Raw genomic sequence first — 57,671 nt, forward strand, 5'->3', positions numbered from 1 at the left:
GCATAGCGGCCCACCACGCGGGTCAGCGCCTGGCGGAAGCCCGCAAGATGCGAGCCGCCATCGCGCTGCGGAATGTTGTTGGTGAAGCAGAGCATGGTTTCATGGAAGCTGTCGTTCCATGTCAGCGCGAACTCGACCTTGATGCCGTTTTCCTCGTTCTGGAGGCTGCCGGTAATGGGCGGGTTGACGATGGCGGTCTTGCCCTGATCGAGCCATTCCACAAAGGCGCACAGGCCACCCTCGTAATAGAATTTTTCCTCCCGCGCGGGTTCATGCCGCTCATCGCGCAGCACGATCCTGAGCCCGGAATTGAGGAAGGCAAGTTCGCGCAGGCGGCGCTCGAGAATCGGGAATTCGAACTCCACCTTGGCAAAGGTCTCGGCACTGGGCTTGAAGGTGACCTGCGTGCCGCGCGGCTCGCTGCTTTCACCCACCACGCGCAGCGCCTCGTCACGCTCGCCGCCCTGAAAGCGGATGACATGCTCCTTGCCATCGCGCCAGATGCGCACTTCCATCCACTCGGACAGGGCATTGACCACCGCGGCACCCACGCCATGCAGCCCACCGGAGACCTTGTAGGAATTCTGGTTGAACTTGCCGCCCGCATGCAGCTTGGTCAGCACGACTTCCGCCGCACTCACCCCTTCCTCATGGTGCATGCCGGTGGGGATGCCGCGCCCGTCATCGCGCACGGTCACGCTGCCATCGCCATTGAGGGTGACGACGCAGCCGGTGGCGAAACCGGCCTGCGCCTCATCCACCGCGTTATCAATGATTTCGAAGGCCATGTGGTGCAGGCCCGAGCCATCGTCGGTATCGCCAATATACATGCCGGGGCGCTTACGCACCGCATCCAGCCCCCGCAGCACCGAGATGGATGCCTCATCATAATCAGGCGCGGGCGCTACAGTGCCCTTGGCCTCGGCATCGTGTTTCTGATCGGGACTGGATTGATCGGACATGCCGGCAGATGCTCCACAGCGGATAACAACAAAATATCAGAATGCATTATAGCCCCAACCGCCCGGCGTAACCAGCATTCCCCACGCAAATCAGGCCTCATGGGCAAGATTACCCGCGCCTGGTGTCTCGAATGCGGCACGGCCACGCAGGGGCGCGAACTGTTCGGCGTCCGTTCCGGTCAGGAACACGCCCGTGCGCATGCGGCCCACGGCGCGGAACAGGGCCTGCCTGCGGGCTTCATCCAGATGCACCAGCGGCTCATCGAGCAGAAGCATGGGCACCTGCCCCCGGCACGCGGCAAGGATGCGCGCATGTGACAGCACGATGCCCAGCAGCAGCGCCTTCTGCTGGCCCGTGCTGGACAGGGCGGCCGCGCGCCCACTCACCCTATCAGCCAGCGCAAGCCCGGTGCGGTGCGCGCCAAATCGGCTGCCGCCGCGCTGGCGGTCAATGCCGCGCGTGCCCGCGATCTGCCCGGCCAGCCAGTCCTCCACCGCAAGGGCTGGCTGGGTGGCCAGATGGGCGGCAATATCGCATTCCAGTTCCAGCCGGGCGGCTGGAAAACCATCAGCGAGTGCCTGTTCATCGGTATTGAGGCGGCTGACCATGTCCATCCGCGCAGCAACGGTGGCCACCGCATGGCGGGCCATGGTGTGCTCAAGGGCGGCAAGCCAGGCGGGATCAGGATTACGCTGGGTCAGCAGGCGGCTGCGCTGGGCCATGGCGCGGTCGTGGGCTGCGAGTTCACGGGCATGGCCGGGCTCAAGCGCCTGCACCAGCCGGTCGAGAAAGCGCCGCCGCCCGCCTGCCCCTTCCTGGAACAGCCGGTCCATCTGCGGCGTGATCCATACGGCCGAGAAGTATTCGCCCACGCCATCGCGGTTGCGCAAGACCTGCCCATCAACCCGGAACACCCGGCGCTCGGGCCGCAACGGGTCTGCCCCTGTTGCGAGTTGAACGGACAGGGCTTCATCCCCGTCCATCGCCTCCACCTGTGCTGCAACCCCCCACAGGCTCGCGCCATGCCGGGGCAGTTCATCCATGCGCGCGCCGCGCAGGCCACGACCGGGAACGAGCAGCGACACGGCCTCAAGCAGATTGGTCTTGCCGCTGCCATTCGGCCCGGTAATGACCGTAACCGGCTGCGCCGGCTGCCATGACAGGCGGCGGTAGTTCCGGAAATCCGTCAGCGTCAGCCGGGTTATACAGGCCATGCTGCCGTAATGAGAGGTGCGCTCAAACGCGCATGGGCATCAGCACGTACAGCGCCGAGGGGCTGTCCACATCGCGCACGATGGTCGGGGCGGAACTGTCGGAAAATGCGAATTCCACTTCCTTTTCCACCTGATCGGTAATGTCGTTCAGGTAACGGGCCTGAAAGCCGATCTCGATGGGCGGCGCGTCATAGGACACGTGGTTCTCATCAAGTTCTTCAGTGGCCGAGCCCTGATCCTGGCTGGCGGCGGACAGGGTGAGCAGGTTATGGGCCATGCTCAGCTTGACCGGGCGCGAACGCTCCTGGCTGATGGCCGCGACGCGGGCCACCGCATCGGAGAAGATCTTCTTACCCACGCGCAGGATGCGGTCATTGCCGTGCGGAATCACCCGCTCATATTCAGGGAACGTGCCATCAATCAGCTTGGACGTGAGCGTGATGTTGCCGATGGTGAACTGGATGCGGGTATCGGACAGGGCGACGTCAACCTGCTCCGGCCCTTCATCAAGCAGCTTGCGCAGTTCACCCACGGTCTTGCGCGGCACGATCACGCCGGGCATGCCCTCGCTGCCCGGCGGCAGTTCGGTCTCGACACGCGCAAGGCGGTGGCCATCGGTCGCCACCGCGCGCAGCACCGGCCCGGACTCGCCTTCGGCTACATGCAGGAAAATGCCGTTGAGGTAGTAGCGCGTCTCCTCGGTGGAGATGGCGAAGCGCGTGCGGTCGATCAGGCCACGCAGCACCTGGGCCGGAATGCTGAATTCATGTGGCAGGCTGCCAGCCATCATGGAGGGGAAGTCATCCACGTCGAGCACGTTGAGGCTGGTGGCAAAACGCCCCGCCCGCAGGCCCAGCGGCGCATCACCCCCGGCATGGTCGAACTCGACCTGCGCGCCATCGGGCAGCTTGCGCACGATTTCGTACAGCACGGCAGCCGGCGCCGTGACCGCACCATCACGCAGCGTTTCCGCCGCCATGCCCTCGACCACGGCAATTTCCATGTCGGTGGCGGTCAGCGTCATCGCGCCATCGGTGACATTGATCAGCACATTGGCCAGGATGGGGATGGTATTGCGCTTCTCGGCAACGCTCTGGATATGGGCCAGTGCCTTGAGCAGCGTTACGCGGTCAGCCTTCAACTTCATCGGTACGATATCCTCCACATCCCGAAGCACCCGGAAAAGCACAAAACGGGGGAGACCTGTCTAGCAGCCTGAAGCAACAGCGGTAAAGGGGCGGAGGCGGGAAATGCGTCAGGTCTCGAGCATACGGCGCAGCAGTTCCACGTCCTCGGCAAAGGCGGGGTCCTGCGCCATGAGCTGCTCCACCTTGGTCACGCCATACATGACGGTGGTGTGGTCACGGTTGCCAAACTTGCGCCCGATCTCGGGGTAGGAACGGCTGGTCAGCTGCTTGGCGAGGTACATCGCCACCTGGCGCGGCCGCGCCACGGCCCGGCCCCGGCGGGCGGAGAACATGTCGGTCAGGCGCGTGTTCCAGTGCTCGGCCACCTTGCGCTGGATTTCCTCGATGGTCACGCGCCGGTCATGCGCCTTGAGGATGTCGTGCAGCACGTCCTGCGTTGCTTCCAGCGTGACAGGGCGGCCAAACAGGTTGGCATGCGCGATCAGGCGGTTGAGCGCGCCCTCAAGCTCGCGCACGTTCGACGTAATCTTGTGCGCAAGGAATTCCAGCACCTTGGCCGGCACCACAACGCCAGAGGCCGCGGCCTTGGCCTCAAGGATCGAGATGCGCAGTTCAAACGTGGTGGCATGGATATCGGCCACCATGCCGCAGCCAAGGCGGGTGCGCAGCCGGTCTTCAAGCCCCGACAGGTCGGAGGGCGACTTGTCGGCCGAGACCACGATCTGCCGCCCGGCGTCAACCAGCGCGTTGAAGGTGTGGAAGAATTCGTCCTGCGTGTTGTCCTTGCCGATGAGGAACTGCAGGTCATCGATCATCAGCACGTCAACCGAGCGCAACTGGTCCTTGAACTCGAGCGTGGACTGCGAGCGGATGGCCCCGATGAAGCGGTACATGAACTTCTCGGCCGACATATAGGCCACCGAGACCTTGCCGCCACGCAGCAGTTCCGCGCCGATGGCGTGCATGAGATGGGTCTTGCCCAGACCCACGCCGCCATACAGGAACAGGGGGTTGAAACCGGGGCTGGACGGGCGCTCGGCCACGCGGCGGGCGCAGGCATAGGCAAACTCGTTGGGTTTGCCCACGATGAAGGTATCAAACGTAAAGCGCGGCTCAAGCGGGGCGGCGAGGTCACTGCGCACCTCGGCCTGGCGCGGGCTTTCAGTCGCCGCGGGGGCAACCGCGGGCGCTGCAGGTTCGTTCGGAGCGGCCGCAGCCGGGGCCGGGACGGCCTCCTGCGCATCGGCACCGGGGGCAGGCTGGGCAGTGGGGCGGGCTACCTGCAGTTCCACCCGGCGGATGGCGGGCACTTCGGCATGCCACAGCGCGCCGAGCCGGTCGCCGTACTGCCCGCGCACCCAGTCGCGCAGGAAGCGCGTGGGCAGGTAGAGGGTGATCTCGTCCTCCTCCACCGGGCCAACCGTGATCTGGCGCAGCCAGGTGCGGTATTCGACCTCACCCACCTCGGCCTTCAGCCGTTCGCAGATGCGCGACCAGTGGATGGCGAGCACACTTTTCTGCGCGTTGGCTTCCGCAACCGCGTCGTAGCCTTCCAGTCCGCCCGTCATATCTGCTCCCCGCCACATGGGGCACGAAAAGGACACCGCCCGCGCGCATGTCCCTGCCGTAACCCCGCTCCATTCCACCACCCCGCGCCACCGGCCCCTTGCCTACAGGACAGGCCACAAGCCGTGCCATCGGCACGACCCACAGCCCGACCCTATCGGCCAGGACCACCGATGACGCTGGAATTATCCCCATAATTTAGAGCACGGAATCGGGCGAAGCAACGGGAATCTGCCCCGGTTCCGCCAAAACCCGTTCACACCCGCAAGATGCGAATAATAAAAAAAGGCCGCCGCCGCCAATAATGGCAGCGAACGACCTCCTTTATTACTTCCAGCCTTCTTTCAGATGAAAGAAACCAGCCGTATCTTACGCAGCAGCGATGGACTTGATACGGGCGGACAGGCGGGAAAGACGACGGGCAACCGTGTTGGCGTGAAGGACGCCCTTGCCAACGGCGCGCTGCATTTCGGGCTGTGCCTCACGCAGGGCAACCACGGCGTCGTCCTTCTTGCCGGTGGCGATCGCGGTTTCAACCTTCTTCACGAAGGTGCGCACGCGGGAAAGGCGCGCGGTGTTGCGGGCGTTGCGGCGTTCGTTCTGACGGATGCGCTTGCGCGCGGATGCTGTATTGGCCATTGCTCTCAGTTCATCTGCATAAATCAGGTTACGGCGGTCCGCCACCCGATCGTGCGGACATCCCATATCAGGCTGGCGATCTAGTCCACCCTGACCGTATTCGTCAAGACAAGTCTTTGCCTAAATCGTCTCATGCCTCCTGCAATCGGGGGCAGAAGAAGCTTGAACGCCCCGACTGGGTGATGCGTTCCACCCCATCGCACGCAGGCGGGCCGGGGCAATCGGGGCATCCCAGCCCCTCGCGCCCATAGACGCGCCATGCATGCTGGAAATAGCCGAGTTCCCCATCGGGTTGCACATAATCACGCAGGCTTGAGCCGCCTGCGGCAATCGCTTCCTCCAGCACGGCGCGGACCTCGGTGGCCAGTTCATCATATTCCGCGGCACTGATCTCGCCTGCGGCCCGCGCGGGGTGGATGCGCGCGCGGAACAGCGCCTCGGACACATAAATATTGCCAAGCCCCGCCACCACGCGCTGGTCCAGCAGCAGCGCCTTGATGCTCGTGCGCCGCCCGCGCCCCTTTGCCGCCAGCCACGGGCCATCAAAGCGGTTGCCCAGCGGCTCGGGGCCCATGCCCGCCAGCAGGCGGTGACCTTCCACGCCCGCCGCCGGCACCAGGTCAACCATGCCGAAGCGGCGCGGGTCCACCAGCCCGCAACGGGCCCCTTCCCCGGTTTCGATCACCAGATGCTCGTGCAGGGCGGGCGGCGCCGCACGCTCGGCTTCCGTAGGCCGCGAGAGCAGCACGCGCCCGGACATGCCCAGATGCAGCACGACCACCATCCCGCCCGAAAGGGTGATGAGGATATATTTCCCCCGCCGGGCGAATCCATTGATCCGCCGGCCTTCCAGCGCCTGGGCCAGACCGGGGGGAAACGGCCAGCGCAGCCCCGTATGGTGCGTGCTGGCGCTAGAAATAGTGTGACCTTCAAGATGCACTCGCATCCCGCGCATCACAGTTTCAACTTCAGGGAGTTCCGGCATGGCCTCATCTGGGGTTATACCTGTGCATCATGACCGACAATAGCCAGCCATACCATCCCTCCCCTTCCGCCGGCCGTCCCGATGACCGCCATGCGGATACCACCGATTTCGGCTTCCGCGATGTGCCATTGCGCGAGAAGAAATCCATGGTGCGCGAAGTCTTTGACAGCGTGGCCTCCAAATACGACGTCATGAATGACGTGATGTCGCTGGGCATTCACCGCGCGTGGAAAAAGATTTTCGTCAACGAACTCGCCCCCCACCCCGACCTGTCGCTGCTCGACCTGGCAGGCGGCACGGGCGATATCTCGTTCGGCTGGCTGCGCGGTGGCGGCGGGCCTGCCATCCTGTCCGACATCAATGTGAGCATGCTCACGGTGGGCCGCAACCGCGCCATGGAGCGCGGGCTGGTATCGGGCCTGAACTTCATGGCCGTCGATGCCGAGGCCATTCCGCTGGCCGACAATTCCGTGGACCGTGTCTCCATCGCCTTCGGCCTGCGCAACTGCACCGACAAGCTGCAGGTGCTGCGCGAGGCGCATCGCATCCTGCGGCCGGGCGGGCGGTTCCTGTGCCTTGAGTTCTCACGCGTGCAGGTCGCGGCCTTCGCGCCCGTATATGATGCCTGGTCCTTCCACGTGCTGCCGCGCATGGGCGCAGCCATCGCGGGCGACCGCGAGAGCTACCAGTACCTCGCCGAGAGCATCCGCATGTTCCCCGATCAGGAAACGCTGGCTGACATGATGCGTGAGGCGGGGCTTGAGCGCGTGTCCTACCAGAACCTCTCGGGCGGGATCGCGGCCATCCATTCCGGCTGGAAGATCTAGGAGTGGCACGGACAGACCGTTCTGTCCTGCTGGTGGTGTGTGGGGGAATCGCCGCCTACAAGGCGCTCGAGCTCATCCGCAGGCTCAGGGAACACGACATCCGCGTGCGCACGGTGCTGACCGAAGGCGGCGCCCGATTCGTAACACCCCTTTCGCTTCAGGCCCTGAGTGGCGAGCGCGTGTTCAGCGACCTGTTCTCCCTGACCGATGAAAGCGAGATGGGCCATATTGCGCTATCGCGCAGCAGCGACCTGATCGTGGTCTGCCCCGCCACTGCCGATATTCTGGCCCGCATGAGCGCGGGTCTGGCCGATGACCTCGCCACCACCGTGCTGCTGGCCACTGATGCGCCGGTGCTGGCCGCGCCCGCCATGAACGTGCGGATGTGGCAGCACCCCGCGACACAGGCCAACATCGCGACCCTTGCGGCGCGTGGCGTGGAATTTGTCGGCCCCGAAACCGGCCTCATGGCATGCAACGAGCACGGGCCGGGGCGACTGGCCGAGCCCTCCTCCATCCTTGCCGCCATCATGGCCCGGCTGGAGGGCGCGCAGCCGCTTGCAGGCCGCCGCGCGCTGGTCACCGCAGGCCCCACCCATGAGCCGATCGACCCGGTGCGCTATCTGGCCAACCGCTCATCGGGCACGCAGGGCTATGCCATTGCGCGCGCGCTGGCGGCGGCCGGGGCCGACGTGACCCTGGTCAGCGGCCCAACCACCCTGCCCGACCCGCCGGGCGTGCGCACCATGCGCGTCGAGACGGCACGCGCCATGCTGGCGGCGTGCGGGCAGGCCCTGCCGTGCGACATTGCCGTCTGCGCCGCTGCCGTGGCGGACTGGCATGTGGATGAAACCCCGCAGAAGATCAAGAAAGCTGCAGGCCAGCCCCCTCCCGAACTGCGCCTTGTGCCCAACCCCGACATTCTGGCCACGCTGAGCCAGCCCTCTCCCACGCGGCCAGAACTGGTGGTGGGCTTTGCCGCCGAGACGGAACGTGTGGTCGAACACGCCACCGCCAAGCGCCTGCGCAAGGGCTGCGACTGGATCGTGGCCAATGATGTCAGCCCTGAAAGCGGCATCATGGGCGGCGCTGAAAACGAGATCGACCTGATCGATGCCACGGGTTGCGAACACTGGCCCCGGCTGGACAAGACGCAGGTGGCGCAGCGCCTCGTCGCCCGCATCGCCGCCTTTTTCAACTCCCCGCATGTTGACGGACACACTTCATGAGCCTTTCCCCCCTACCCATTCAGGTCAAGCGCCTGGCCCACGCGCATGACCTGCCCCTGCCCGCCTATGCCACTGAAGGGGCTGCTGGCATGGACCTGCTCGCTGCCGTGACCGAACCGCTGAGCATTGCGCCGGGTGGCCGCGCGCTGGTGCCCACGGGGCTGTGCGTGGCGCTGCCGCGTGGCTATGAACTCCAGATCCGCCCGCGCTCGGGGCTTGCGCTCAAGCATGGCGTGACCCTGCCCAACGCGCCGGGCACGATTGATGAGGATTATCGCGGCGAGATCGGCATTATCGTGATGAATGCAGGCGATGCGCCCTTCGTGGTCGAGCGTGGCATGCGCATCGCCCAGGGCGTGCTCGCCCCCGTGATGCGTGGCGAGTGGGTGGAATATGCCGAGCTTGATGAAACCACCCGTGGCGCGGGCGGCTTTGGCAGTACGGGCACGGCAGGGTGAGCACGGGCGGTCAACCGGGAAACCTGCGCGCCCGCCCCAATATAGCGGACCTGCTCGGCCTGCTTGCCATCATGGCGGGTGCGGTCGTGGTGGCTACGGCGGGCCGCCACATGCTCGTGCCCATTCCCGCAAGCGAAGCCGGGACCATCCATCTCAGCCCGGCCTACCTGCCCGGCTATGCCGTGCGCACCACGCTGCGCATGTTCGCAGCCCTTGCGGCGTCGCTGGTGTTCACCTTCACCTATGCCGTCTGGGCCGCCAAGAGCAAACGGGCGGGACAGGTGCTGGTGCCGCTGCTGGATGTTTTGCAGTCGGTGCCCATTCTGGGCTTTCTCACCTTTACGGTCATTTTCTTTCTCGGGCTGTTTCCGGGGCGGATGATGGGGGCCGAACTTGCCGCCATCTTCACCATCTTCACCAGCCAGGCATGGAACATGGCCTTCGCCATGTACCAGTCGCTGCGCACCGTACCGCCTGACCTGGAGGAAGCCGCCCGCTGCTTTGGCCTCACGCCATGGCAGCGCTTCTGGCGGCTGGAAGTGCCGTTCGCCATTCCCGCGCTGGTGTGGAACACCATGATCTCGATGTCGGGCGGGTGGTTCATGGTCGTCTATTCCGAGACGATCACGGTCGGCAATACCGACATCGCCCTGCCCGGCATCGGCTCCTATGTGGGCGTTGCGATCGAGCAGCGGAACCTTGCGGCCATTTTCTATGCCATCGTGACCATGCTGGCCGTGATCCTGGCCTATGACCAGCTTCTGTTCCGCCCGCTCGTGGCATGGTCGGCCCGTTTCCAGACCGATGACGGCGCGACCCTTGCCACGCCTGACCCGTGGGTGCTGGTGCTGCTGCGCCGCACGCACCTGCTGCGCCGCTTCTGCCTGCGCGTGGGCGATGGCATGACGCGCATCGGCTGGCTTGCCCTTGGCCCGCGCCCCTCCGCCCCGGCGCGCGCGCTTATCCCTCCCCGCCTGATGGATGCGGCCTGGATTGCCGGGATTATCCTGTGTGCCCTCACCCTGGGGTGGAAAACATGGACCTTCTCCCTCACCCATTACAGCACGGGGCAGGTGCTGCATGTCATGGCGCTCGGCGGGCTGACGCTGCTGCGGGTCATGTTTACGGTGCTGGTGGCCTCGGTGATCTGGGTGCCTGCGGGGATCTGGCTGGGTCTTTCGCCCCGGCGGGCGCGGCATGCGCAGATGGCGGCACAGTTCATGGCCGCCTTCCCGGCCAACCTGTTCTTTCCACTCGTCGTGGTCGCGATCGTGCACTGGCATCTGAACAGCAATATCTGGCTGACCCCGCTCATGCTGCTGGGCACGCAGTGGTATATCCTGTTCAATATCGTGGCCGGGGCCTCGTCCTATCCCGGTGACCTGCTCGAGGCGGCGCGCAACTTCCACGTCAAAGGCTGGCTGTGGTGGCGGCGCGTGATGCTGCCGGGCATCATGCCCTATTTCATCACCGGCGCGCTGACCGCATCGGGCGGGGCATGGAATGCCGCCATCGCCACCGAGGTGGCCAGCTGGGGCGACACCACCCTGAGCGCGCAGGGGCTTGGCGCCTATATTGCCCACGCCACCGTAGCGGGCGCGACCGATCAGGTGGGGCTGGGCATGGCGGTCATGGCGGCCTTCGTGCTGCTGCTCAATCGCGCCGTGTGGCGCCCGTTATCCAATTATGCCGCCCGGCATTACACTTTTGACTGAGAGCGCCTGATGCCGCAGCAAGCCGCCACCCCAACCCCGAAGCAGACCGGCACCGAACTTGTCCGGATCGTCAACTGCCGCCAGGCCTACCCCAAGGAAAGCGCGACTGACCTCGTGGTGCTCGATGGCGTGAACCTGAGCATCCGCAGTGGCGAGATCGTGGGGCTGCTGGGCCGCTCGGGATCGGGCAAGTCCACCCTGCTGCGCATTATCGCGGGGCTGTTGCCGCCTACCGCCGGGGAGGTGATCTGGAAAGGCAAGCGGCTGGAAGGGCCGGCTGCGGGTATTTCCCTGGTGTTCCAGTCCTTTGCGCTCTTCCCGTGGCTGACGGTGCAGAAAAACGTGGAACTCGGGCTGGAGGCGCAGGGCGTGGCGCCTGCCGAGCGTGAGAAACTGGCGGAAGACGCGATCCACCTGATCGGGCTGGGCGGGTATGAAAATGCCTACCCCAAGGAACTGTCGGGCGGGATGCGCCAGCGCGTGGGGCTGGCGCGCGCGCTTGTGGTGCGGCCTGACCTGCTGCTGATGGATGAGCCGTTTTCCGCACTTGACGTGCTGACGGCGGAAAACCTGCGCACCGACCTTGTTGAACTGTGGGCGGAGAAGAAACTGCCCATCCAGTCAATCCTGCTGGTCACCCACAATATCGAGGAAGCGGTGCTGATGTGCGACCGCATCCTGATTTTCTCCTCCAACCCCGGCCGGGTGGCCTATGAGCTTCAGGTGCCCTTCGAGCACCCGCGCAACCGCGAGGACATGGCCTTCCGCCAGTTCGTGGACCGGATCTATGCGCTCATGACGCGGCGCGCGCCGGTCGTGTCGGAAGCGGACATGACCGACCCGGATATGCGGCATGTCCAGATCTCGGCTGATGCCGTGGCGCTGCCAGCCCTGCCGATGAACACCATCGTGGGCATGATGGAAACGCTGGCCGCCGACCCGCTGCATGGCCGCGCCGACCTGCCGCTGCTCGCCAGCCGCCTGCAGCTTGAGCTTGATGACCTGTTCCCCTTGGGCGAATCCCTGCAACTGCTGGGCTTTGCCGAGCTGGAGGATGGCGACATCCTGCTCACGCCCGAGGGCATGCGCTTTGTGCAGAGCGAGCACGACATCCGCAAGCACATCCTGTGGCAGAGCATGCTGCACAACATTCCCATGGTGCGCACCATCCGCGCCGTGCTTGACGAGCGCCCCAATCACCGCGCCAGCGCCGAGCGCTTCCGTGATGAACTTGAAGACAGCATGTCACCCAACTATGCCCGCCAGACGCTCCAGACCCTGATCGGCTGGGCGCGCTATGCGGAACTGTTCGATTTTGATGAGGAAGCCGACCAGCTTTTCCTGGATGATGACCCGACGGATCGTGGCTGAATGCGGCCTGTTGAAGCTTTTTGAAAAAAGCTTCAACAAAACCTTTCCTCTTTAACCAGCGGTATCTACCAGCCGGTCCCGGAACAGGCGGCGCATCTTGGCGATCTTGGGCGGGATGACCGCGCTGCAATACGGGTTGCCGGGGTTACGGGCAAAATAGTCGCGGTGATAATCCTCGGCAGGCCAGAAGTACTCCAGCTTCGCGATTTCGGTCACGATCGGGTTGGGCCAGACATGCTGGGCCGCGATTTCATCCCGTATGGCGTAAGCCGTCTTTTCCTGCGTCGCATCCTGCCAGAAAATGGCCGAGCGATACTGCGTCCCCACGTCATTGCCCTGCCGGTTGGGCGTGGTGGGGTCGTGCATGACAAAGAAAATGCGCAGCAGGTCCGCGCATGAAAGCTCGGTGGGGTCGAACATCACGCGCACGACCTCGGTATGCCCGGTGCGGCCCGTGCAGACCTGCTCATAGGTGGGGTTGGGGGTATGGCCGCCTGCGTAACCCGGCTCAATCGCCTGCACGCCACGCAGTTCCTTGAACGGCGCTTCAATGCACCAGAAGCAACCCCCACCAAGCACCAGTGTCTCCAATGCGTTTGCGGTCATGGTGGCTGCCTTCCCTCAGTTAACGTGAAGCTTTTTCAAAAAGCTTCGAAAGAACGCCGCCCTTTTAAAAAAAAGCGGCGCCCATAAATTTCTGTTCCGTCAAGCAATCCGTGCAAGCGCTGCCTGCAGCCGCACGCGCTCTGCCTGGAACGCTTCCAGCCGCTCGCGGTTTTCGGCCACGACTTCCGGCTTGGCGCGGGCGACGAAATCGGCATTGCCCAGCTTGCGCTCGACCTTGGCAATCTCGCCATCCACCTTGGCGCATTCCTTTTCCAGCCGCTGGCGCTCAACGCTCAGGTCAATGATCCCGGCCAGCGGAATGACCAGCGTTGCTTCATCCACAACAAGCTGGGCGGCCCCCTGCGGCATCTCGCCTTCAAGCGCCTGCACTTCGGACACGCGGGCCATGCGGCCAATCGCTTCCGCCCATTTGGCGGCCCGCGCCACCGTGGTGGCGGAGGCATCACGCAGCAGCACGGGGGCAAGGCGCGAGGGCGGCACGTTCATTTCCGAGCGCACGGTGCGGATGGCGGAAATGAAACGGATCAGCCATTCCATCTCATCGCGCGCGTCCTTCGCCCCTTCCAGATGTTCGGGCTGCGGCCACGGCGCGGTGATGAGCGACCCCTCGCCGCCAAAGCCGAAATGCTGCCACAGCCGGTCGGTCATGAACGGGGTGACGGGCTGGAGCAGGCGCAGGATGGTGCCCAGCACATGGGCGGCCACCGCGCGGGTCTCGACGGCCTCCGCCGTGTCACCCGCAGCAAAGACCGGCTTGGCCAGTTCAAGGAACCAGTCGCAGAAGCAGTTCCACACAAAGCGGTAGCAGGCACCTGCATATTCATCGAAGCGGAAGGATTCCAGCGCCTTGCTCGCCTCTTCCACCGCCTGCGCCAGTTCGGCGAGTATCCACCGGCCCAGTGGAGAGCGCACGGAGGCCGGGCTGAAACCTGCAACCGGGGCCACGCCGTTCATCTCGCAAAAGCGCGCGGCATTCCAGATCTTGGTGATGAAGGAGCGGTATTCCTCCACCTTCTTTGGGCCCAGCTTCACGTCACGGCCAAGACCGGTAAGCGAGCAGATGCAAAAGCGCATGGCATCCGCGCCGTAGCTGTCGATCATCTCCAGCGGGTCAATGCCGTTGCCCTTGGACTTGGACATCTTCTGCCCGCGCTCGTCACGCACCAGCCCGTGGATGAACACCTGCCGGAAGGGCACATCCTTCATGAAGTGCAGGCCCATCATCATCATCCGCGCAACCCAGAAGAAGATGATGTCAAAGCCCGTGACCAGCACATCGGTGGGGTAGTAGCGCGCGAGCTCCGGTGTCTGCTGCGGCCAGCCCAGCGTGGAGAACGGCCACAGGGCGGAGGAGAACCATGTGTCAAGCACGTCCTCATCGCGCGTCAGCACCATGTCCTGCCCGTAATGGGCGCGGGCCTGGCTGGCGGCATCGGCTTCATCATGGGCGACGAACACATGCCCATCGGGGCCATACCAGGCGGGGATGCGATGCCCCCACCAGAGCTGGCGGCTGATGCACCAGGGCTGGATGTCGCGCATCCAGGCGTAGAAGGTATTTTCCCACTGCTTGGGCACGAATTCGATCTTGCCGGTTTCAACCGCCTCGATGGCGGGGCCGGCAAGGGTCTTGGCATCGCAGTACCACTGCGTGGTCAGGCGCGGCTCGACCACGGCGCCGCTGCGCTCGGCATGGGGCACCTGATTGGTGTGCGGCTCGATCTTTTCCAGCCATTCCAGCCGCTCAAGCTCGGCCACCATGGCCTTGCGCGCCTCATCACGCGGCATGCCGGCCAGCGTGCGCACGAAGGCGGGGTCGGCCAGCCCTTCTTCCGCGCGGAGTTCGCCCTCGATCTCGGCCAGGGTGATGCGGGCTTCCTCATCAAGCACGCTGGGCATGTCGAGCTTGTGCCGACGGCCCACCTCGAAATCGTTGAAATCGTGCGCGGGCGTGATCTTGACCGCGCCGCTGCCCTTGGTGGGGTCGGAATGTTCATCGGCCACGATGGGGATGCGGCGGCCGGTCAGCGGCAGGATGACGTTCTTGCCCACGAGGTCGGCAAAGCGTTCGTCCTCGGGGTGCACGGCCACGGCCATGTCGCCAAGCATGGTCTCAGGGCGGGTGGTGGCGACCGTGATGGTGCGGCCCGGCTGCCCCTCGACAGGGTAGCGGATATACCACAGGCTGCCCCGGCTCTCGCGGTTATCAACCTCAAGGTCGGAGATGGCGGAGCGGAAGGCGGGGTCCCAGTTGACGAGGCGGCGGTCGCGGTAGATCAGCCCCTCGCGGTAGAGGGTGACGAACACCTCTTTCACCGCATCCGACAGGCCATCATCCATGGTGAAGCGCTCGCGCTGCCAGTCGAGCGAGCCGCCAAGACGGCGGAGCTGCTTTGTAATGCCGCCGCCGGATTCGGCCTTCCACTCCCACACGCGCTCGACAAAGGCGTCGCGGCCCATTTCCTGGCGCGATGTGCCTTCCTTCTGCAGCATGCGCTCAACCACAAGCTGGGTGGCGATGCCCGCATGGTCGGTGCCCGGCTGCCACAGCGTGTCGCGCCCCTGCATGCGGCGCCAGCGGATGAGCGTGTCCTGCAAGGTCATGGTCAGGGCGTGGCCGATATGCAGCGTGCCCGTGACGTTGGGGGGCGGAATCATGATGGTATAGGGCTTTGCCGCGCTATCGGGCCGGGCGCTGAACGCGCCACTGGCCTCCCACAGGGCATAGAGGGAGGTTTCTGTCCCGGCGGGGGAGAACGACTTGTCAAGCATCACGAAAAACCAGATCCACCATAATCAGACGCAGGGCAGGACAACGCGCCCAGCCATGGGCAGATATACCCCAAACCGGCGCGAAGGGAACGCCTGCCCCCGTAATCTTTGTGCCGGGAGGCGGATCATGTGCTGATGGAGGATGCAGCAGGGCCTGAATGACGCATCAGTCAGGATCGATACCCCCGACCTTATTGTCGATACCCCCACAAATACCCCCAACATGCCTGTCATTCGGCATTTTTCCCTACCATCGGCTGTCACAGCCAGAGGGAAGAAAACGGCAGATTTTCGGGGGTTGTATCAACCATTATTTCTTCCCGCTCAGGGAAGGATTGGAGGTCTGGGCGGGAATCGAACCCACATTCGCGGATTTGCAGTCCGCTGCATCACCATTCTGCCACCAGACCTTAACGGTGCAGGGGGTATATCCGCTGAAATGCCGCTCAGGTCAAGCCGTTGTGTGCGGCGTTCCTGTTGTTTCCCGATCAAAGCGGCGCATAAATACAAAAAAAAGCCGGGAAAAATTTTGCCCGTCCGGCCGGGTTGCGGCTTCAGCATCCTGCGGGGCAGCGTGTTTCAAGGAAACGTTATGGACAGGACAGACCCCGATTACGCGCCACTCGATTTCGTTGCCGCCCGGCAGCGCATGGTCGATGCCCAGATTCGCCCCTCGCAGGTGGGCAATGCCACGATTATCGCCGCCATGCGCGCCGTGCCACGTGAACGCGCCGTGCCTGATGCGCTGCGGGCCTTCGCCTACTCCGACCAGAACCTGCCACTGGGCGAAGGACGCTACCTGACCGAGCCACGGGTGACGGGGCGCATGCTGCAGGTGGCCGACCTGCGCCACGGCGAGCGGGTGCTGGTTGTTGCGGCTGGCACGGGCTACCTCGCGGCCCTGCTGGGCGCGATGGCGCTTGAACTGCATGTCACCGCCCTCGAATCGGACCCACGGCTGGCCACCATGGGCAAGGCCCTGTGCGCCACCTGCGCGCCCGGCGTGCAGTGGTGCGATGGGCCGCTGGTCAAGGGCGCGCCAGCCTCGGCGCCGTATGACCTGATCTTTATTGATGGCGCGGTGCGCACGGTGCCGCAGGCCATTGTGGATCAGCTCGCGCAGGGCGGGCGCATCATCGCCCCCATCTGCCCGGCATCGGGCGTGACCTCGGTCAGCCGCATCGCCGCGACAGTGCAGGGCAGCGCGGTGCAGCCGCTGTTCGAGGCAGCCGTGCCCATGCTGCCTGAACTGGCCCCTGCCCCCGCCTTCGTGTTCTAGCCGGTTAACCCGCACGCAACCTCCTGCGGCTAAGACTGGCCGGGGCGGGCCATCATGGTTCCGCCTGGCATATCAGGCTGGCAGGGGCGGACATGAAGGGAAACTGGGCGATCGGGGCGGGAAGCGCCGCCCTTCTGTGCAGCGGCACGGCGCTGGCGCGCATGCCGCAGGCAGTGGAGGAACCGCGCACGCTGGATGCGGCCCTTGCCGCGGCCTATCTGGGCAACCCGGTGCTGCGGCAGGAACGCGCCACCCTGCGCGCGACCGATGAGCAGGTGCCCCAGGCGCTGGGCGGCTGGCGCCCCACCATTACGGGCACGGCGAGCATGTCCTATTATTCCGGCCTGATGCGCATGGAGCCCTCAGCGGGGGAAAGTGGCTATGCCCGCCGGTATGACAGCCCCGGATATTCCGGCGGGGTCAGCATCTCGCAGCCCATCTATACCGGCGGCAAGACCACGGCTGGCACGCACAAGGCGCGCCATGCGGTCATGGCCGAGCGCGCGCGGCTGATCGCGGCGGAGGAGCAGGTCTTCTCCGATGTGGTCAACGCCTATGTCAATGTGGTGGAGGATGAGCAGATCCTGCGCATCGACATCAACAACGAACAGGTTTACGCCGCCCAGCTTCACGCCACCGAACTGCGCGCGCATGGCGGCGAGATCACCCACACCGATGTGGCCCAGGCGGCAGGTGCCCTGGCCAATGCCCGCGCCGTGCGGCAACTGGCCGAAGGCACCCTGCAGGCCGATCGCGCCACCTACCGGCAGGTTGTGGGGGTTGACGCACCCGATGATCTGGCCCCGCCCCAGCCCCTTGTCCTGCCGCTCCATACCGAGCAGGACGCCATGACGCAGGCCGTGCAGAACAACCCCGACGTGATTGGCGCCCTGTTTGACGAGGCGGCGAAAAAAGATGCCGTAGGCGTGGCCTTTGCCGCCCTCATGCCCACGGTCAGCGCGCAGGCGGCCTATATGCATGGCATCAATCAGGATGAAGGCCGCTCGCTCAACGATAACAAATATGCCCTCGTCAACGCCTCCATGCCGCTTTATCAGGGCGGGGGCGAATATGCCGCCGTGCGCATGGCCCGCCAGCAGGCCAATGAGGCCAGCCATACGGTGGATGTAAAGCGCCGCGCCGCCGTGCAACTCGCCGCGGCAAGCTGGCAGCGCATGCAGGCCAACCGCGCCGCGATAGAAAGCAACCGCGCCGCCGCCGAGGCCGATGCCGCCGCCCTGCATGGCATGCAGCGGCAGGTCATGGTCGGCACCACCTCAACGCTTTCCGTGCTGCAGCAGCAGGAAACCCTGCTCCAGGCCCAGATTGCGCTGGTGCGCAGCGCGGGCAATCTTGTGATCTCGTCCTATCAGGCCACCGCCGCCATCGGTCGGCTGACCGCGCGTGACCTGAACCTTGACGTGCCGCTTTATGATGAACGCGCCTATTACCGCGCCGTGCATGACCGGCTGTGGGGCATCAGCGATTACGCCACCAACCAGCCGGGGCGGTAGGCGCGCAGGCCACCGGGGCCTGTGCGCCATGTGCATCAATATTTACGGAGGCGGCGTTATTGGAAGTTTTTTGAAAAAAGCAGGCCAGCGCCTGAATGCGGTACGGCGACTTCATCCATGACGGACATGCAGCAGGAAGTTGCGGCAAACACGATCACAATGATGCGAATACCGCCCCATCGCACCAACCTGTTAACGCCAGAAAACAGGGTGGGGTCTTATCTTCATGCGGCATCAGCGGGCAGGCCCGGACAACACAGCCATCCGATTTTTCCTGTGGGGTTGACTGCGCGGTGTCTGTTACATGAGGCAATATTGATCGACCGACAGGAAACCTATGAAAAAGTTCCTCCTGTGCCTGAGTGTTCTGGGTATGGCCGGATGCGCTGCCAATCCATCGAATATCAGCGCACAATATATCGACCCCGAACCCTTCATGCGCCAGAGTTGCGCCCAACTGGCCCAACTGGACCAGAAGGATACGCAAAACCTCGCCTCCGCCGAAATGCATCAACGCCGCATGCACCAGTCCGATGCATGGGGGGTGGCCCTGATCGGCGTGCCCGTGGGCAGCGCAGGCGGTGACAGGCACAAGGAAATCGGTCAGCTGAAAGGCGAGCTTGAGGCCATTCACACCGTCGAGCACGGCAAGAACTGCATCGGTCGCTATTCTCCCACCAATTATGATTCTACCGGAACCATCACCGTGCCGCCCCGCTCCGCTTCTGACAGCGATCCGACCTATGGCTATCGTAATACGGGCACCGTCGCGCCTTCAGCCACTACGGGTTACCCGCCCCTGCAAACCACCCCGACGGATGTCAGCACAGGCACAGGCACAGGCACAGGCACAGGCATCACAACCGGTTCCATGCCTGCGCAGGAAGGGCTTTCCGCGCCCGGCGCACTTAGCGCACCCAGCCATGCCCCCACCTATACCGCGCCGCATTATGTGGTGCCGCCCGCGGGCTATACCGCGCCATCCTATTCGGGCAATCCGTTCCAGTAACGACCTGCCCCGTGCCGCCTTGCTGTTTCTGGCCGTGGCGGCATGGGCAGATCGTATCGAAAACCGATCAATATCGTTGCGGACATATATCCATAAGGCCGTTCATCAGGCATAACGCGTTTGATGAACACGGCGTTTGAAACCCACACCATACACCAGATTCCACCCGACCAGCGCCATGGCCGCGCGCGCGACCTGTTCGCGGTCTGGTTCAGCACCAACCTGACCTTGCTCACGGTCGTGACCGGAGCCCTTGGGCCGGGGCTGTTCGGGCTGTCATTCACGTGGTCGGCTATTGCCGTCGTGCTGGGCAATCTGGCGGGGGCCGTGTTCATGGCGCTGCATGCCGCCCAGGGCCCCATGCTGGGCGTGCCGCAGATGGTGCAGAGCCGGGGGCAGTTCGGCTTTTATGGCGCGGTGCCCATCATCGGCCTTGTCGTGCTCATGTATATCGGCTTCGTGGCCTCGAACTTCGTGGTGGGCGGCCAGGCGCTTTATGCCGCCCTGCCCATGACCGGGCGGCGCAACGCGATCCTGCTCATTGCCGTGCTGAGCCTCGTGCCGTGCTGCATGGGCTACCACACCATCCACGCCTGGTCGAAGCTGGTCAGCTGGGTGGCGGGAGCGGTTATTTTATACTGCCTGTGGCTGGGCTATGAAGCCTTTCCGCCCGGCACGCTGCGCGACATGCATGGTTCGGTCGCCGGTTTTTTCAGCACTTTTTCCACTGCGGCGCTGTGGCAGATCGCCTATGCGCCGTATGTGTCGGATTCATCGCGCTACCTGCCCGCCGATGAGGCCGGTCGCCGCACCGCCTTCCTCACCACCTATATCGGCACGGTCATTGGCACGGCGCTATCCATGATTCTGGGCTGCATGATCGCGCTGCACGGGCCGGGCGTATCGGTCGCCACCACGCTGGCCGGGCTGGCGGGGCGGCAGGCAACGCCGGTCATGATCGTGCTGTCGCTTTCCATCGCCCTTGGCAACGCCATGAGCCTGTATGGCGGCGCGCTCTCGGCCATAACCGTGCTCCAGACCTTCATGCCGGACTGGCGGGCCGCCCTGCGCGAACGCCTTGTCGTGACCTGCACGCTGGTGGCGATTGCGCTGGGCATGGCGCTGGGCATGGCCGACAGTTTCATGAAATCCTACGCCGCCTTCCTAGACCTGCTCATGGCCATCATGGTGCCGTGGACCGCCATCAACCTGACCGATTACTACCTGCTGCGCCGTGGCCGTTATGATGTCGCCTCGTTTTTCCGCCGCGATGGCGGGGCGTATGGCTATTGCAACATCCCGGCCCTGTGCGCCTATGGCATCGGCATCGCCATTGAAGTGCCCTTCATGCAGAACGGGTTTCATACCGGCAGCCTGGCCCGTCGCCTGCATGGGGTGGACATATCATGGGTGGTGGGCCTGCTTGTTACCACCGCCTTCTATATCCGCGCCATGACCACGCGCAGGCGCACGTAATCGCGCCCATTCCCCTGTAACGACGGCTGCGGCACGTGGTCCGCTACTGGTCAAAAAGCCTCAAAAGCAACGTCTGATTTACATATGTCCCTGCACCAGCCCCGCAATGGCAGGCGTAATGGCCTGGAGCAGGTCGCCTGCTGGCTGCGGGCTGTTGCGCACTGCCAGCATTGATTCCGAGGCGGCAAACTGGGCCTGCGCCGCCTGTAGCACCGCAGCCACCTGCACCTGATGCGCCGCCAGCGTGCCATCGAGTGCATACAGCCCCACGCAGGCCAGTTCCGCCAGCTGGCCCGATGCGGGCAGCGCCTCGCGCAGGGCCGGGCGGGTGGCCACGACCTGGCGCAGGCGCGCATCGTTATCGCGCCAGTTTTCCAGCCGGGCGCGCAGGCCGGGCGCAAGGTCATGCTGTCCATCCACATAAGCCGCGACATCGCGCGTAAAGGCCGCAGCCTCAAAACTGTCAGGCGTGGCGATATCTGCCACCCGGTCCAGCGCGAGGGGGATGGATGCCGCTGCCACATGGCTCGGGCCAAAAACATGGTTGAGCGCATAATTGCGCACCGGAGTGGTCACGGCCAGCAGGGTGGCAAGCGGGGCAAGGCCATCGGGCGCAAGGCGCGCCATCATGCGGTGGCGGTCAGCTGCGGCACGGTTGCCCAGTATTTCCAGTTCCGCCTGCACCACGGGCAGGCGGCGGGCCAGGGCAGCCTCGTCACGCACGGCGGCAGGCGACCAGAAACGCTCGGCCAGGGCGGCCGCGCGCGGCCACAGGCGGGCATCGAGCATCTCCTCGCTCACGATCTCGGTCCATAACGCCGCCTCCGCCCCCAGCACCAGCCCATCCTGCGCCGTGGTCATGGAGGCGGCGGGATCGAGGGCAAAAGGCGCAAGGGCAGGCGCATGGGCCGCGGCCACCTGATCGGGCGGCAGGCCATTGCCCAGCGGGTCCAGCGGGTCAACACGGTAATGCTCGGCCGCAGGCAGCAGCAGGTCGAGATAATACCCCGCCGAGACCACCACCGGATGCCCCGCCGCCGTGGCCTGCGCCGTATAGCGCGAGCCACGCCACGGCTCGATCACGATGCCGGGGGAGGCTGGTGCATCGAGCAGTTCATCCCAGCCCATCATGGTCTTGCCCTCATGCGCCACAATGGCCTGCACGCGGCGGGTAAAGGCAGCCTGCATGGCCGTGGCGCTGGCATAGCCATGCTGCTGCATGAAAGCGCTGATGCGGGGGTTTGCCGTCCATTCATCGGGCCGCACCTCATCGCCACCGACATGGAAATAGGCATCGGGGAACAGGCCCGCCATTTCATGGTAGAGCCGGGCCAGAAACACATAGGTATCAGGATTTGTGGGGTCGAATGCGGCGCGCACCACCCGTTTGGGGTCGAGCGGGGCTGTAACAGGCTGGGCGGCATATTGCGGATAGGCCAGCAGCATGGCGTAGCTGTGGCCCGGCGCATCGAATTCCGGCACAACCCGGATGCCGCGATCCGCTGCATGGGCCACAAGGTCGCGCACCTGCTGCTGGGTATAATATTCCCCGTGCGATGCCACCTGCTGCAGGCGCGGATAGACCCTGCTTTCCACCCGGAAGCCCTGCCCGTCAGACAGGTGCAGGTGCAGCACGTTGAGCTTGGTCAGTTCCATCATGTCGAGCTGCCGCTCAAGGGCCGCGGGCGACATGAAATGACGGCTGACATCCACCAGCATGCCGCGCCATGCAAAACGCGGGCTGTCATCAATCTCGGCCCCATCCAGCACCGGCCCCGCCTCGCCGGGTTCAACAAGTTGCAGGAGTGTCGCCAGCCCGCGCAGCACGCCCGCCGGCCCATCGGCCACCAATGCCGCGCCGTTGGTCCCCGTGCGCAACTGGTAGTGCTCGCGCATATGGATCGAGAGCATGTCCGGGTCGGCGTGCTGGCAGTTGATGCGCAGCACCAGCCCCGCAGGCGTGCCTGCCACCGCCGGGCGCGCGCTCAGGGCGGCCAGACGCTGCTCGAAACGCGCTACCGCCCGCTCCAGCAATGGGGACCGCACGCCCTGCCATTGCACCTGCACCCCGCCCGCAAGCGGCAGGGCACCCTCCTGCGGCAGGTACTGCACGGGCTGCGGCATCAGGGCCGGGGCGGCCAGCACTGGCGTGCAGGCCATGCCCGCGCAGAGCAGAACCATGGCAAAGGGGCGAATACGGCGTGGAAAGCGCATGATGAACATTATTCCGTTAAAGGCACCCCATCGTGCCTCATCATGCCGCTACAGGCCAGCACCACCGCCTTGCGCCAGACCGCGCGCGACGCTGGCAATGACGGGCATTACAGCATATAAAATATTATACGTGCGATAATTTCAAAAAGCCTGCCGGCAATTCCCGCCAGCGCCCTGCCGGTTCCGCCCCCTGCCCCGACCTGCTATGGCTGGGCCACCCCAACAGGATTCAGGTCTGTCACGTCATGCGCCTGCGCTCCCCCTGGCAGCCGCGCCTGCCCGCAGGCGACGGCCCACCCGCCGAACGGCTGGCCGATGCCCTGGCCGGTGACATCCTTGGCGGCCGACTGCAATCAGGCGACCGCCTGCCCGCGCACCGCCCGCTGGCCTGGCAGCTTGGCATCGGCATTGGCAGCGTCACGCGGGCTTACGCCACGCTTGAGCGGCGCGGACTGGTGCGCAGCGTGCGCGGTCGGGGCACCTTTGTCGCCGCCAGCCCCAACGGCACGGGGCAGGTGCTCGACCTTTCGGCTAACATGCCGCCACCCATGTTCAGCGACCGCGCACTGGCCCGCACTTTGGCCCGCCTTGCCCGCACGGTCGATCCGGCGCTGTTCAATGTCTATCCGCCCGTGGCGGGCCATATCGAACACCGGCGCATCATGGCCCACTGGCTGGCGGAACTCGGCGTGGATCTCTCGCCCGAGCACCTGCTGCTGACCAGCGGGGCGCAACAGGCCCTTGGCGTGGCGCTTGCCGCCGCACGCAAGGCCGCCCCCGTTATGCTGACCGAGGCCCTGACCTATCCCGGCATGCTCGGCCTCGCGCAGCAGGCTGGCATGCCCGTGCAGGGCCTGCCCATGGATGCGCAGGGCCTGTTGCCCGAAGCACTCGCGCGCGCCCTGCGCCATCATGCCCCCGGGCGCTGCGTGCTCTATGTCACGCCCACCATGCACAACCCCACCACCGCCACCATGAGCGCAGGCCGCAGGCACGACATTGCACGCCTGTGCCGCCACCATGATGCGCTGATTATTGAAGATGACGTCTATGACTGCGTACATGACACCGCCCTGCCCCCGCTGGTGACGCTGGCCCCGGAGCGGACCTTTTATGTCAGCAGCCTGTCAAAAACCCTTAGCCCCGGCCTGCGCATCGGGGCACTCGCCCCGCCACAGGGGTTCATGCAGGCGGCCCGTGACGCGCTGCTGAGCGCATCGCTCATGATCGCCCCGCTCTCCTATGCCATGATGGCGCAATGGATGCTTGATGGCACGGCGGCTTCCGTGCGGCAGTCGCTGCGTGGCGAGGCGGGACGGCGGCGGGCACTGGCCTTGTCCGTGCTTGGTCCGCACCTTGCGCCACCACCCTATGATGCCTTCCATGCGTGGATGCCCATGCCACTCGCCCGTGCGCGGTGGTTCGGGGCGGAAGCAGCCAAACAGGGCGTGAAAGTGACCCTGCCCCAACCCTTTATGGCCTGCACACGGGCCGATGCGCAGGCGGGCATTCGCCTGTGCCTTGGCCCAACACCCCTGCCTGACCTGCGCGAGGCCCTGCACCGGCTGCGCCATGTGCTTGATGGCATGAACAATAGTGTCACGTGACACTTTCTTCGTAGAAGGAAAGTGTCACACCACCCTATGCTCGCCACACCATAGAACACATCTGGCGAGGATATTTTAATGACAGCGCAGCCCATCACGGTCATTGCAACGCTCCGCGTCCTGCCGGGGCATGAAACGGCAGCGCTCGAGGCCATCCGCCATTGCGTGGCGCTATCGCGGCAGGAGGCGGCCAACCTGTCCTATCAATGCCATCGTGACATCAACGACCCCGCCGTTTTTGTATTTGTCGAGCGCTGGGCCAGCCCCGAAGCCCTGACGGCCCATGAAGAAACACCGCACTTCCAGGCCATGAAGGCCGTGTTCGCCACGGCACTCGCCGCCCCGATTCAGGTGCACATTACCCGTGAACTCTGAGTCCGCATCGCTGCGCCAGCTTGGCCGTCTCGCCATTGCGCTGTTCCTCGCCTACATGGCCGTGGCATTGCCGCTGGCCGCCATACCGGTGGCCGTGCTGCACTGGCCGGGTTACGGCAACGGGCTGGCTGGGCTTGCGGTGGGCATTGCTTTCTTTTCCACCATTCTCAGCCGCAACCACGCGGGCCAGATGGCCGATACAAAAGGCGGCAGGCCGTGCATGCGCACGGGCCTGATGGTGTATGTCGCCGCCAGCCTGATCTGCGTGCTGGCAGCGCTTCCGGGCCTGAGCGATGGCGCGCGCTACGCCATCCTGATCATCGGCAGGCTCCTGCTGGGGGTGGGCGAAAGCCTGACCATTGTGGGCATGCTGGGCTGGGGCATAGGCCTGGTGGGGCAGGCGCGCGCGGGCCGCGTGCTGGCCTGGACCGGGGCGGCCATGTACGGCGCCTTTGCCGTGGGCGGCCCGATCGGGCTGGCGCTTTACCAGCATGCCGGGCTGGGCGGGCTTATGGGCGTGTCCGCCCTGCTGCCGCTGGTGGGGCTGGCGCTGGTGCACACCATACCCGCTACCCCGACCCATGCAGGCGGCAGGCCGCCATTCTGGCAGGTTCTGGGCACCATTCGCTGGCAGGGCATGGCCGTGGCCCTTCAGGGCGTGGGCTTTGCGGCACTGGGCGCGTTCCTGCCGCTGCGCTTCATTGCGGCGCACTGGCCTGGCGCCGGGCTGGGGCTGACCTGTTTTGGTACTGCCTTCGTGGCCGGACGCTTCGTGTGCGGGCATCTGCCCGACCGGATTGGCGGGCTGCGCGTTGCGCTGCTGTCGCTTGTGGTCGAGGCGGCGGGGCAATACCTGCTCTGGCTTGCTCCCTCACCCGTGCTGGCGCTGACGGGCGCGTTGCTGACCGGAGCGGGGTGCTCAATGGTCTTTCCCGCCCTCGGGGTCGAAGTGGTGCGGCTGGTTGCGCCTGCCATGCGGGCCACAGCACTGGGTGGCTTCGCGGCATTTCAGGATCTGGCCTATGGCGCCACCGGCCCACTGGCGGGGTTGCTGGCCGACCGGTGTGGCTACCCGGTCGTGTTCGTGCTGGGCGGGGCGTGCGCCACGCTGGGCGCGGGCATTGTGCTGGTACTGCTGAACGGCCAGCGGGCGGAGGCATGACATGAGTTCTGGCCATGTTTACATTCTGGGTACCTGCGACACCAAGCAGGCTGAACTGACCTATCTGCGCCAGACCCTGCGCGAGAGCGGAATTTCTGCGCTGATTGTCGATATCGGCACGCGGCATGCGGGGCGCGCGGCGGATATCAGCGCCCGTACTGTCGCCCGCTTTCACCCACGGGGAGAAGATTACGTCTTCTGTGGCGACCGGGGGCGGGCCATCGCTGCCATGGCCGAGGCGCTGCGCCTGTTTTTATGCGCACGCACCGACATGCGCGGCGTGCTGGCCATTGGCGGCTCAGGCGGCACGGCGCTGGTGGCCCCGGCCCTGCAGGCGCTGCCCATTGGCCTGCCCAAGCTGGTGGTCTCGACCGTGGCCTCGGGCAATACCGCGCCTTATGTTGGGGGTGCTGACATCGCCATGCTCTATCCGGTGACGGACATGGAGGGGCTGAACCGCATCTCACGCGTGGTGCTGGGCAATGCGGCCCACGCCATGGCGGGCATGGCACACACACCCTGCCACCCCACGCCCGACCCGCGCCCCGCCATTGGCCTGACCATGTTTGGCGTGACAACGCCGTGCGTGGAGCAGGTCGTGCACCAGCTTTCCAGCCGGTTTGACTGCCTTGTGTTTCACGCCACCGGCACCGGCGGCCGCGCCATGGAGCGGCTGGCCGATGACGGGATGATAAGCGGCTTTATCGACACCACACTGACCGAGTTCTGCGATTACGTGGCAGGCGGCATTTTCCCCTGCGATGCCGACCGGCTTGGCGCCGTCATCCGCACGGGGCTGCCTTACGTGGGCAGTTGCGGCGGGCTGGACATAATCAATTTTGGCGCCCGCGCCAGTGTGCCCGCCCATTACAAAGACCGCGTGTTTGTCGAGCACAACCCCCAGATCACCCTCATGCGCACGAGCGCTGCGGAATGCCGGGCCATGGGCCACATGATTGGCCACCAGCTCAACCGCTGCCCCGGCGAAGTGCGCTTTCTCTACCCCGAGGGCGGTTTTTCCGTGCTCGACCAGCCCGGTGGCCCGTTTCATGACCCTGCCGCTGATGAAGCCTTTTATGCGGCCCTGACCGAAACACTGGAGCAGACCCCGCGCCGCAGGCTGATCCGCCTTCCCCATGCGATCAACGACCCGGCCTTTGCTGCGGCGCTGGCGCATGAATTTTTGCATCTTTATGGAGACCAGAACTGATGCCCCGTATTCCCCGTAGTGAAATCCTGGCCCGCTTTCGCAGCATGATTGCCGCGCGCACGCCCATCGTGGGCGGTGGCGCGGGCACCGGCCTGTCCGCCAAATGCGAGGCGGCAGGCGGCATTGACCTGATCGTCATCTACAATTCCGGGCGTTACCGCATGGCGGGCCGTGGCTCGCTGGCGGGCCTGCTGGCCTATGGCAACGCCAACCAGATCGTGATGGACATGGCGCGCGAAGTGCTGCCCGTGGTGCCCCACACCCCCGTGCTGGCCGGGGTGAACGGCACCGACCCGTTCGTGGATTTTGACGTGTTCCTTGATGACGTGAAGCGGGTCGGGTTTTCGGGCATCCAGAACTTTCCCACCGTGGGGCTGATTGACGGCAATTTCCGCAAGAACCTTGAGGAAACCGGCATGAGCTACAGCCTTGAGGTGGATGTGGTGGCCCGCGCCCACAAAAAAGACCTGCTGACCACGCCTTACGTGTTCGACCCCGCACAGGCGGTGGACATGGCCAGGGCGGGCGCTGACGTGCTGGTGGCCCATATGGGGCTGACGACAGGCGGCGCGATTGGCGCGGAGACGGCGCTGACGCTGGATGACTGCATTACGCAGATCAACGCGATCATCGACGCCGCGCGCAGCGTGCGCCCCGACATCATCACCCTGTGCCATGGCGGCCCGATCGCCATGCCCGCCGATGCGCAGAAAGTGCTCGCGGCCTGCCCGGACTGCCACGGCTTTTATGGCGCATCGAGCATGGAACGGCTGCCGGTTGAAGTGGCGCTGACCGAGCAGACCCGCAACTTCAAGGCCCTGTCGCGCTGAAGATAAAACAATAAAAGTTTTGGGATGCTGCCTTTTTTAAAAAGGCGGCGTTCTTTACGAAGCTTTTTGAAAAAAGCTTCGCCAAAAACTTTTATCCGGCTTCAGGCGGTCCCTCGGTCCATGGCTGCTGCTCGATCGCAGGGGGGCTGTTGGCGGGGCCGCACAGGGTACGGGCAAAACCATGCCGCACCCGCCCGTGGCGCAAGGGCAGCACAAGGGTTGCCGGTGTCTTGCATGCACCAGGATCAAACACATCACCTGAAACCCAGCGCAGGGCGGTTTTCATCTGCCCGCCCGCAGGCAGCACCATGGCCGGCGCAGGCACGGCCTGCTGCCATGTCACGGCAACGCGGTGGTGGCGGGCATCCTCAAACGCGAGCGGCTTCATGTGCGCAACCGAGCAGGCGCGCGCGCCGGTGTTGCGCACGATAACCCATGCGCCGCTGTGCATCATGCCATTGAATGCGCCCTGCCCGTCATCAAGGCTTAATGCCATCTGCCGTGCCTTGCAGTCAGGCACTGTCGTGGCCCGCGCCTGTAGCGGCAGGCTCCATAGCGTGAGGGCCAGCAGCCCCGCGATCCTGCCTTTCATGGTCCGGCCCGCACTGGCCCGGTGGGCGTTACGTCAAAATGCACCACGTGCCCGGTGGCAGGATCAAGGTGGCAGGCCCATGCAAAACCGAACCACTCAATGCCATTGGCCGCCCGCAGAAACTGCCCCCGCCCCGACACCAGCGCAGCACTTGCCACGACCTGACTGTCCGGCCCCGCATCCTGCAGAAAAAAGCGGTGCGGCTGGCTGCCCATGCGCACCAGCACACCACGTGCGGCATTCTGGCACAAAAAGGTGGTCATCTGCCACGCCATGTCCTGCCCCTGCACGGCGTGGCGCGTGGCGGGGTCAGCAATGCGGCTGATCTGCCGGTCGATGATCCGCTTTTCAGCCACGGAGGGGCCTGCCATGACAGCAGCACCACAGGCAGGCCGCAGCATGGCCAGCAGGCCCAGCCCGGCGCACAGGCAACGCATCGTGTTCATGTTTTTGATCCCCCTATGCGGACCTGCCGCAGCGCCATGCCAGTCATGGTGCCCGCGTGATGCCGCTTGGGCACGGCAACGCGCTGGGACAGGTAGATACCCGAATGACCCGAGCACATATAGGCCACGAAACAGCCCGTGGCGAAATAGACGATATCTGCCGTGCCGAACAGTTCCACCCCCATGAGCGTACAGGCCAGCGGCGTATTGGCCGCCCCCGCAAATACCGCGACAAACCCCACCCCTGCCAGCAAATCCGCCGGGGCGTGCAGCAACGGGGCCAGCGCATTGCCCAGACCCGCCCCGATGAAGAACAGTGGCGTGACCTCGCCGCCCTTGAAGCCCGCCGCCAGCACGACCACCGTAAAGACCAGCTTCCAAGCCCATGCCAGCGGATAATGCCCAGCCCCGAAGAAGTCGCTGATCGACGCTCCGCCCGCCTCGGGTGCGATAATGCCCAGCCCCAGATAATCACGCGAGCCGCACAGCCACACCAGCGCTATGGTGGCAATCCCGCCCAATGCGGGCCGCAGCCACGCAATCGGGCATAGCTGCCGCAGGCGGGCTGCCAGCCGGTGCACCGATTCCGCAAATACGAGGCTGGCCAGCCCGAAGGCCACCGCCGCCACCATGACCTTGCCCAGAAGCAGCAGGTCGGCATGAAAAAAATGTCCATCCGGCCCTGCGTAGCCCTGAAAGGCCAGATGATAGGGCACATGCTCGATGCCCCAGGCATGGCATGCCCAGTCCGCCACGATGGCGCTTACGGCCACGGGCACCAGGGCATCATAATCAATGCGCCCCACCCGGATCACTTCCATGCCGAACACCGCCCCCGCCACCGGCGTGCCGAACACGGCGGAAAACCCCGCCGCGATGCCGGACATGAGCAGAACCCGGATTTCGTACGGGTTGGTCAGCCGCCACACCCGCCCCACCGTGCTGGCAATGCTGCCGCCCATCTGCACCGCCGTGCCCTCGCGCCCGACCGATGCCCCGAACAGGTGGCTGACCACCGTGCCAATGAGCACCAGCGGCGCCATGCGCAGGGGCACGCCGCCGCCGGGTGCGTGAATCTGGTCCACGATTAGGTTATTGCCCCCCTCCGCCGCGCGACCAAAAACGTGATAGAGCCCCCCCACGGCAACACCCGCCACCGGCAGGGCGTAAAGCAGCCACGGGTGCAGCAGGCGTGTGTGCGCCGCCTGGTCGAGCAGCCACAAAAACAGGGCGCACAGCGTGCCCACGCAGGCCGCCATGGGCAGCAGCAGACTGGCCCATCTGAGCAGCCCCCCCGACTGGCGGGCCACAGCCCGCGCAAGTGCAACGATATTCATGATATTTACGCTAAACCCGGCATTCAGGATGGAACAGCAGGCCAGCCAGCCTGCTCGTGGATCATGGCTGTACGATACGCTACACGGACTCCTCCCCTTGTTGCCATAAAGGCAGTGGGCAGGAATCATCAGCCCCCTTGCGGGCAGCGGTTCGACCAGCATGGTCCGGCAGAATCCATTGCCGTATTCATTTAAAAAAGCCCGTATCGCCCTGAGGGTCAACTATGGAAATACGTGGCCCGGCAGCCCCCGTCCTTCCCCCAATAAAAAGAACGCCACCTTTTGAAAAAAAGGCGGCACCCCAAAACTTTTATTATCTTTCAAGCACCTTGTGCCAGTTTTCGAATTCAGTATCCCCGCCTGGTGTCGCACAGCAGGGCGGGCCGCTCGTTGCGCTCCAACTGCCCGATCACCTCCACCACATAACGCGCCTGTGCCTCCCGTGAGGCTTCAGAGGCCACATGCGGGGTAATGGTCACGCGCTCATGGCGCCATAACGGATCATCGGGTGGCAGGGGTTCGGGCGCCACCACATCAAGCACCGCGCCGCCGAGCACGCCCTCATCAAGCGCGCGCAGCAGGTCGGCCTGCACCACATGGTCGCCACGCCCGACATTGACCAGCCCGGCCCCGCGCGGCAGTTGCGCCAGCAGGGCATAATCGATCATGCCGCGCGTCTGCGGCGTGCTAGGCAGCAGGTTGACCACAATATCCACATCACGCAAAAAATCGGGCAGCCCTGAAGGCCCGGCAAAAGTGCGGATGCCCGGCACCACCTGCGCCGAACGCCGCCACCCCGAAACCTGAAAGCCGACCTGAAGCAGCTTGCGGCCCACATGCGCGCCCAGGTGCCCCATGCCCATTATGCCCACGCGGGTCTGGCTGCTGGTGGGCGTGCTGGTGCGCGGGTTATGCCATTGATGCGCATTTTGCTGCACGGCCCATGTCCGCCCCCCGCGCAGCAGGCCGAGCGTGGCCCACAACACGTAATCAGCCATCAGCGCCGCTGTCTGTTCACCCCCCATGCGCACGAGGGGCACATGCCGCGGAAAGACAGGATTATCGAGCAGATGATTGACCCCGGCCCCCGTGCAGATGATGGCCCGCATGCCCCCCATGCGGGCAAGGTCATCTGCCGTGGGGTTCCATATCAGCGCATAATCATCAGCCGTGATTTCCAGCGCCGGGTCGTGCCATGCGGCAACGGGCAGATCGGGTGCAACATGCTGAAAGGCGGCGCGCCACCCGGGCATGGCGGCAGGTCCGTCAGAACTGATGACAAGCCTTGGCATTTCTTCTCCCATTCCGTGTCCTGCAGCCCTTCAGGCTGGCAGGAGAGATTTACGGCGCAGAGGCATGGTCATGCAATGAATGCTACCCCCGCCCTGCGAAAACTGGTCAAGGGCCGGGTCAAGCACGCGCAGCCCCTCGGCGCGCAGCATCTGGTTGATGCGTGTGCAATGGCGCGGGCTGACCACGCGCTCGCGCCCGAGGGCCAGCACGTTGCAGCCCATGTCGCGCATGGCCTCCTTGTAACTGACCGGCAGCAGACGGATGCCCTGGGCGCGGAACCAGTCCAGGTCTTCATCGGCAATCACATCCACCGCCGCGATGGCAAGGTTCTCGGCCACCATGGTGAAGATGACGTCAAGATGCAGGAAGTGCTCGGGGAAGCGGATCATGCGGCACGTCCAGCCTGCCGCCTCGAACCAGTTGATGAACTCGGCGGCACCCGCCTCGTCCGTGCGGCCTCCGCTTACGCCCACCGCCAGCAGGCCAGGGCGGATGATATGGATGTCGCCTCCTTCGATATGGCCTGTGGTGCAGGTCCGCCATATCTCGTCAGGGGCGTAGAATTCATGGATCGGCCTGATCTCGGCCCGGCGCTCGGGGCGGGCAAGACGGGTGACCACGGTGCCGAATGGCGTGGTCTGTGAACTGTCGCGGGTATAGACCTCGTAGGGCATGCCCTCATGCGGGGTCAGGTAATGACAGGCGACCTGCTCTCCCTCCAGTGCAGCCACGAGTTCGCGGAACTGCGCCCCCAGCGCGGCCCGGTCGATGCGCGCGCCACGCGCCATGCTGCTGATGGCGATGTCATTGCTCGGTATCCACGCATAATGATCGGGGGGGCAGAGCAGCACGTCAGCCAGTTCGCCTGTTTCACTATCGATAAACCAGCGATTTGCCGCCATATGCCTGTTATCCTTTACCGTTCAAACATTACGATAGCGGATATACCTGCCCCTTCAAGATACCAATAAGCCGGAGTTTACTTTAGCCGCAGGCAAACTGTGCCGTGATCGCCGGCGCCGCCTGCCTGCCGCGCCAGATGCGTGGCGCGGGATTGTCAGCTATTCGCGCCAAAGGCCGGGCGGGTTGATTCGAACAGGAACCATGTGCGGCGCTCGGTCTCGTCGATCCAGTTTTCGAGCAGGCTGGCTGTCGCCACGTCATTGCCTTCGTCGCACACGGCATGGACGGCACGCAGGCGCGCGGTCAGGGCCAGGTTATCCTCGCGCAGTTCAGCCAGCATGTCCTCGGGCGTCACATACTCGGCATCGTTATCGGCCACTTTGGTCAGCCGCGCGATCTCGCCCACCGAATGCAGGGTATTGCCCCCGATCTTGCGCGCACGCTCGGCCAACGGGTCTGTCATGGCGAAGATCTGGCTGCTCTGCTCATCAAGCAGCAGGTGATAATCGCGGAAATGGCGGCCACTCATATGCCAGTGGAAGTTCTTGGTCTTGATATAAAGCGCAAAAACATCGGCCAGGACCGCTTTCAGCCCTGCCGCGATGTCACGCACCGCCTCGTGCGTGAGGTCGGTTGGCGTGCCGAGATAGGTCCGTACGTGGGCCGCGCCTACTGCGGCTGCCTTGTCTGTCATCATGATCTCCGTGGTTTGTCATCGGGCCGGACACGGGCGCAGGTGCTGCGTCAGCGTCCCTGCGCCCCCAACGCACGGAGGGTGACAGGGTTCATGCCTGCCGTTTTTGTATTGCAATTGATATTCGTTTGCATTAACTGTCAGCTTACTCACGGCGTTATCAGGCAGTTTTCCCAACCGTCGATTTCCCAGCACAGGGCCGTGAAAACTCATGCGGCATCGCCAACCCGTTCCGGCGATGCCGCCCCTTTTTCTTTCCCGCAGGGATCATGCCATGAGCGAGACAACAGGCTGCACGGCCGATTGGCACCTTGAACATTCCACCCCCGACCAGTTGCTGCATTACCTTGATCCCCATTACCCCTTTGCCCGGCAGGCCAATGTGCTGGCCCAGCGCTTCAGGGACGTGCAGGCTTTATGCGACGGCGGCGAGGCAACGCCCGCGCTGACCCGGTTGCGCAATGCGCTGGCGTTCCATCTGATCAAGCTCTCGCGGTGGTGGCGGTTTGATTTCTGCCCGCGCGGGGTCACGGGGGTGAACAACCCGCAGTTCCTCAGCTACGTCAAGAACCATGCCGAACGCAGCGTTGATGATGAAAGCCTGCTCGACGCCTTTACCGCGCAGCGTTACATGCACGCGGGCGATGGTGGTCATATCGCCATACTGGCCCATGATCCGCTGACCGACCCCACGATTTCCATCCTGTATGGCGTGGACGGCCAGCGCGCGTTCCGGTTTGCAACCAGTTCACACGATGCCGAGCCATTATGGAACGGACAGGCCTACCCTGATTTTGCCTCGGCCTGGCTTGCGGCGCGCACGGTGCATGCGCTCGCCTGCGATGACAGCACGGACATGCATGAATTCAAAACCGCGCAGCGCGAGCATATGTGGGCGCGCGCCTGGCACCGGCAGCACTTCCACCGCAGCCGCAAGCTGCCGCTCATCCAGCTTTATGCGCAGGCACAGGCACAGCTTTCCAACTGCCAGTCGGCCTTTGGCCGCGCGGAAATGAAAACCGTGGCCGACCGCCTGGCCTTTACCCTGGCGCAGACCGCCTTCCAGCGGCGCATGACCGTGGCTGACCTGATTGAGGAGAGCGACATGCTGGCCATCAACCTGCGTGCCGCCAACACCATAAAGCAGCGCGCGCGGGCTTATGTGGCGACATGCATCGACCCCGCCCTGAGGCCCGAGATGGATATCCTGCTGGACCGCGTGGTCTCTTACGTGCCCCGGCGGTGCCCCTGAGCGCATGACAAAAAGAACGCCGCCTTTTTGACAGAAGGCGGCACCCAAAACTTTTATTTTACGGGACGCGCGTTTTACTGCGCGGTATAGCCGCCATCAATAACCAGTTCGCTGCCGGTCATGAACTTTGATTCGTCCGATGCCAGGAACACGATGCCGTAGGCAATGTCATCCGGCTCGCCCAGATGACCAAGCGGGTGCAGGTCGATCAGCTTCTGCCGGGCGGCAAGCTGGTCCGGGGTCGCGGCGGTCAGGCCCTGCACCATGGGGGTCCAGATATAGCCGGGGTGAACGGAGTTGACGCGGATCTTGTAGCCCGCCTTGGCGCAGTGCAGCGCTGCCGATTTGGTGAACAGCCGCACGCCGCCCTTGCTGGCATTATAGGCCGCGAGCGTGGGGTCACCCACCAGTCCCTCGATGGAGGACAGGTTGATGATCGACCCGCCGCCATGCGGCTTCATGGCCTCGATGGCGTAGCGCGTGCCTAAAAACACACCATCCAGATTGACCGACTGCACGCGCCGCCACTCTTCAAGGCTGGTCTGTTCGACCGTGCCGGTATAGGCGATGCCAGCATTGTTGACCGCAATATCCAGCCGCCCGAAACGGGCCTGCACGGCGGCCATGGCCTGCTGCCAGCTTGCCTCATCGGTTACGTTGAGGGTCACGAACATCGCCTCGCCGCCAGCGGCTTCAATTTCGGCCACCACGGCCTCGCCTTCGGTTTCCTTGAGGTCGGCTATGACAACTTTCGCCCCCTCGCGGGCCAGAAGCTGGGCCGTGGCCCGGCCAATGCCAAGTGCTGCCCCGCTGACAAGGGCGACTTTTCCCGATACGCGTCCCATGAATACTCTCCTGCTTTTCCATGAACCTGCGCGCAGGCGCCTCAGAAATCGAGCCGTCTTGTCCGCCAGGTTTTCGCTACCCTGCCGGATCCGCTCTTACGCCTCAATGACACGCGTCAGGTTCTTTTAAATATGAACAACGGCCTGAAGCAGCCGGATTTCATATTTAAAAGAACACCGCCCTTTTTCTCAAAAGGGCGGCATCCGGAATCTTTTATTATTTACAGATGCAGCCCCCGCTCAGGCCCTACCCCTCGCCATGGGAGATGGCCATGAGCGCCTTGCCCAGTTCGGTCTTGATCATGCCCTTGGCATAGGCTTCAAGTCCGGCTGCATCAATGAACCCCATGCGGAAGGCCACCTCATGGGGCGAGCCAACCAGCAGCCCCTGCCGGGACTGGATGGTCTGCACGAACTGTCCGGCCTGCATCAGGCTGTCGGGCATGCCGGCATCAAGCCATGCGCAGCCACGGCCAAGGCGCTGCACATGCAGTTCATCGGATTGCAGGTAAAGGCGGTTGAGATCGGTAATTTCCAGTTCACCGCGCGGCGAAGGCTTGAGGCTGCGCGCATATTCACGCACGCGACCATCATAGAAATACAGCCCCGTCACGGCCCAGTTTGATTGGGGGGCGGTGGGTTTTTCAACAATATCAATTGCATGCCCATCCTGGGCAAAACTCACCACGCCATAACGCTCGGGGTCGCGCACCTGATAGGCAAAGACTGTGGCCCCGCTTGGCCGGGTGGCGGCGGCACGCATCTGTTTGCCCAGATGGTCGGCAAAGATCAGGTTATCGCCCAGAATGAGCCCGCAGGGGGAATCATCAAGCCAGTCATCGGCAATGACAAAAGCCTGGGCAATGCCATCAGGCGAAGGCTGCTCACGGTAGGTGAAGGTAACGCCCATATCCGCGCCATCACCCAGCAGGCGGCGGAACAGTGGCAGGTCGGCCGGGGTGGAAATGATCATGATATCGCGTATCCCCGCCAGCATGAGCGTGGAAAGCGGATAGAAGATCATCGGCTTGTCATAGACCGGCAGCAGCTGCTTGCTCACCGCCAGTGTCATGGGGTGCAGGCGCGTGCCCGATCCGCCTGCCAGAAGAATGCCCTTGGTCGGCTTTGCGCTACCGTGTTCGCTCATGCTGCTGTTCCCATCTTGTCACCTGTCTGCCCAAGGCGCTTGCCATCGTAGCGGGCGGCGCGGATGCCCTCCCACCAGGCGCGGTTATCGAGGTACCACTGCACCGTGCGGCGGATACCGTGCTCAAAATCATGTTTTGCCCGCCACTCCAGCGCCTGCTCGGCATGGGTGGGGTCAATTTCGTAACGGAAATCATGACCCGGACGGTCATGCACATGCCGGATCAGGCGCGCATGCGGGCCTGCAAGGTCGGGGCGCAGTTCATCCAGAATGCCGCAGATCGCTTCAACCACCTGCATGTTGGTGCGGGGCTGGCGGGCGCCGATGGCATAGGTCTCGCCGGGCTGGCCGCGTTCGACCGCGCGGACCAGCGCTTCGGCGTGATCCTCGACAAACAGCCAGTCGCGCACGTTCTGCCCGCTGCCATAAACCGGCAGTTCACGCCCTTCGATGGCGTTGATGGTGACCAGCGGGATCAGCTTTTCGGGGAAGTGCCACGGGCCGTAATTGTTCGTGGTGTTGGTAACAAACGTGGGCAGGCCATAAGTATGGTACCATGCCCGCACCAGATGATCGGATGACGCCTTGGAGGCGGAATACGGGCTGCGCGGGTCATAGGGCGTGTGTTCATTGAATGGCGGATCCCCCATCTCGAGCGCGCCAAAGACTTCATCGGTCGAGATGTGGTGAAAGCGGAAAGCCTTGCGACGCGCTTCATCCTGCTGCACCCACCACCGCCGCGCGGCCTCGAGCAGCGTATAGGTGCCCACGATGTTGGTGCTGACAAACGTGCCCGGCCCATCGATGGAGCGGTCCACATGGCTTTCGGCGGCAAGATGCATGACCGCATCAGGCGCGAACTGCTCGAATACCCGGTCCATGGCCTGCTGGTCGGTAATATTGGCGACCTCCAGCCTGTAACGCCCGCTGTCGGCAGCATCTTCCGTTGCTTTTATACTTGCGGCATAGGTCAGCGCATCCACATTGACAATCTCATGCGTGGTATGCCGGACCAGATACCGCACGACCGCCGAGCCGATGAACCCGCAGCCACCCGTTATCAGTATTCGCATTTCCTACTCCCTCCCCCTTGCCGCGCCAGCCAGGCCAGACGCCCGGGGCAGTGCGGCAGGCCAATTATTTTGCATGGACGTGCCGGACGGAAATATTGGCAATCATATCAGACCCATCACTACTTAACGCTACAGTTAAGGGGGCTTATATGTCATAAATATGAACAAAATCCCTTTAACCATGCCCGGACTGGTAAAAGGCTGACCCTGCGCCGCTTCAGGCCACATGGCGCGCGGGCAGCATGGCTTCACGCGCATCGATCCGCTGCATGATGCGCCGCCCGAGGCGCTGCGACGGGCGCTCGACCAGGTGGTAACAGACCACCCCCACCAGCAGGCACAGGGCGAATATGGCCCCGACCGCCACAAGCCCCGCGGCAAGATCCAGTTGCCGCAGCCACGGCCCCATGCACCAGGCCAGAATGCCGATAATCAGGTAATGCGTCAGGTAAAACGAAAATGATATGCGCCCCAGCCACACCACTGGCGCCGAGGCCAGCAGCGCATTGACCACGCCGCGCTGGTAGGCGAGGCCAAATACCAGCGCCGTAAACCCGAACACGTCACACACCGGCACGACCGGAAAGAACAGGGTTGCGGCAATGAACCCCACGGCACCCAGCGTAATGGCCGCCGCATAACGCTCCGTGCTGTCAGGTGCGAGATGATAGACGCGATACAGCACGACCCCGGCCGTAAAACAGAAGAACATGCGTATGGCGCCAAACGTGCCCGTGGGGTTGTTGTTGGCGTGGTGGGCGGCAAACAGGATCACCACCAGTGCCGCCAGGCTTGCCGCGCACAGGGCCACAGCACTGCGCACCGATGTAATGCGCATCGCCAACATGGCCAGCATGGGGAACAGGATGTAACCCAGCACTTCCGCGCTCAGCGTCCATGATACGATATTCCACTCCCCCAGCTTCAGCACCGTCCAGCTCTGCACCAGCAGCAGCGTCTGCACGAAGCCAGGCCACGACAGGTTATGCGCCCTGTAGGCAAAGGCGGGGTCGGTATAGGCACGCTGCATGGCCACGTAACTCGGCGCAAACAGCACCAGCGGCACGATGGCCAGCAGAACGACTGTATTGAGCGGATAGACGCGAAAGAAACGGACAATAAAAAAGTCCCGTATCACCCGCCATGTCGGCACGCGGAACTGCGCCTCATGCACATGCATGAGAATGAATCCCGACAGCACAAAGAACAGATCAACGCCCCGGAAGCCATTGAACAGGAACAGCGAATGCAACAGCCATGGCATATGCAGCATATCGGCAGCCAGGCCATAAAAATGGGTGGTGAAAACCCACAGCGCCGCGATACCACGCACTCCTGTCAAACTGGGGATGGAACGGGCCCTGGGCATGTGATTCCCCCTTCAGAGATTGCCTGAACAACAACTCATCAACAAAAAAACTATAAAAGCTACCGGATGCCGCCTTTATTTCAAATCAGGCAACATGCGCTGAAGCCGCGCGGCGCGGACTTCACCAAAAACTGATTTATACTGCCGCGATGCTTCCGGGCGGCCGGAACCACCCCCCGGAAACAGCCTTCGCGCGCCTAGAAGAAGCGTTCTTCAATTGTCACGACATCACCAGGCAGCAGCACCGTCTCGCGTGAGATGCGGCCTTCATGCGCAGGGGTGTCGAGGTCTTCATGCCGCACGTCGTTCGCATGCCCCGTCACGGCGCGGTAAGTAAAGCCGCCCGCAAGCGCCACGGCGGTGAGCATGGTCATGCCCGGCTGGTAGGGATACTGGCCGGGATGATTGACCTCACCAAGGATATAGATCGGCCTGTACTGCGCGATCTCGACCGAAACGCTGGGCTGGTACAGAATGCCCTTCTTGGCCAGATCGGCGGCAATGCGCTGCGCGAGCGCCCCCGGTGCCGAACCCGCCGCCGGCACCACCCCAAGCAGCGGAAAATCGATATTGCCGTTGTCACTCACTGTAAAAGTGTTGCTCAACTGCGGGTCATTATAGGTAATGACCCGCACCTGATCGCCCGGCCCGAGGTGATAGGCCCGGCCATCCACCGGGGCGAAGGACTGTTCCCGCCCCGATGCGCATGAGCCTAGCGCCAGCAGGGCCGTGGCACCGATTGCGTGCAGTATTCCAGGCCGACACGTTTTCCGTATCATTGCAAACATGGCCACTCCCAAATCATTCAATGCTGTTTTTCTTCTTTCCGGGGGTGGGGCCATGTGGCCCCTTAGCCGGAGATGGAAAAACCCAATAGTACCGTATTGCTCGTAAACGTCGAAAGACGCCCCGGGATGTCCAGGTAATTCACGTTTCCGCCTGATGTGGCGTTATTGACATAGTTATAGGTAAGTGAGGCACGCACATGGCGATCGATGTTCCAGAACACCGTTCCGCCAAAATGAATCTGTTTTTGCAGGCGGCTGCCCTCAAGGCTCGCCACGGCCGAGCCCTGGGCCTGCTGGCCGGACTGCGAACTGCTTTCCCCGAACTCGCCATAGGCGCGCACGAACACGTTATGCCGCAGTTCATGATCCCATTGCAGCCGCACGTCGGTGATGACCTGATTGCGGGCGAAGGGGGTTTCAGGGTCGCTGATATGGCGGGCCGCGGTCAGGGTTACGGTATCGATACGGCGCGGCATCCACGCCACATTGGCCTCGAACGTGGGCGTGCTGACCGAGGGACTGTAGCCATTTTTGAAGCTGCGCGTCTCGCCACCAACAAGCAGGCGGTACTGCCACACCTGCCCGCGCCGGAAATCGACCCCCACAAACCCCGCCCCATCGGCGTAGTTGTTGGTCGAGGCCTGAACCGCCTGATCGAACTGCGCGGCCGATCCGCGCAGCACCGCGACAAGCGCATCCCCGCGTGAGAATTCGTAGCGCGAGGTCAGCGATCCGGTCTCGACCTTGTGGCTGATTGAATCATAATCAATCGAAATCGGCCCCGGCGCGGTGCCAAACGAGAAATCCTGATAGTCGAACGCCGGGATCAGGCTGAAGCGCCCGAACACCTTGGTATAGCTCAGCCGCCCGTCATTGACCTGGTAAGGCACGGGATAGACCACCCCATACACGCCCAGATTGGTGGCCGAAAGGTGATACTGATAGTGCGAGAAGGCCGCGCTGAGCGTGTCATGACCCAGGTTGAGCGAGCCGCCGATGCTGCCATGCCAGTTAGTGTAGCTGGCGATGGACTGGGTGGGGTAGCGGTGATCATCCATCCCCACCGAGGCGCCGAGCGCATGCCGCCGCCAGCGTGAACTCGCGCTGACATTGGCCGATGTCTGCACCGCCGGGCTGCCCGAACCGGGAATGCCCAGCGTATTGGTGTTGTAACCCACGTTTTCTGAAGCACTTGGCCTGAGCAGCCAACTGCCCATGCCGATTCCGTCACTCTGCTGGCCCATCATCTGGTGGGTCACGACCGAGCCGGTCAGGTCGGTGGAATAACCCGGCACATCAGAGGGAAAAAGCTGCTGGATCAGCTGGGCATGGGCCGCCTGCGCATGCAGCCCCACTCCCAGCGCCACCATGCTCCCCACCGACCCATACCGCAGGCCACGCCGCACCCCGCCGCGACCACGCAACCGCACTACCTTCATACCCTGCCCTAACCTAACCTGTAATCGTAACGCGGGGCTTTCCCCCCGCGCGTGGGACCAACCGGTGCACCATCTCATGCAGCCCCGGGTCCAGCCGGTAGGCGGCAAAAGCCATTGCCAGCCCCACCACCGCAGCAGCCCCCGCCGAGACCAGCAGGCTCATGGGAACAAGCAGACTCACAATCAATGCCCCTGTCATAATCATCATACCTGGCACAAGGCGCCAAGTCTGCCGTGACAGGCAATCCGACAACAGATAAAGCGCAATTAAATTAATCGTGACCCGCAGGGTCCACGCCGCCGCAGCCCCGGGCAGCCCCCACCATTTGATGAACAGCCACAGCACGCAAAAGAACGGCAGGATCTCGACCATCGATACCTTGGCCGTGATATGCGGCCGCCCCTGCCCCTGCAAAAGCCCGTATGGCAGGAAGGCAATGCCGTTGGTCCAGGCGCCAAACATCAGGATCTCGGCCACCGGGCGCGAAACATCGGCAAAGTTGCCGCCCACCCACATATGCAGGAACGCGCCCGAAAACACGATGCCCGGCGCGCAGATCATGCCAAAGCCATAGGTAAGCGACGACGTGGCCCGCCGCGTCAGGTCAACCGCCTCGCCGCGCTCGGCGCGTGACAGGCGCGGGAACAGCGTGCGGGCCAGGGCGGTTGCCACAACCTGCGAGCGCATGGCCAGGTTCATCGGCACGGTGTACTGCCCCACCGATGTAACACCCAGCGTGGCGCCAATGATAAGCTGGTTTGAGGTATCAAGCAGCGGGTTGATCAGGCTTGATATGCTGACCCACGAGCCATAGCCCAGCAGGCGCTTGAGCCATGTCACGTCAAAGTCGAGCGGGCGGATGGGCCATTCCAGCGCCATCACCACGCAGTAGGACAGCATGATCATGCCCAGCCGCGACAGCACGATGGAAGGCAGCACAACCGTAAGCTGTGGTCCCCATATATGGATGCAGATCAGCGGGATGATCTGCCCCGCCATGGTGGTGGAGGAATTGAGCATGTTGGAGAGCAGGAAGCGCTCGCGCGATTCCATCGCCCCCGTGGCCACGCCATTGATCATGCCCAGCGGCAGCATCACCGCCATCCACGGATAGGCATGCCGCGTCTCGGCCATCAGGTCAGGCGGAATACGCACGAAATGCAGCAGCACCATATCGCCAATGGGGTACAGGATCAGCCCGCCCAGCGCGCCAAGGCCAAGATTGCTGTAAAACGCGGTCATGAGCACGGGCGAGCGCTCGCGTGAGGTGGCATGCCCAAGCTGCGCCAGCGCATTGGCCGAGGCGCGCGACAGCCCGAAATCAAGAAACCCCAGATACCCCAGCAAAATCCATGAAATGGCGACAATGCCGTACCGGTCCGTGCCGATCAGGTGCAGGTAGAACGGCACCGTGCCCAGCGACACGATGATGGGAAAGATTGAGCCAAAGACATTGAACAGGAAATTGGTGGAAAACTTGTTCCTGGCCATCACTCCGCCCCTGCCGCGGCCATGTTGGCTTCAGGCCGCGCCCGGCCGAGCACCTGCTGGTACAGCCGCGCATATTCATGCGCCACGCTGTGCCAGTCATAACGGCTGGCCACATCCATGTTGCGCGCCCGCAGGGCATCTGCCGTCTCGGGCAGGCCGGCGGCCATGTCCTCGGCCTCGCGCGCGCCGGGGGCGAGATTGTCAGGGTCCACCATGACCCCTGCAGCACCCTGCTGCATGAGCCGCGCAAAGGGGGTGATGTTGCTCAGGATGGGCACAAGCCCCGCCGACATCGCCTCCACCGCCGCAAGGCCAAAGCCTTCATGTGCGGACAGGCAGCCAAAGAAACTGGCCTCCCCCATCAGGTTGCGCAGTTCGGCATCGGACGGGCCGGGCACGATGCGCAGGCTGTCCTCTATGCCGCAGGCACGGGCCTGCTGGCGCAGGTCATCCGCCGTGAGGTTGGAATCCTGCCCCGCCACGATCACCTTCCAGCCGGGGTTATAGGCCCGCAGCAGGGCCACAAGCTGGAACAGGAGCTTGAGGCGCTTGTGCACCGCAAAGCGGCCAAAGGCGAGGATGGTGCGGTTGGGCGTGCGCGACGCCGCATCGCGGAAGCGGGTCTGGTTGATGCCGTTCTCGATGGTGAGCAGGCGGCCCGCCGCCACATTGCGGAACAGGTCGGCATCGCTGTAGCTGCACGCCACGATCTTTTTATACGCCCGCACCGAGATGGGAGTGATGGTGCGGAACCAGACCTCCTTGATGCGCCTGAGCGCGCCGGTGTGGAAGAAGCCGCCATGGGTCGAGGCGATCATGGTCTTGCGGTGCAGCGGCCATGTCCAGGCCAGAAAATCAAAGAAGAAGTCGATCGCGTGCACGTGCAGCAGGTCAAATCCGCCAATATGCCGCAGCACCTGCGGGGCCAGCGGGTATTTGGTCGAACCCCGCCACGCCAGCCGGGTGACGGGTATGCCATCGACCACATCCCTGTGCGGCAGCTTGCCGGGGCGACCGAACACGGTGTCAAGCGTCAGCACCTCGGCGTCGATGCCCAGCCTCTGGCGCTGGCTGCGGGCAAGGTTGAGCAGGGAGTCTTCCAGCCCCCCGACCGAAGGGCTGAACTGGCGGCAGATATGCAGGACTTTCAATGTTTCATCCCCCCGTTTCTTACTGTTCATCAAAACGGCTCAGGATCCTGATATCCCTGTTGCCGTAACTGTAGCCCATCACGTCCATCGCGTTATCTTCCACCATGGTGGCGACCACACCGGCGAGGTGCGCGCCACAGGCTTCAAGCCGCTCCAGGCAGGCCATGACGGCACGCTGGGCCGTGCTCTTCCACCGGCACACGAAAATCACCTGATCGGCCATGTTCGCGTGCACTAGCGCATCGCTCAGCCCCAGCAGCGGCGGGCAGTCGATGATGATGAGTTCATAGGAATGCTTGAGCTCGACCAGCATCGCGCGCAGGCGGCGGATCTCGACGGGGCTGAAGGCGTGCTCGATGGTGCGGCCCGCCGGGATGTAGTCAAACCCGGCCTCGGGGTCGGTGCGGATCACGTCCGCCACCCGCACGCCACTCGTGACCAGATCGCTCATGCCCAGCGAAGGGCGGCCCGTGGCGCCATCGGTCAGATAATGATCGAGCATGCCGCGCCGGTGGTCGGCGTCGATCACCAGCACTTTCTGCCCGCCACGCCGTGCCACGGCGGCCATCCACAGCGCCAGCGTGCTCTTGCCTTCCTCCGGCCCGGCCGAGGTAATGGCAAGGCACAGCGGCTGCCCGCCTTCATGCACCCGCATGGAAAGCTGCATGACAAGGCTGCGCACCGCCTCGGTCGCGCGGGAATAGGGGTGGTCAAGCACATGCCGGCGCACGGTCTGCTCGCTGCGGCCACCCACCTTGGGCACCACGGCCAGCAGCGGCAGCGGAATGGCAGCACGCAGGCGCTCGATCTCGGTAAAGCCCGCCGTGAAGTAATCGCGCAGCAGCACGGCGCCTGCCCCTGCGGCTAGGGCGACCGCAATCAGCCCGATACCAAGCTTCTTGCGATTGGGGAAGCTGGGCACGTCAGGCGCCGAGGCATGTGACACCATGGCGATGGGCGGCTGCAGCAGGGCGGCGCGGTCGACCACCTCCTTCGCGTGCTCGAGGAAGGTTTCATACACCGTGCGCGCGCTCTGCGCTTCCTGATCGAGCGTGCGGTATTCCGCCTGCGGGCCGCTCTGCCCACCTGCCTTCTGGCGCAGCAGGTCAAGGTTTTCGTTCAGGCGGTCCACCTCGGCGCGGGCGGAGATCTGGTCCTCGCGGATAGTGTTCAACGCAGCCTGCGTCTCGGCGGCAAGGCTTGCCTTTGTGGTGGCGATCTGCTGGTCAAGCGCGCGCAGGCGGGGGTGCTGGGGGCCGTAGGTGGCGGCCTCCTCCTGGCGCGTGCTTTCAAGCTGCATGAGCGAATTGGCGGTAGCCACCAGGATCGGCTCCTGCGACAGGGCGACGGCCGCACGCGCATCGCCACGGGCTGCCGCGTCCTTCAGGGCATCGGCACGGGCCTGGGCTGCGGCAAGGCGGCCCTGCGCCTGGCTGAGGTTGGAGGCCGTATCGGCAATCTGGCGTTCGATCAGCGGGCTTGAGGTGCTGCCCTCATTCGTGTTGGTCAGGCCATGGGCGTTATCAAAGGCGTTGGCCTTCTGCACCGCATCGAGCCAACGCTGGCGCAGGGCGGCGGTGCGGCTGTCGAGCCATGCCGCCACGCGGTTGATGTCCGCCGTCTGGCGGGCAAGGGCAATGCGCTGGTAATTGGTCACCACCGCATCGGCCAGGGCTGCGGCCCGCACCGGGTCGCCATCGACCACGCTGATGTCAAGGATCTGGGTGCGTGGCTCGGGTGTTATGGTCAGGCTGTTGAGGAAGGCGTCCTCCTCATGCATGCGCTGCACCTGCGGGTCCACCGGTTTTGCTACATGGCACAGAAAACCCAGCCCCATGTGGCACAGCCGGTCGCGCAGGCCGGCATGGGCAGGCTGGGCAGGGGGCGGCAGTTGCGCCAGCACGGCGGCGGCCACGTCGCGCGAATGGATCATCGCGGCCTCGGTCGAGACCAGTTCATCATCCGGCGGCGCCTGGTTCTGCTGCTGGCCGTTGGGGGCGAGCGGGTCCTGCTGCGCATGCCCTGCCACCACGACCGTGGCGGTGGCCGTGTAGCGCGGCTTGAGCGAGAGCGTGACAGCGCCCCCTACCCCCACCACGCCAAGCACGGTCAGGGCAAACAGCATCCGGTGCCGCAGGAAGGCGCGGCATGTCTGGCGAATGACGAGGCCGACATCCTGTGCGGTCCATGACATTGAAGGGTTCCGTCCCTGTATGGAAACATAATTCATGCTGTTTACCCGGCGAGTTTCCGTGAGAGGGGGGAGGTTGCCCGCAGGCGAAGCCTGCGCTGCAGGTAGACAAGGACATAGAAGCCGAACACCGGCAGCCCCAGCACGTAGCGCCGCCATAGCCTGCGCGGCTCGCGCATCAGGCGCACCAGCCATTCCAGCCCCATATTGGCCACCCATCGCGGCGGCCTGCGCACCCGGCCCGCCGCATGGTCGACCAGCGCCCCCGCCGTGATGAACACGCCGGTGGGCAGATGGTCGATATTGTCACGCAGCCAGATTTCCTGCCGGGGCATGCCCATGGTCAGCAGGATGATGTCGGGCTTTGTCGCCAGCAGGCGTTCAAGCAGTTGCGTGGACTCACGCGAGCCGGGTGTCAGATCAAAAAAACCATGTTGCGTGCCCACTGTCCGCACGCCATAGCGTGCAGAGAAGGTTTCCGCCGCAACATCGACCACGCCGGGCTGCCCCCCGATCCAGAACACCGAAGCCTCGGGCCCCAGGCGCTCGAGCACCGGGCCGATCCATTCCGGCGGCGTGGTGCGCGGCAGCGAGCGACCGGTCAGCACGCGGGCGGCAAGCTGCACGCCCGCGCCATCACAGAACGCGATATCCGCCCGACGAAACAGCCCGCGCAGCCACGGGTGTTTTTGTGATTCGACCGCCATATGGGCATTGGCGTTGACGATGGCCATTTTCCGCCCGCCCTTTACGGCGTCGATCACGCGCGTGACAATTTCACCGCGCGTGATGTCATGCAGGGGCAGGCCCATGACATCGACAATCGCATCATCCAGTTTTATTTCCGTATTCGCGTTCATTTTGAATACACCGTTCATCATTATTGCAGTTCAGGAATTCAGAACGCATTCCGTGAGAAAATTTCGCGCTTGATGGTCAGGAAGATGATTTTCATATCCAGCCAGATCGACCAAGCGCGTATGTATTCCAGGTCCAGCACCACGCGGCGGCGCAGGTCCTCGCGCGTGACGAGTTCCCCGCGTGAGCCGTTGATCTGCGCCCAGCCGGTAATGCCGGGCTGCACGCGGTGGCGGGCCACGTATTCTTCCATCGCCTCGTGCAGCAACTGCCCGCCTGCGCGGGTCTGGGGCGCATGCGGGCGGGGGCCGACCAGCGACATGTCGCCACGCAGCACATTAAAAAGCTGGGGCAGTTCATCAATGCTCAGCCGCCGGATCACCCGGCCCACGCGCGTCACGCGCGGGTCGGTGCGCGAGGTCTGGCGCACAGCGCCACTATCGGCCATGTCGGTATACATGGAGCGGAACTTGAACACGTTGAAATAGCAGTTGTTGAAGCCCTGGCGTGGCTGGCAGAACAGCACCGGCCCGCGGGAATCCAGCTTGATGGCCAGCGCCACGAGGGCGAGGACGGGGGCGATCGCAATCAGGATCAGCACGCTGGCACTCAGGTCGAACGCGCGCTTTTCCAGCATGTCCCACTCGCTCAGGGGGCGGCGCTGCAGCACCGTGAGCGAAAATGGCCCGAAGCGCTCGACGGGCCAGAAGTGGCAGTCCTCCGTCATCAGGGTCGGCACGACATAAACATCGGCCAGCACGCCGCGCAGCCGCCACAGCACATCCATCACATGCTGCTGGCCACCTTCAGCGGGGGGGAAACTCATGATGACGGCGTCAATGCCATCCTCGCGCCCGCGCTGCACGAGCTCATCAATCGTGCCGTCAACATTGCTGCCCTGATCATCAAATACGCCAACAAGGCGGAACATGTTCTGCATGCGGGTATTGATGCGCGCGGCCATCTGGGTCGCTTCCGCGCCTGAACCGATAATCGCCACCTTGCGCGTCAGGCGATGGGCCATCGCCTCCGTATGCAGCACATAAGTACCGATGATCCGTTCAGCCGCCAGCGCCACCGCAACAAAGACCAGCCACTCCGCCCCCATCCGCACCGCAACGCCCACCGGCCAGGACAGCATGACCAGAATGGCGCAGAACACGATCAGGCCAAACACAACGGGGGGCACGAGATAACGGAACTGGAAAGAGAACCGGGTGATATCGGGAATGTCGAGCAGTGGTACATTTTTGGGAAACAGGAAGAACGCACCCCCCGCCATGACATTGGCCAGCAGAAGCGCGCCAGAGAGTTCGGGCGTATCGTAAATGCGCTGCCAGGCGATGCAGGCCACGACGGCAAAGCACACGCACATCGCATCTGACAGCACCACCACCTGCGACACGACGGGATGACGGTAGGAAAAGCTGCTTTCACCTGCCCGGTGCATCAGGCGCCACCGCGAAGAGATGTCATCGACCCCCGCTGATAGCGACAGGTCGGATTCACCATTTTCCAAATGCCTGAGTGCCTCGCTCATCTTGAAACATCTCCTGTCAACGCGGGCCGTGGCCTGCCACCGGATACAGCTTCCCTTGCCATTCCCCCGCATTACGCAACACGGGCACCAAACACTCTTCGCCTTTTTATTGTTTTTATGACTTTCGGGGCATCGTTTCCCGTAGCGGCATTATTCTGGGTATTTTAGGGCCAAAATATGTCATTGCCGCAGTACGGAAACATGATTTACGCGTCACATCTTATTTATTAAAAAATTAACGAATTAATGAAACCGTTATTATAACGAAACAAACACCACGCACCCCGGCCCCATTCCTCTTTCATGGGGCATTCACGGGCAGATGCCCCCGAATGCCCCCATGCCTGCATGTTACTGCCGTCCGTATGTATCCTCGAAGCGGACGATGTCGTCTTCCCCAAGATATGGCCCGGACTGCACCTCAATGAGAGTGAGTGGAATGCGGCCAGGATTTTCCAGGCGATGCATACAGCCTAACGGCAGATAGACACTTTCGTTTTCCTGTATCAGCAGATTTTCATCATCGCGCGTGACCAATGCCGTGCCGCTGACCACAACCCAGTGCTCGGCGCGGTGGAAATGCTTCTGCAACGAGAGTTTCTGCCCCGGATAGACCACGATGCGCTTGACCTGAAACCGCTCGCCCTGGATCAGCCCCTCGTAAAAACCCCAGGGCCGGTAACAGCGATTATGAATTTCGGCTTCCGTCCGGCTGGCCTTTTTCAGTTGCGCCACAAGGGCCGAGACATCCTGCGCGTAATCACGATGGATGGCGAGCACCGCATCCGTCGTGACAACCAGCACGATATCGGTCAGTCCCGCCACCGCCGTCAGCATGCCCTCGCTGCGCACGTAACAGTTATGGGACTGCTCGAGCACCACGTCGCCCACGACCACGTTGCCGCCTGCATCCTTGTCGCCCAGTTCCCACAGTGCATTCCAGTTGCCTACATCCGACCAGCCCAGATCAGCGGGAATGACCATTGCGCGATCAGTGCGTTCCATCACGGCATAATCGATGCTCACGTTCGGGCAGCGCAGGAAGGATTCCGCCTCAAGCCTGCGGAAGGTCAGGTCATGCTGGCTGCGGGCCAGGGCGGTGCGCACATTTTCAAGCACCTCGGGCTCATGCCGGGCCAGTTCGTCCAGCATGACGGAGGCTGGCGCCATGAACATGCCCGAATTCCACAGATACCCCCCTTCGCGCAGCATCTCGGTCGCGCGCAGGTGGTCCGGCTTTTCAATAAACTGCGTGACGCGGTACACCCCCTCATCAGGCTGGTCGGGGTGCAGCGGCGCGCCCGTGCGGATATAGCCATAGCCTGTCTCGGCCACGTCGGGCTTCATGCCGAAGGTGACGATATAACCTTCACGCGCCACTTTCGCGGCTTTTTCCAGCACGGCGGGCAGGCGCTCGGGGTAGCGGAAGGCGGCATCGGCGGCCATGATCCACAGCAGGGTTTCGGGGTTGTCCTGCGCGGCCACGAGGGCGGCTGCGGCAATGGCGGCGGCCGTGTTGCGCACGGCAGGCTCAAGGATGATGCGACCGTTCTCGCAGCCATTCTCGCGCAGCTGTTCGGCCACGAGAAAGCGATGCGCCTGGTTGCACACCACGATGGGCGGCGCAAAGGCCTCGCCCATGGCGCGTTGCAGGGTTTCACCGATCATGGTCTGCTTTGAGGCCAGCGCCCAGAACTGCTTGGGGTGGCTGGCGCGCGAGACCGGCCACAGCCGCGTGCCCGTGCCACCCGAGAGCACGATGGGCGTAATGGGCGGCAAGGCGGTTTCAGGGTTGGGTACGGTTACATCCGTCGCTGTCATAAACGTCATGGATCGTGTCTCCGTCCTGCGGGTTTCATGTCACGCCGGCACGCTGCCCCCGGTGGCGGGTGGCAGCGGCAAGGTTGCGGACATTCATGTGGTGAACGCACTAAGCCAGAATTTTTTTGTCAAGAATGTGGTGGGCAAACATATTTTTGTCGTGTTCATGCCTTTGTGTGTCACTGGCATGAAATATTCGGCACGACGGAACCGACATGCCTTATTACTTTTTCATTGTTTCAAGCTGATTTGAAAAACGCTACACGCGGGCCTGCAAGTGAAAGCAGGTTCACAGACAGACCAGGGAGGTCCAGGTGCGAATTGCTATGATCGGTGGAGGCTACGTGGGGTTGGTCTCCGGCACATGTTTTGCGGAATTCGGCACGGATGTTGCCATTGTTGAAACCAACCCCGACCGTCTGGCCGCCTTGCGTGAAGGGCGGATCCCGATTTATGAACCCGGCCTCGACCGCCTGGTGGCGGAAAATGTGGAGGCGGGGCGCCTGACGTTTGGCGATGACATGGCCGCTGCCGTAAAGGGGGCTGATGCCGTGTTCGTGGCCGTGGGCACGCCCTCGCGCCGGGGCGACGGGCAGGCCGATACGAGTTACGTCTATGCCGCGGTCGAGCAGGTCGCGCGCGTGGCCGAGGGTTATACGCTGATCGTGACCAAATCCACCGTGCCGGTGGGCACCGGGCGCGAGATTGCCAAGATCGTGCACGCGACGCGGCCGGACCTCGATTTCGATGTCGCATCGAATCCCGAGTTCCTGCGCGAGGGCAACGCCATTGTCGATTTCATGAAGCCCGACCGGGTCATTATCGGCACAGACCAGTCAAAGCCGGGCGGCACGGAGCGCGCGCAGAACATCCTGCGCAAGCTTTACCGCCCGCTCTACCTGCTTGAGCGCCCCATTGTCTTTACCGGCCTGGAAACGGCGGAACTGATCAAATACGCCGCCAACTCCTTCCTGGCCATGAAGATCACCTTCATCAACGAGATTTCTGACCTGTGCGAGAAGGTGGGCGCAGATGTGAATGATGTCGCCCGCTCCATCGGGCTTGACGGGCGCATCGGCAAGAAGTTCCTCCACCCCAGCCCCGGCTTTGGTGGGTCGTGCTTCCCCAAGGATACGCGCGCGCTGACCGCCATCGGGCGCAACGCGGGCTCGCCCGTGCGGCTGATCGAAACCACGGTTGCCGTCAATGAACTGCGCATGAAGGCCATGGGCGAGCGCGTGATCGCGCTGGCGGGCGGCGATGTGAAGGGCCTGACGATTGGCGTGCTCGGCCTGACCTTCAAGCCCGAGACCGATGACATGCGCGAGGCGGCCTCGATTGTCGTGCTTGACCAGCTCGACAAGGCGGGCGCGCAGATCCGTGCGTTCGACCCCGCAGGCATGGAAACGGCCCGCCCCGTGCTGCCCCAGGGCGTGACCTACTGCAAGGACGCGCTTGATGCCGCCACGGGGGCGGATATTCTCGTGGTGCTGACCGAGTGGAATGAATTCCGCTCCCTCTCCCCCGAGAAGCTCAAGACCCGCATGACAGGCCGCAAGGTTGCTGACCTGCGCAACATCTGGGATCCCGAGAGCCTGAAGGAAGCGGGCTTCGATTACATCTCGCTCGGCCGGCCGGACATGGTGCACACCGCCTGATGCCGTAAAACGCAATCCGGGCCATGCAGGATGCTGCATGGCCCGGATCAGATGAAATCATGACAAAAAAGCATCAGGTGCCGCAGGCAGGCTTTGCCTGAAGCGGCCCTGCTGTTTCAGGAATGGCAGAGGCGCCGCCGCACCGCAGCCCCGACCTGACAGATCATGGCGGGCAGAAAGGCGGGCCGGTCCATGGCGCGCCGCATGATCGCCCCCACGGCACCCGCGCGCAGGGCGGTTGATACGAAGTGGGAATCATCAAGCCGCTGCAACCCCTCCGCGCGCTGGCGCAGCAGGTCGACAAGCACGGGGTCATTGCTGATTCGCGGGTCACGCGCCAGCGCCAGCGCCATGTCACGCATGTCGCGATAGGCAATGATGGTGCGTGACATGCCGGATGCCCGGCCACTCACGCTGCCCTGGCGCTGGGTGTAAAGATAGGTGGCCTGATCGATCAGGCACAGCCGCCCCCCCGCAAGCAGGAACGAGACCACCAGCAGGAAGTCCTCCCCATGCCGCACCAGCGGGTCATATTGCAGCGCATGGGCGTTAAGGAATGACCGCCGGAACATCGGCTTGAGCAGGCCCCAGTCAAACCCCCCGCCGCCTGAACGGTTATGGCGCACGTAGTCATGCAGGCTGATGGGCTGGAGCGGCACCTGCCCTGCCCCCATCGCCCGCCCTGTCACCTGCCCTGCCATGGCGTCGTAATAGCCCAGATCATCGGCCACGGCGTCGCAGTCATCATGCGCCGCGCGTGCCATGAGCACTTCAAGCCGGTCGGGGGCAAAGGCGTCATCGCCATCAAGAAAAGCGACCCAGTCCCCCCTCGCCACGGCCAGGCCGGTATTACGCGCGACAGACGGGCCGCCATTGGCAACAGTGGACACGACACGGATGGAGTCATGCACGCGCGCCACCCGGCGCAGCAGGTCGGCCGTGTTATCGGTGGAGCAGTCATCCACCACCACGATTTCAAGTGGCGGCTGCGTCTGCTCCAGCGCTGAATTGACGGCCCGCATGATGAAATCCTGCGCGTTATACGCCGTGATGATCAGGGTGACGGACATGGGAGCGGTCATGAGATGCGTCCTGTCATGCTATCGTAAATCTTCTCCAGCATGCCCGCCCAGTAGGACAGGTCATGGTGCTTAGCCACAAAAGCGGGGCCTGCGGCGGACATGCGGGCTGCCAGCGCATCATCACGCAGCAGCCGGATCAGGTAGGCGCTCAGGGCCGCCACGTCGCCTTCGGCAAAGGCGAAGCCGGTCTTGCCATGCTCGATGCCCTCGGTGGCGCCACCACGGGCGGATGTGACCACCGGCACGCCACAGGCCTGGGCCTCGAGCAGGACAAGGCCCATGCCCTCGGCATCGCCATTGGCCGCCGTGACGCTGGGCAGGCAGAACACCCGCGCCTGCGCCAGCAGCGGCTGCATCTCGGCTGCAGAATAGCGGCCATTGAACGTAACGCCCCCGATATCAGCCGCGAGGCCTGCCAGCATGTTGCGCTCCGGCCCGTCGCCTGCAATGAGCAGGCGGGCATCGGGCACCTGCGCGCGCACGCTGCGAAAGGCCTCGATAAGATGGCGGCAGCCCTTTTTCTCCACCAGTCGGCCAGCGAACAGGATGACCGGCGCGCGCTCGGCCACGGGTGGCCCGGCGGGGTGAAAGCGGGTCAGGTCGATGCCTATGGGGCAGACATGAATGCGCTGTTCGGGCAGGCCCGCACGGATTGCCGCCTCGCGGATGCTATGCGACACCGCGACATAATTGACCTGCGGAATACTGGCCAGGTGCCTGAGCCTGCGCGGATAGGCCCGCCAGCGCCGCCCGCCGCCACCTGCGGCAAACCATTCCATGCGCGTCGTGATGTCGGAGCCATGCAGGGTGACCAGCAATGGCACGCCCAGCGCATGGGCCAGAGGCCAGGCCTCCACCCCGTCAAAGCCGAAATGGGCGTGCACCAGCCGGGGCGCGAAGCCCTGCGCTAAAGTGAGCATGCCCGGCACCGGGCGCTCGAACATGCGTGCCGCCATGCCGGTCAGGCGCTGCAGGAATGTAGGCGGCCCGTCATGCAGCGCGCGCACGTCCATGCCATCAAGCGGCAGTTGGCCTATGGTGCGCTCGCCCAGCAGCACGGGCCGCCAGCGCCGCAGGCCACGCGCCTGATCCCGCACGAATGTCTCGGACAGGGGCAGGATCTGGGTGCGGTAGATTGCAACCGTAGGCGCGGTTGCATCCGCCATGACCGATCCCGCGCCCGCCTCAGGCATGCCGGTCATGCCGCCACGGCCTCGCCGGGGGCAGGACAGGCCTGGCCGCGATGGCAGGCGCGGTCGGTGCGGGAGGATTCATGGCCAAAACGCCGCACCAGCGGGGCAAGCAGCACGCCAAGCACCGCATCCTTCTGCATGGCGCGCGGGCCAAATGTCCAGAACGAGCGCTCGCTATAGCCCCCCGCGCGCACCAGCCGCACAAAGGCGGCAATACGGCGCGGCAGGCTTGCGGAACATACCTCGGCACGCGTGGCGTATAGCGACTCAAGCGCCCCCCACGCCCGCGCTGCAGTGCGTGCGCGGGTGCGCAGGGCCTCGGGCCATGAGGGGGTCAGGGCCAGGTCGGCAAACAGGTTGCTGTCCTGCACTGTCATACGCGCAAGGTAGCGGTAGGTATCGGCCCGGTCTTCCAGCCGGTAGCGCCAGCGGTCAAGAAAAGTGGGCTGCGTGCGCTTGCCCGAGCCCACCGTATTGCCGCCATGCAGGCGGTATTCGGTCAGTTCCTCATCAATATAGGCAATCGAGCCGACGCCTGAGGCTACAAGGAAGTAGAACAGGTCATGACCCATTTCCTTGCCGGGGTTGTAGTGGTCTCGCATGCGCGACCACAGGGCACCCGCAGGCTTGAGGTCGGCGCGGAAGGTCTGCATGTACCCGTAGGAAAAGCTCCACGGTTGCAGGGTCAGCGGCCGGGCAACGGGCGGCATGGGGGGCGTGGCATAGAAGGTGGAGATGGACCTGCGGTTTTCATCAACGAGCCGCGCGTTGTGATAGACCATCATCACATCGGGGTCGTTGAGAAAGACCTCGCGCACGCGCGCGAGGTTGTCAGGCTTCCAGTAATCATCCTGATCGCAGAACGAGATCAGATCGCCCGTGCTCAGGGTAACGGCATGCATGAAGTTGCCCTTATAGCCCAGCCGCGTGGCATTGCGGTGCACCTGCACGGGAAAAGGCGCGTTACGGGCAAAATCGGCCACGATGTCGAGCGTTGCATCGGTCGAGCCATCATCGGTCACGATCAGCTCGGCAGGCAGGCAGGTCTGCGCTGCCAGGCTGTCGAGCTGCTCGCGGATATGGGTCGCGCCATTATAGGTGGCCATGACAATGGAAATACGGGGACCGGGATCACCTGCCTCACTCATGTTCTCGCTCTTTCCTGTGCTTGTGCGGGGCTTGGCCTGCGCTCAGACATGTGTGTCGGGATATGCTTCGGGTGTAAGGATGCGCTGCACGATCTCGGGCCAGCCATGGGCCTCGAGTTCGATCACATCAGATGAGCGCAGGGCATCGGCAATGGCCTGGCCGATCGAATGTTCATCGCCCGGTCGGTAGCCATACCGGCCGGGCGTGTCATTGAGCGCAAAATCGGGGCATACGGCAGGAATGCCAAACAGCGCAAACTGCCGCAGCTTGAGCGATGTATCGAGCAGGTAGCGCGGCGTGTTGGCGTCACGGTAGGGCGCTATGCCAAAACTTGCGTGCTGGAGATAGGACAGCGTGCGTTCAAACGCCATCTCGGGGTGGATGATGATGTTGGGCGCATCCAGCCCTTCGGTTGCGCGCCCTGCCCCGATGATATGAAAATCGATATCGGGCCGCAGCCTCGCCGCAATCTGGAAAAATGTTTTGTCGAACAGCATCGAGCCGATCGAAACACAGCTTATGCGGCCGGGCGTGTAGGGATTGGGATAGGTTTTATCGGCAATGCTGCGATCAATGCCATGCGGCGCGAACACCGCCGAACGCGCGTGGGGCAGCCGCTCGAGCAGATAGCGCGAGGGCATGCGCACGGTGTCGATCATATCGAAATTACGCACGAAATCATTCTTGATGGTATCCGCACAGCCCACGACCTCAAGGTCATCGGACATCAGGTAGATAATGCGCGCTGTGGGATTAAGTTTCCTGACATCGCGGATAAATATTGGCGCCATGCCCGATTCAATAAAAACCGTATCGGCGCGGCGGATCCATCTGCGCGCAATGGCGGGCAGCATCTGCCGGTAAAGCCAGAACAGACCGCGCTCAAGGGGTGCAAGCGCCTTTCTGCGCATGTTGAAAGGGTGCCATTTCATGCGCCACAGGTAGCATTCCACGCCATCGACCGTTTCCACCTTATTGGCGCGCGCGGCAAGGTTGGCGCGCGTATCGCCGCGCCGCAGCGACAGGTCGCTCAACCCGATGGACAGGAAGGCCGTTGGCCCGCGATGCGCCATTTCCGCTGCAATGAAATGAATACTTGCCTTGCGCAGACTACGAAAATCATGAACGGAAATGAACAGCGACCGTGTCATGGAAGGGTGTACTCCTGCCTTGCAACCATTCTTCATGCTCCTGCACGCGCAACGACAGGCGCACCCGCCGGTTCATTGTGGCTGCATGAACATATGCGAGAGCACCAGCAGCCCTTTTCACGCAGGCGCCAAATCCACCCGCACATTGCGGCAGGATCATGACATGATCGTGCTCTGAAAAAGGCGTTCAGACAAAGAATTGTGTAGGGATATTTATTGTGTTTTCTTCATTTATAGTCTGATACGCTCTGCCCGCCATAGCAGAATCACTGTATTGCCTTGATCACACCATGCCGCGCATGCACCGGGGGAACCGACAATGTCGTCTGTGACAGAAACTTCGGGAACGGAACGACATTACCTGCACCAGCTCACCTCCCTGCGCGGCGTTGCATGCCTTGTGGTGCTGTTTGGCCATGCCATACAGGTTTTTCATTACAACAACCCGCAGCGCACGCCCGTGCAGGCGGGGGTGCATGATCTCATCACCTACGCCTTCAATGCGGAAGCGGCGGTGGTGCTGTTCTTCGTGCTCAGCGGGTGCGTGCTTTCGCTTTCGCTGCGCAAATACGCGCATATGACGGCGCGCATCGTGGGCAGCTTCTACATAAAGCGTATTTTCCGCATCTATCCGCTGCTGTGGTTTTCCATCGGACTTGCCGTGCTCAGCATGGTGGTGGCGCGCGGACTGGTGCCTGACGGGGTGTTCGTGGGCTGGCTGTCACGCAACCTGCACACGCCGGTCTCCATCCGCAACACCATCGCCTCGCTCGCGGGCGTGTTCACCCGCTATAATGGCCCGATGTGGTCGCTGCGGGTCGAACTCATGTACTCGGTCGTGTTTCCGCTGCTGTTTGTGCTGATGCGCGGGCGCACGGCGCGGGTCGTGACGCTGCTGGCGCTTGCGGTCATCGCCCTGCTGCCGGTACCGCATGAGGTGGGCACGGTGTTTGCCCTGTCCTTTGGCCTTGGCGCGCTGATCCCGCTCTTGCCGGGCACGCTGGGCAAATATCATGG

The 57,671-nt window shown here is 63.6% G+C and carries 49 protein-coding genes, 1 tRNA gene and 1 riboswitch (2 of these 51 running past the window's edge); of the genes, 18 read left to right on the top strand and 32 right to left on the bottom strand.

Going from position 1 to position 57,671, the window contains the following annotated elements; translation table 11 throughout:
- The 6 genes from gyrB to mutM all read right to left on the bottom strand — a co-directional run.
- A protein-coding gene (gyrB, locus tag R5N89_RS09365; protein ID WP_110569097.1) for a DNA topoisomerase (ATP-hydrolyzing) subunit B crosses the window boundary here: on the bottom strand, positions 1 to 962 show its start. The gene continues 1,507 nt to the left of window position 1, outside the view; 962 of the gene's 2,469 nt are visible here — the first part of the coding sequence; its start codon is at positions 960 to 962; the stop codon falls past the left edge of the window.
- Between the two features lie 90 nt (positions 963 to 1,052).
- Positions 1,053 to 2,177: a DNA replication/repair protein RecF gene (gene recF, locus R5N89_RS09370; protein WP_110569098.1), complete on the bottom strand. Its 1,125-nt coding sequence runs from the start codon at positions 2,175 to 2,177 to the stop codon at positions 1,053 to 1,055.
- A 22-nt stretch (positions 2,178 to 2,199) separates the two neighbouring features.
- A complete protein-coding gene (gene dnaN, locus R5N89_RS09375) occupies positions 2,200 to 3,324 on the bottom strand; it encodes a DNA polymerase III subunit beta (protein WP_110569167.1) in 1,125 nt (374 codons plus the stop codon).
- Between the two features lie 108 nt (positions 3,325 to 3,432).
- Positions 3,433 to 4,893, bottom strand: a complete 1,461-nt coding sequence (gene dnaA / locus R5N89_RS09380; protein ID WP_110569099.1) for a chromosomal replication initiator protein DnaA — start codon at positions 4,891 to 4,893, stop codon at positions 3,433 to 3,435.
- A 367-nt stretch (positions 4,894 to 5,260) separates the two neighbouring features.
- Positions 5,261 to 5,530 carry a 30S ribosomal protein S20 gene (rpsT, locus tag R5N89_RS09385; RefSeq protein ID WP_110569100.1) on the bottom strand — a complete coding sequence of 90 codons (270 nt, stop codon included), beginning with the start codon at positions 5,528 to 5,530 and terminating at the stop codon, positions 5,261 to 5,263.
- A gap of 130 nt (positions 5,531 to 5,660) precedes the next feature.
- A complete protein-coding gene (mutM, locus tag R5N89_RS09390; protein ID WP_110569101.1) occupies positions 5,661 to 6,515 on the bottom strand; it encodes a bifunctional DNA-formamidopyrimidine glycosylase/DNA-(apurinic or apyrimidinic site) lyase in 855 nt (284 codons plus the stop codon).
- 29 nt (positions 6,516 to 6,544) lie between these two features.
- Here mutM and R5N89_RS09395 point away from each other — a divergent pair, with 29 nt between their 5' ends.
- From R5N89_RS09395 to R5N89_RS09415, 5 genes are all read left to right on the top strand, one after another.
- Entirely contained in the window at positions 6,545 to 7,342 is a 798-nt protein-coding gene (locus R5N89_RS09395) for a class I SAM-dependent methyltransferase (RefSeq protein ID WP_110569102.1), read from the top strand.
- Between the two features lie 2 nt (positions 7,343 to 7,344).
- On the top strand, positions 7,345 to 8,571 hold the full coding sequence (coaBC, locus tag R5N89_RS09400) for a bifunctional phosphopantothenoylcysteine decarboxylase/phosphopantothenate--cysteine ligase CoaBC (protein WP_110569103.1): 1,227 nt from the start codon (positions 7,345 to 7,347) through the stop codon (positions 8,569 to 8,571).
- Positions 8,568 to 9,029, top strand: a complete 462-nt coding sequence (gene dut / locus R5N89_RS09405) for a dUTP diphosphatase (RefSeq protein WP_110569104.1) — start codon at positions 8,568 to 8,570, stop codon at positions 9,027 to 9,029. The genes coaBC and dut overlap by 4 nt, the downstream gene beginning before the upstream one ends.
- Before the next feature lie 71 nt (positions 9,030 to 9,100).
- Positions 9,101 to 10,744, top strand: coding sequence for an ABC transporter permease subunit (locus tag R5N89_RS09410; RefSeq protein ID WP_208624687.1), 1,644 nt, complete (start codon positions 9,101 to 9,103; stop codon positions 10,742 to 10,744).
- 9 nt (positions 10,745 to 10,753) lie between these two features.
- Positions 10,754 to 12,115, top strand: a complete 1,362-nt coding sequence (locus R5N89_RS09415) for an AAA-associated domain-containing protein (RefSeq protein WP_110569106.1) — start codon at positions 10,754 to 10,756, stop codon at positions 12,113 to 12,115.
- Between the two features lie 51 nt (positions 12,116 to 12,166).
- On the opposite strand, the gene msrA is transcribed toward R5N89_RS09415, so the two are convergent.
- The 3 genes from msrA to R5N89_RS09430 form a co-directional block, all read right to left on the bottom strand.
- On the bottom strand, positions 12,167 to 12,721 hold the full coding sequence (gene msrA / locus R5N89_RS09420) for a peptide-methionine (S)-S-oxide reductase MsrA (RefSeq protein WP_110569107.1): 555 nt from the start codon (positions 12,719 to 12,721) through the stop codon (positions 12,167 to 12,169).
- 99 nt (positions 12,722 to 12,820) lie between these two features.
- The gene (locus R5N89_RS09425) at positions 12,821 to 15,514 is read right to left on the bottom strand and encodes a valine--tRNA ligase (RefSeq protein WP_110569108.1); all 2,694 of its coding nucleotides are present in this window, start codon (positions 15,512 to 15,514) and stop codon (positions 12,821 to 12,823) included.
- Between the two features lie 336 nt (positions 15,515 to 15,850).
- Positions 15,851 to 15,924, bottom strand: a tRNA-Cys gene (locus R5N89_RS09430).
- Between the two features lie 182 nt (positions 15,925 to 16,106).
- Here R5N89_RS09430 and R5N89_RS09435 point away from each other — a divergent pair.
- The 4 genes from R5N89_RS09435 to R5N89_RS09450 all read left to right on the top strand — a co-directional run bounded on the left by R5N89_RS09435 (position 16,107) and on the right by R5N89_RS09450 (position 20,792).
- Positions 16,107 to 16,793, top strand: a complete 687-nt coding sequence (locus R5N89_RS09435; protein ID WP_110569109.1) for a protein-L-isoaspartate O-methyltransferase — start codon at positions 16,107 to 16,109, stop codon at positions 16,791 to 16,793.
- 92 nt (positions 16,794 to 16,885) lie between these two features.
- Entirely contained in the window at positions 16,886 to 18,307 is a 1,422-nt protein-coding gene (locus R5N89_RS09440) for a TolC family outer membrane protein (RefSeq protein WP_110569110.1), read from the top strand.
- A 337-nt stretch (positions 18,308 to 18,644) separates the two neighbouring features.
- Positions 18,645 to 19,316 carry a hypothetical protein gene (locus tag R5N89_RS09445; protein WP_110569111.1) on the top strand — a complete coding sequence of 224 codons (672 nt, stop codon included), beginning with the start codon at positions 18,645 to 18,647 and terminating at the stop codon, positions 19,314 to 19,316.
- Positions 19,317 to 19,439: 123 nt separating this feature from the next.
- Complete coding sequence (locus R5N89_RS09450; RefSeq protein ID WP_110569112.1) at positions 19,440 to 20,792, top strand: cytosine permease; 1,353 nt, start codon at positions 19,440 to 19,442, stop codon at positions 20,790 to 20,792.
- A gap of 78 nt (positions 20,793 to 20,870) precedes the next feature.
- Here the strand turns inward: R5N89_RS09450 and R5N89_RS09455 are convergent, their stop codons facing one another.
- On the bottom strand, positions 20,871 to 23,006 hold the full coding sequence (locus R5N89_RS09455) for a beta-N-acetylhexosaminidase (protein WP_110569168.1): 2,136 nt from the start codon (positions 23,004 to 23,006) through the stop codon (positions 20,871 to 20,873).
- A gap of 245 nt (positions 23,007 to 23,251) precedes the next feature.
- Between R5N89_RS09455 and R5N89_RS09460 the strand changes: the two genes are divergently transcribed.
- The 5 genes from R5N89_RS09460 (at position 23,252) to R5N89_RS09480 (ending at position 28,190) form a co-directional block, all read left to right on the top strand.
- Positions 23,252 to 24,613, top strand: a complete 1,362-nt coding sequence (locus tag R5N89_RS09460) for a PLP-dependent aminotransferase family protein (RefSeq protein WP_110569113.1) — start codon at positions 23,252 to 23,254, stop codon at positions 24,611 to 24,613.
- A 78-nt stretch (positions 24,614 to 24,691) separates the two neighbouring features.
- Positions 24,692 to 24,988: a putative quinol monooxygenase gene (locus R5N89_RS09465; protein WP_110569114.1), complete on the top strand. Its 297-nt coding sequence runs from the start codon at positions 24,692 to 24,694 to the stop codon at positions 24,986 to 24,988.
- Positions 24,978 to 26,150: an arabinose transporter gene (locus R5N89_RS09470; RefSeq protein ID WP_110569115.1), complete on the top strand. Its 1,173-nt coding sequence runs from the start codon at positions 24,978 to 24,980 to the stop codon at positions 26,148 to 26,150. The genes R5N89_RS09465 and R5N89_RS09470 overlap by 11 nt, the downstream gene beginning before the upstream one ends.
- Before the next feature lies 1 nt (position 26,151).
- Positions 26,152 to 27,360, top strand: a complete 1,209-nt coding sequence (locus tag R5N89_RS09475; RefSeq protein ID WP_110569116.1) for a Tm-1-like ATP-binding domain-containing protein — start codon at positions 26,152 to 26,154, stop codon at positions 27,358 to 27,360.
- Positions 27,360 to 28,190: a phosphoenolpyruvate hydrolase family protein gene (locus tag R5N89_RS09480; RefSeq protein WP_110569117.1), complete on the top strand. Its 831-nt coding sequence runs from the start codon at positions 27,360 to 27,362 to the stop codon at positions 28,188 to 28,190. The genes R5N89_RS09475 and R5N89_RS09480 overlap by 1 nt, the downstream gene beginning before the upstream one ends.
- 91 nt (positions 28,191 to 28,281) lie before the next feature.
- Here the strand turns inward: R5N89_RS09480 and R5N89_RS09485 are convergent, their stop codons facing one another.
- The 6 genes from R5N89_RS09485 to R5N89_RS09510 form a co-directional block, all read right to left on the bottom strand.
- Positions 28,282 to 28,782 (bottom strand): DUF4232 domain-containing protein, encoded by a 501-nt coding sequence (locus R5N89_RS09485; protein ID WP_110569118.1) that lies wholly within the window; start codon positions 28,780 to 28,782, stop codon positions 28,282 to 28,284.
- The gene (locus tag R5N89_RS09490; RefSeq protein WP_146220203.1) at positions 28,779 to 29,228 is read right to left on the bottom strand and encodes a hypothetical protein; all 450 of its coding nucleotides are present in this window, start codon (positions 29,226 to 29,228) and stop codon (positions 28,779 to 28,781) included. Before R5N89_RS09490 ends, R5N89_RS09485 begins: the two co-directional genes overlap by 4 nt.
- Positions 29,225 to 30,565 (bottom strand): voltage-gated chloride channel family protein, encoded by a 1,341-nt coding sequence (locus R5N89_RS09495; RefSeq protein WP_110569120.1) that lies wholly within the window; start codon positions 30,563 to 30,565, stop codon positions 29,225 to 29,227. The genes R5N89_RS09490 and R5N89_RS09495 overlap by 4 nt, the downstream gene beginning before the upstream one ends.
- Before the next feature lie 112 nt (positions 30,566 to 30,677).
- A riboswitch (Fluoride riboswitch) is annotated at positions 30,678 to 30,757 on the bottom strand.
- Positions 30,758 to 30,912: 155 nt separating this feature from the next.
- Positions 30,913 to 31,818 carry a glyoxylate/hydroxypyruvate reductase A gene (locus R5N89_RS09500; RefSeq protein ID WP_306345098.1) on the bottom strand — a complete coding sequence of 302 codons (906 nt, stop codon included), beginning with the start codon at positions 31,816 to 31,818 and terminating at the stop codon, positions 30,913 to 30,915.
- 69 nt (positions 31,819 to 31,887) lie between these two features.
- On the bottom strand, positions 31,888 to 32,760 hold the full coding sequence (locus R5N89_RS09505; protein WP_110569122.1) for a dimethylarginine dimethylaminohydrolase family protein: 873 nt from the start codon (positions 32,758 to 32,760) through the stop codon (positions 31,888 to 31,890).
- Between the two features lie 155 nt (positions 32,761 to 32,915).
- A complete protein-coding gene (locus R5N89_RS09510) occupies positions 32,916 to 33,458 on the bottom strand; it encodes a Dps family protein (protein WP_110569123.1) in 543 nt (180 codons plus the stop codon).
- A 271-nt stretch (positions 33,459 to 33,729) separates the two neighbouring features.
- Between R5N89_RS09510 and R5N89_RS09515 the strand changes: the two genes are divergently transcribed.
- Positions 33,730 to 34,707, top strand: coding sequence for a hypothetical protein (locus R5N89_RS09515; protein WP_110569169.1), 978 nt, complete (start codon positions 33,730 to 33,732; stop codon positions 34,705 to 34,707).
- 74 nt (positions 34,708 to 34,781) lie between these two features.
- On the opposite strand, the gene R5N89_RS09520 is transcribed toward R5N89_RS09515, so the two are convergent.
- The 12 genes from R5N89_RS09520 to R5N89_RS09575 all read right to left on the bottom strand — a co-directional run bounded on the left by R5N89_RS09520 (position 34,782) and on the right by R5N89_RS09575 (position 50,430).
- Positions 34,782 to 35,552, bottom strand: coding sequence for an SDR family oxidoreductase (locus R5N89_RS09520; RefSeq protein ID WP_110569124.1), 771 nt, complete (start codon positions 35,550 to 35,552; stop codon positions 34,782 to 34,784).
- A gap of 247 nt (positions 35,553 to 35,799) precedes the next feature.
- Positions 35,800 to 36,699 (bottom strand): glucose-1-phosphate thymidylyltransferase RfbA, encoded by a 900-nt coding sequence (gene rfbA, locus R5N89_RS09525; RefSeq protein WP_110569125.1) that lies wholly within the window; start codon positions 36,697 to 36,699, stop codon positions 35,800 to 35,802.
- On the bottom strand, positions 36,696 to 37,772 hold the full coding sequence (gene rfbB, locus R5N89_RS09530) for a dTDP-glucose 4,6-dehydratase (protein ID WP_110569126.1): 1,077 nt from the start codon (positions 37,770 to 37,772) through the stop codon (positions 36,696 to 36,698). Before rfbB ends, rfbA begins: the two co-directional genes overlap by 4 nt.
- A 217-nt stretch (positions 37,773 to 37,989) precedes the next feature.
- Positions 37,990 to 39,141, bottom strand: a complete 1,152-nt coding sequence (locus R5N89_RS09535; protein WP_110569127.1) for an acyltransferase — start codon at positions 39,139 to 39,141, stop codon at positions 37,990 to 37,992.
- Between the two features lie 197 nt (positions 39,142 to 39,338).
- Positions 39,339 to 39,929, bottom strand: coding sequence for a polysaccharide biosynthesis/export family protein (locus R5N89_RS09540; RefSeq protein WP_110569128.1), 591 nt, complete (start codon positions 39,927 to 39,929; stop codon positions 39,339 to 39,341).
- Positions 39,930 to 39,991: 62 nt separating this feature from the next.
- Positions 39,992 to 41,368 (bottom strand): outer membrane beta-barrel protein, encoded by a 1,377-nt coding sequence (locus R5N89_RS09545; protein ID WP_110569129.1) that lies wholly within the window; start codon positions 41,366 to 41,368, stop codon positions 39,992 to 39,994.
- A 13-nt stretch (positions 41,369 to 41,381) separates the two neighbouring features.
- Positions 41,382 to 42,860 (bottom strand): flippase, encoded by a 1,479-nt coding sequence (locus R5N89_RS09550; protein ID WP_110569130.1) that lies wholly within the window; start codon positions 42,858 to 42,860, stop codon positions 41,382 to 41,384.
- Positions 42,860 to 44,011 carry a glycosyltransferase family 4 protein gene (locus R5N89_RS09555; protein ID WP_110569170.1) on the bottom strand — a complete coding sequence of 384 codons (1,152 nt, stop codon included), beginning with the start codon at positions 44,009 to 44,011 and terminating at the stop codon, positions 42,860 to 42,862. The genes R5N89_RS09550 and R5N89_RS09555 overlap by 1 nt, the downstream gene beginning before the upstream one ends.
- A gap of 19 nt (positions 44,012 to 44,030) precedes the next feature.
- A complete protein-coding gene (locus R5N89_RS09560; RefSeq protein WP_110569131.1) occupies positions 44,031 to 46,205 on the bottom strand; it encodes a polysaccharide biosynthesis tyrosine autokinase in 2,175 nt (724 codons plus the stop codon).
- 41 nt (positions 46,206 to 46,246) lie between these two features.
- On the bottom strand, positions 46,247 to 47,062 hold the full coding sequence (locus R5N89_RS09565) for a WecB/TagA/CpsF family glycosyltransferase (RefSeq protein ID WP_208624682.1): 816 nt from the start codon (positions 47,060 to 47,062) through the stop codon (positions 46,247 to 46,249).
- A 38-nt stretch (positions 47,063 to 47,100) separates the two neighbouring features.
- A complete protein-coding gene (locus R5N89_RS09570) occupies positions 47,101 to 48,600 on the bottom strand; it encodes an exopolysaccharide biosynthesis polyprenyl glycosylphosphotransferase (protein ID WP_244192171.1) in 1,500 nt (499 codons plus the stop codon).
- Between the two features lie 351 nt (positions 48,601 to 48,951).
- A complete protein-coding gene (locus R5N89_RS09575) occupies positions 48,952 to 50,430 on the bottom strand; it encodes a mannose-1-phosphate guanylyltransferase/mannose-6-phosphate isomerase (protein WP_110569133.1) in 1,479 nt (492 codons plus the stop codon).
- On the opposite strand from R5N89_RS09575, the gene R5N89_RS09580 reads away from it, so the two are divergent.
- Complete coding sequence (locus R5N89_RS09580) at positions 50,429 to 50,674, top strand: hypothetical protein (RefSeq protein WP_146220204.1); 246 nt, start codon at positions 50,429 to 50,431, stop codon at positions 50,672 to 50,674. The genes R5N89_RS09575 and R5N89_RS09580 overlap by 2 nt on opposite strands.
- A 73-nt stretch (positions 50,675 to 50,747) precedes the next feature.
- Complete coding sequence (locus tag R5N89_RS09585; protein ID WP_110569134.1) at positions 50,748 to 52,079, top strand: UDP-glucose/GDP-mannose dehydrogenase family protein; 1,332 nt, start codon at positions 50,748 to 50,750, stop codon at positions 52,077 to 52,079.
- A 116-nt stretch (positions 52,080 to 52,195) separates the two neighbouring features.
- Here R5N89_RS09585 and R5N89_RS09590 read toward each other — a convergent pair whose 3' ends face one another.
- From R5N89_RS09590 to R5N89_RS09605, 4 genes are read right to left on the bottom strand one after another with little or no spacing between them, the layout of a single operon-like run.
- Positions 52,196 to 53,161: a glycosyltransferase family 2 protein gene (locus R5N89_RS09590; protein ID WP_110569135.1), complete on the bottom strand. Its 966-nt coding sequence runs from the start codon at positions 53,159 to 53,161 to the stop codon at positions 52,196 to 52,198.
- Complete coding sequence (locus R5N89_RS09595; protein WP_110569136.1) at positions 53,158 to 54,363, bottom strand: glycosyltransferase; 1,206 nt, start codon at positions 54,361 to 54,363, stop codon at positions 53,158 to 53,160. Before R5N89_RS09595 ends, R5N89_RS09590 begins: the two co-directional genes overlap by 4 nt.
- Positions 54,360 to 55,502, bottom strand: coding sequence for a glycosyltransferase (locus R5N89_RS09600; protein WP_110569137.1), 1,143 nt, complete (start codon positions 55,500 to 55,502; stop codon positions 54,360 to 54,362). Before R5N89_RS09600 ends, R5N89_RS09595 begins: the two co-directional genes overlap by 4 nt.
- Positions 55,503 to 55,544: 42 nt before the next feature.
- A complete protein-coding gene (locus R5N89_RS09605) occupies positions 55,545 to 56,654 on the bottom strand; it encodes a polysaccharide biosynthesis protein GumK (protein ID WP_110569138.1) in 1,110 nt (369 codons plus the stop codon).
- A 319-nt stretch (positions 56,655 to 56,973) separates the two neighbouring features.
- Here R5N89_RS09605 and R5N89_RS09610 point away from each other — a divergent pair, with 319 nt between their 5' ends.
- Positions 56,974 to 57,671, top strand: partial view of an acyltransferase gene (locus R5N89_RS09610; protein ID WP_110569139.1) — the 5' portion only. It continues 478 nt past the right edge of the window; the window shows 698 of its 1,176 coding nt (coding positions 1–698); it begins with the start codon at positions 56,974 to 56,976; the stop codon falls past the right edge of the window.

The organism is Komagataeibacter sucrofermentans DSM 15973 (genome assembly GCF_040581405.1).
Classification (GTDB): Bacteria; Pseudomonadota; Alphaproteobacteria; order Acetobacterales; family Acetobacteraceae; genus Komagataeibacter; species Komagataeibacter sucrofermentans.

Coding starts and splice junctions, on each gene's coding strand:
- R5N89_RS09550 (WP_110569130.1), bottom strand. CDS start 42,860: ATGGCCAGGAACAAGTTTTCCACCAATTTCCTGTTCAATGTCTTTGGC.
- R5N89_RS09460 (WP_110569113.1), top strand. CDS start 23,252: ATGCGCCTGCGCTCCCCCTGGCAGCCGCGCCTGCCCGCAGGCGACGGC.
- R5N89_RS09570 (WP_244192171.1), bottom strand. CDS start 48,600: ATGAGCGAGGCACTCAGGCATTTGGAAAATGGTGAATCCGACCTGTCG.
- R5N89_RS09425 (WP_110569108.1), bottom strand. CDS start 15,514: ATGCTTGACAAGTCGTTCTCCCCCGCCGGGACAGAAACCTCCCTCTAT.
- R5N89_RS09520 (WP_110569124.1), bottom strand. CDS start 35,552: ATGGGACGCGTATCGGGAAAAGTCGCCCTTGTCAGCGGGGCAGCACTT.
- mutM (WP_110569101.1), bottom strand. CDS start 6,515: ATGCCGGAACTCCCTGAAGTTGAAACTGTGATGCGCGGGATGCGAGTG.
- R5N89_RS09505 (WP_110569122.1), bottom strand. CDS start 32,760: ATGGCGGCAAATCGCTGGTTTATCGATAGTGAAACAGGCGAACTGGCT.
- R5N89_RS09395 (WP_110569102.1), top strand. CDS start 6,545: ATGACCGACAATAGCCAGCCATACCATCCCTCCCCTTCCGCCGGCCGT.
- R5N89_RS09605 (WP_110569138.1), bottom strand. CDS start 56,654: ATGACACGGTCGCTGTTCATTTCCGTTCATGATTTTCGTAGTCTGCGC.
- R5N89_RS09580 (WP_146220204.1), top strand. CDS start 50,429: ATGGATCGTGTCTCCGTCCTGCGGGTTTCATGTCACGCCGGCACGCTG.
- R5N89_RS09510 (WP_110569123.1), bottom strand. CDS start 33,458: ATGATGACAGACAAGGCAGCCGCAGTAGGCGCGGCCCACGTACGGACC.
- R5N89_RS09595 (WP_110569136.1), bottom strand. CDS start 54,363: ATGACCGGCATGCCTGAGGCGGGCGCGGGATCGGTCATGGCGGATGCA.
- R5N89_RS09515 (WP_110569169.1), top strand. CDS start 33,730: ATGAGCGAGACAACAGGCTGCACGGCCGATTGGCACCTTGAACATTCC.
- R5N89_RS09415 (WP_110569106.1), top strand. CDS start 10,754: ATGCCGCAGCAAGCCGCCACCCCAACCCCGAAGCAGACCGGCACCGAA.
- R5N89_RS09475 (WP_110569116.1), top strand. CDS start 26,152: ATGAGTTCTGGCCATGTTTACATTCTGGGTACCTGCGACACCAAGCAG.
- R5N89_RS09590 (WP_110569135.1), bottom strand. CDS start 53,161: ATGACCGCTCCCATGTCCGTCACCCTGATCATCACGGCGTATAACGCG.
- dnaN (WP_110569167.1), bottom strand. CDS start 3,324: ATGAAGTTGAAGGCTGACCGCGTAACGCTGCTCAAGGCACTGGCCCAT.
- R5N89_RS09450 (WP_110569112.1), top strand. CDS start 19,440: ATGAACACGGCGTTTGAAACCCACACCATACACCAGATTCCACCCGAC.
- rfbA (WP_110569125.1), bottom strand. CDS start 36,699: ATGAGCGAACACGGTAGCGCAAAGCCGACCAAGGGCATTCTTCTGGCA.
- R5N89_RS09540 (WP_110569128.1), bottom strand. CDS start 39,929: ATGTTTGCAATGATACGGAAAACGTGTCGGCCTGGAATACTGCACGCA.
- R5N89_RS09560 (WP_110569131.1), bottom strand. CDS start 46,205: ATGTCATGGACCGCACAGGATGTCGGCCTCGTCATTCGCCAGACATGC.
- rpsT (WP_110569100.1), bottom strand. CDS start 5,530: ATGGCCAATACAGCATCCGCGCGCAAGCGCATCCGTCAGAACGAACGC.
- R5N89_RS09545 (WP_110569129.1), bottom strand. CDS start 41,368: ATGAAGGTAGTGCGGTTGCGTGGTCGCGGCGGGGTGCGGCGTGGCCTG.
- R5N89_RS09585 (WP_110569134.1), top strand. CDS start 50,748: ATGATCGGTGGAGGCTACGTGGGGTTGGTCTCCGGCACATGTTTTGCG.
- R5N89_RS09410 (WP_208624687.1), top strand. CDS start 9,101: ATGGCGGGTGCGGTCGTGGTGGCTACGGCGGGCCGCCACATGCTCGTG.
- recF (WP_110569098.1), bottom strand. CDS start 2,177: ATGGCCTGTATAACCCGGCTGACGCTGACGGATTTCCGGAACTACCGC.
- R5N89_RS09500 (WP_306345098.1), bottom strand. CDS start 31,818: ATGCCCGGGTGGCGCGCCGCCTTTCAGCATGTTGCACCCGATCTGCCC.
- R5N89_RS09565 (WP_208624682.1), bottom strand. CDS start 47,062: ATGAACGCGAATACGGAAATAAAACTGGATGATGCGATTGTCGATGTC.
- R5N89_RS09495 (WP_110569120.1), bottom strand. CDS start 30,565: ATGAATATCGTTGCACTTGCGCGGGCTGTGGCCCGCCAGTCGGGGGGG.
- R5N89_RS09465 (WP_110569114.1), top strand. CDS start 24,692: ATGACAGCGCAGCCCATCACGGTCATTGCAACGCTCCGCGTCCTGCCG.
- R5N89_RS09440 (WP_110569110.1), top strand. CDS start 16,886: ATGAAGGGAAACTGGGCGATCGGGGCGGGAAGCGCCGCCCTTCTGTGC.
- R5N89_RS09490 (WP_146220203.1), bottom strand. CDS start 29,228: ATGAACACGATGCGTTGCCTGTGCGCCGGGCTGGGCCTGCTGGCCATG.
- R5N89_RS09455 (WP_110569168.1), bottom strand. CDS start 23,006: ATGCGCTTTCCACGCCGTATTCGCCCCTTTGCCATGGTTCTGCTCTGC.
- dut (WP_110569104.1), top strand. CDS start 8,568: ATGAGCCTTTCCCCCCTACCCATTCAGGTCAAGCGCCTGGCCCACGCG.
- R5N89_RS09480 (WP_110569117.1), top strand. CDS start 27,360: ATGCCCCGTATTCCCCGTAGTGAAATCCTGGCCCGCTTTCGCAGCATG.
- R5N89_RS09575 (WP_110569133.1), bottom strand. CDS start 50,430: ATGACGTTTATGACAGCGACGGATGTAACCGTACCCAACCCTGAAACC.
- msrA (WP_110569107.1), bottom strand. CDS start 12,721: ATGACCGCAAACGCATTGGAGACACTGGTGCTTGGTGGGGGTTGCTTC.
- R5N89_RS09535 (WP_110569127.1), bottom strand. CDS start 39,141: ATGCCCAGGGCCCGTTCCATCCCCAGTTTGACAGGAGTGCGTGGTATC.
- dnaA (WP_110569099.1), bottom strand. CDS start 4,893: ATGACGGGCGGACTGGAAGGCTACGACGCGGTTGCGGAAGCCAACGCG.
- R5N89_RS09435 (WP_110569109.1), top strand. CDS start 16,107: ATGGACAGGACAGACCCCGATTACGCGCCACTCGATTTCGTTGCCGCC.
- rfbB (WP_110569126.1), bottom strand. CDS start 37,772: ATGCGAATACTGATAACGGGTGGCTGCGGGTTCATCGGCTCGGCGGTC.
- R5N89_RS09445 (WP_110569111.1), top strand. CDS start 18,645: ATGAAAAAGTTCCTCCTGTGCCTGAGTGTTCTGGGTATGGCCGGATGC.
- R5N89_RS09600 (WP_110569137.1), bottom strand. CDS start 55,502: ATGAGTGAGGCAGGTGATCCCGGTCCCCGTATTTCCATTGTCATGGCC.
- R5N89_RS09485 (WP_110569118.1), bottom strand. CDS start 28,782: ATGAAAGGCAGGATCGCGGGGCTGCTGGCCCTCACGCTATGGAGCCTG.